Raw genomic sequence first — 57,671 nt, forward strand, 5'->3', positions numbered from 1 at the left:
TCGGCCGGGTCCCAGCCCTCCTGGTCACCGGGCCCGTAGACCGGCTCGATGGGCAGTCCGGACTGTGTTGTTCTTCGGTTTTCCATCGGATCCTGGCTCCAGGGAGGCGTGGCCCGTCCGCGCGTGCGGTGTGGGCCTCCACCCTGGAGGCGGCGACTATGGCGCCGCTAGCGCGCCGGACGACCAGCGGCGGGAGGCCGCCGGTCCGGTGGCACGCCGGGGGCGGGCCGGGGCGTTCAGAGGCCGATGTCGACCCGGTCGATGTCGGTGAACTCCACGCCCAGGCCGTGGGCGCGCCTGTTGTTGTCGCGGAAGTACATCTCCGCGAGGCCCTCGGCCGCGATGTTCTGGAGTTGCTGTTCGCTGGCGCCCTGGTCGCGGGCGGTGAACAGGCGGTCCGCCCACTGGGGGGTGAGGGCCTGGGTGATGTCGCGGACGCGGGCGTCGTCCGTGGTGCCGGGGGCCGCGGTGAAGCCGAACCGGGCCCGGGTGGACAGGATCAGACCGTCGGTGGTGGACGCCTTCTTCCTGGCGCGCTCCCTCACCTTCGGCTGCCAGCGCTTCCTGACCTCGCGTTCCATGCGGTCGCGCAGGTCCGGGCGGGGCCGCTTGAGCTGCCCCTTGACGTAGCGCTCCACGGTGCGCTGGGAGACGCCGAGGAGCCGGGCGACGGCGCCGGTGCCCTTGAGCTGCTTGACCAGGTACCTCATCCGGGCTTGGGCGCTCTGGGGAACGGGGCGGGTGAACGCTTCCTCCAGTGAGCGGTCCAGGCCCTCTCCGACGGGGTCCACCATCGTCGGTCACTCCCCTTCGCCGGCGGCCGGGTCGGTCTTGATGTGGTTGGCGATGTTGAAGACGCCGCCCTGCTCCTCGAACTGCTCCTCGGCCCACAGGACCGTCCGGGTGCCCTGGTGTTTGACCATGCCCGGGGAGATGCCGAGCCGGAACGTGCCGGGGACCGGCTTGCCCTCGGGCGTGCGGGGCAGGACGTCGAGCGGGGACGGGCCGGGCGAGGGGTAGACGACGGCGTCGGTGCCGATCGCCACCGGGTAGAGGTCGGCCGCGGCCGCGGTCTTCATCAGCTTGCGGTGCAGGCCGACGCGCTGGTTGGCCAGCACGGCGGCGCGGATGTCGGGGCGCCACGTCTCCCGTTCGAGGGCCGGCCACGATTCGTAGTACGGCACTTGGCCGCGGTTGCGCTGGCGGAGCTTGCCGATGCCGCCCTTCGCGGTCGCCTTGATGGCGCCGGCCAGCAGCGCCATCGTCGGGTCGGTCCCGCGGGAGCGGGCCATCGCTTCGAGGAACTCGGTGCCGCCCATGGCCGCGGTGACGCCGAGGTCCGCCATCGTGGCGACGTACGCGTCGCGCAGTCGCTTGTACCAGGCGTCGAGGTAGCGGCCGTTGCGGGTGCGCACGTGGGCCTCGACGGGGGCGACCTCGTAGCCCAGCTCCACCGCGTAGGCGACCGTGGGGGTGGCGTACCAGGCGGGGCCGGTGGGGCGGTCGCCCTTGGGGGTGAACGGGGAGGGGAGCCGGTCGCCGTCGACCGTGCGGCCGTTGATCTCGACGCGGGAGAGGTCGACGTGACTGAGATCGACCAGCCAGGAGCCGGGCAGCGCGGGGTCGAAGGACGGATTGCCGGTGAGGTGGGTCGGGCCGCCGAGGCCGACGGTCAGGCCGTTGGCGGCCGCGGCGAAGGACATGTTGACGTCGACCGCGACCAGGTAGGGGCGCATGCACTCCTCGTCGGTGAGGGGGCGGCACCAGTCGTAGGGCTCCTCCATCAGCATCTCGGCCGGTGTGCGCAGGTGGTGTCGGGCGAACCTGCCCTTGAGGAGGGGGTGTTCGTCGGGGACCTCGCACTCCACGGCGTCGTACACGGCGTTGAGCGCGTCGTCGTTGAGGGCCCGGGTGAACTCGCCGGTGGCCGGGTCCTTCTCCGCGCGGGTGGGCGGGCGCAGCGCGGTCATCAGCTCCAGGCCGGTGACCGCCGCGGTGCCGCGCGGTGTCATCACCCGCTGCGCGTAGGCGCCGAGGTAGCGGGCGAGGTCGGCCGGGTGCATCGAGGGCAGCCGCGGGGCGTTCCTGTCGTCCCATTCGCGGGCGTCCAGGGCGTTCCAGGCGGGGACGCAGAGCTGGACGCAGTTGCGCCTGGCTCCTTCGGCGGGGCGGTAGATCCGCGCCCAGGGGCCCAGTCCGCGCCGGGTCAGCTTCCAGTTTGCCCGGGCGAGCTGCCGCACCGCCTTGTGGCCGTCGGGGAGGCGGCCGGCGCGGCGTTCCTCGTCGGTGAGGGCGGTGGGCAGGCCGTAGCGTTCCAGGGCGGCCGGGGTGAGGACGAGGAGGGGGTCGCCGTCGCGGCCGTTGCGGTGGAGGCGGGGCTGGCCGAGGGCGGCCTCGGTGAGCGTCCAGTCGACCAGTGCGGGCAGGGACTTGGCGGGTACGTCCAGGACCAGGCCGCCGGCGCAGTAGGCGTGGGTCTCGCCGTTCTCCACGTCGATGACGGCGAGCGGGCCGTTCTCGAAGCGCCGGTCGGCGGTGCGCGTCGCCGTGGTGGTGGCGGGGCGCTTGGCCGGCTTCCCGGTCTCCGGGGCGCGGGACGGCGAGGTGACCGGCGGAGTGTTGTGCCCGGCCCGGGGAGCGGGGGCGGTGGGTGCCGGCGGCGCCGACGGGGCGGGTTCGGCGGATGGCGGCGGCGCCGTCTGAGCGGGTGCGGGGGCGGGGGCGGGGGCGGCCGGTGTGCCGGAGGTGGCCGGTGTGCCAGGGGCGGCCGGTGTGCCGGGGGTTGCGCCGTCCGGGGCGGTGGCCGGCGCGAACTGCTGCGACCAGCCGTCGAGGAGGCGTTGGTAGGCCTGTCGGCGTGGGGGGCGGGGCTCGGCCCGGCCGGACTCCCAGTTCTTCACCGTCTGCGTGGTGGTCTGGAGCACCTGTGCGAGCCTGGCCTGGGTGATCCCGGCCGCCTCGCGCAGCCGGGCCCGCTCGGCGGGGTCGGGCATGTGCGGCTCGCCCGCGAGCAGGGTGTCAACCGCTGCGAACAGCTCTTCTTCCGTCGGCATGGGGCCGGTTCACCTCCGGCGGCCACCGTACCACCCGTTAACCTCCGATTACGGGATCCATTTAGCCTTGGATTTAACCTGTGGCGCGGGTCCCCTTGGCGGGAAGTGGTCCGTCCGCTCGGCGCCCGCTCAAGGATCGCTGGGCTCCGGCCGCAGGATCCGGTGCCCGGGCGGCTCGCTGGGTCACCGTGTGGGCGTGTCGGAGCCACCGTCCTGTGTTCAGCCGGGGCGGTCGGACACATCGGTCCCTCTGCCCCCCACCCGACGGAAGTGCGGTTACCCGTGGCTACCTTCCTGTACAAGCTCGGCCGCTTCGCCTTCCGGCGGCGCGGCCTCGTGACCCTGTTGTGGGTGCTGATCGTCGTCGGCGTCGGTGCCGCGGCCTCCTCCGCCCCCACGCCGCCGAACGAGCAGTTCTCGATGCCGGGCACGGAGTCGCAGAAGGCGTTCGACCTGCTCGAGGAGAAGTTCCCCGACGCGGGCGCCGACGGGGCCACCGCCCGTGTGGTGATCCGCGCGCCCGAGGGCGGCGGGATCGACGGCGAGAAGCCGGCGATCCAGAAGCTCCTGGGCGAACTCGGCAAGGCGCCCCAGGTGGCGGGCGTCGCCGACCCGTTCACCGCCGGCACCGTCAGCGAGGACCGCCGGACCGCGTACGCGGTGGTGACGTACGAGGTCACCGCGCCCGACCTCACCGACGAGGCGCACGACGCGCTCGCCGCGGCCACCGACCGGGCCCGCGACGGCGGCCTCACCGTCGAGGCCGGCGGCGACGCCGTCCCGATCGAGCAGACCGTGTCCGGCACCGGCGAGCAGATCGGCGTGCTGATCTCGGCCATCGTCCTGCTGCTCACCTTCGGCTCGGTGATCGCCGCCGGCATGCCGCTGCTCACCGCCCTGATCGGCGTGGGAGTCGGCGTGTCCGGCATCACCGCGCTGGGCGCCACCCTCGGGCTGTCCGCCACGACGTCGACGCTGGCGATGATGATCGGCCTCGCGGTCGGCATCGACTACGCGCTGTTCATCGTCTCCCGCTACCGGTCCGAGGTCGCCGAGGGCCGCACCGCGGAGGAGGCCGCGGGCATCGCCGCCGGCACGGCCGGGTCGGCCGTCGTCTTCGCCGGGCTCACCGTCATCATCGCGCTGGGCGGCCTCGCGGTCGTCAACATCCCGATCCTGACCAAGATGGCGCTCGCCGCGGCCGGCACGGTCGCCGTCGCCGTGCTCATCGCGGTCACCTTCGTGCCCGCCCTGCTGGGCTTCGCGCCGCGCCGGGTGCTGCGGGTCGCCGACCGGCGCCTGGTGCGGACCAGGAAGCCGCTGTCCGCGCGCAAGCTGCGCAGGTCCGAGAAGAAGGCCGCGAAGCTGGCCGCGCGGACCAAGCCGATCCTGTCCACGCGCTGGGCGTCCTTCGTGGTGCGCCGCCCGGTCGGTGTGCTGCTGCTCGCGGTGGTCGGCCTCGGCGCGATCGCGCTGCCCGCCACCAAGCTGGAACTCGGCCTGCCCGGCGAGGGCACGATGGCGGCCGACACCACCCAGCGCAAGGCGTACGACCTGCTGTCCGACTCCTTCGGGCCCGGCTTCAACGGCCCGCTGACGGTGACCGTCGAGGGCGACGACGCGGCCGCCGCCGGCGACCGGATCGGCAAGGTGCTGAGCAAGGACGCCAACGTCGCCTCGGTGTCCCCGGCGACCGCCAACAAGGCGGGCGACACCGCCATCTTCAGCATCGTGCCGAAGAGCGGACCGACCGAGACCGAGACCGAGGAACTGGTCAAGGACATCCGCGCGCGGGCGTCGGCGCTGGCGGGCTCCTCGGGGGCCACGGAGATCCTGGTGACCGGCCAGAGCGCGATGTTCATCGACTTCTCCGAGACGCTGTCGGACGCGCTGCTGCCGTATCTGGGCCTGGTGGTGGGCCTCGCCTTCCTGCTGCTGCTCCTGGTGTTCCGCTCGGTCCTCGTGCCGCTGAAGGCGGCGCTCGGCTTCCTGCTGTCGGTGAGCGCGGCGCTCGGCGCGCTGGTGGCGGTGTTCCAGCTGGGCTGGGCCTCCGGCTTCTTCGGGGTCGAGCAGACCGGGCCGATCATGACGACGCTGCCGATCTTCATGATCGGCGTGGTCTTCGGCCTCGCCATGGACTACGAGGTCTTCCTGGTGACCCGGATGCGGGAGGCGTACGTCCACGGCGCCTCGGCGAAGGACGCCGTCGTCTCGGGCTTCCGGCACAGCGGCCGGGTGGTCGCGGCCGCCGCGATCATCATGATCAGCGTCTTCTCGGGCTTCGTCTTCGAGACCGACGACCTGGTCGCGATGATGGGCTTCGGTCTCGCCGCGGCCGTCCTGTTCGACGCGTTCGTGGTCCGGATGGTGATCGTGCCCGCCGTGCACTCGCTGCTCGGTGACGCCGCCTGGTGGCTGCCGCGGTGGCTGGACCGACTGCTGCCCAACGTGGACGTCGAGGGCGAGCGGCTCCAGCGGCGGCTGCGGTCCACCGGCCCGCGTGCACCTCGCGGTTCGGCGGAGCCCGAGCGCGACCTCGTGCACTGAGACACCGCACACTACGGCGAGGGCTCGCCCTCCCGCGGCCGCTCCAGCCTCCCGCGACCCCGTGTCGAGGCCGGAGCGGCACTGTCGTGGGTGAGCTCCGGTGACGGACGGGCGTGAGCCCCCGCGGGGCGATGAACCGCCCGTCGGTGCCCCACGTCCCCCGAGGGCACCGGCGGGCCGTTCCCCTGCGCGCCGACCGGTACGGACGAAGGGATGATCCGACTGTGAACAGCACGTGGTTCCGGCGCTACACCACCCCGGGGAACGGGCCGCGGCTCGTGTGCTTCCCGCACGCCGGGGGTTCGGCGACGGCGTACCGGCCGCTGGCCCTGGCCCTGGCCGCCGATCTCGACACGGTGTGCGTCCAGTACCCGGGACGGCAGGACCGGTACTCGGAGGCGCCCTTCACGGACCTCACCCGGCTCGCCGGGGCGGTGGCCGAGGAGCTGGCGCCGGTGCTGGCCGCGGAGCCCGGGCGGCCGTACGCCCTGTTCGGCCACAGCATGGGCTCGCTCGTCGCGTTCGAGACGGCCCGGCTGCTGGCCCGCGGGCCGCTGCCCGGACCGCGGCGGCTGTTCCTGTCCGGGCGGGGCGCGCCCGACGCGCACAGCACGGCGGGCTTCGCGCGGTACGACGACGACGCCGTGCTGGCCGAGGTGCGCAGGCTGGGCGGCACCGACCAGTCCATGCTCGACGACCCGGACATCATGGAGATGGCGCTGCCGGCGCTGCGGGCCGACTACCGGGCGCTCGGCTCGTACGGCTGGCGCGGGGGCGAACCGCTCGCCGCGCCGGTGACCGTGCTGGTCGGGGACGGCGACCCGATGGTGACCGTCGAGCAGGCCGGGACCTGGGCGACGCACACCCGCGGGGACTTCGCCGTGAAGGTGTTCCCCGGCGGTCACTTCTACCTCTTCGACCAGGTCGACGAGATCGCCGCCGTCCTCACCGAGGGGCTTCTCACCGAGAGCGCCGCCGCCTGAACCGGCGACGCCCGGCGACCGCCAGGGGCGGTACGGACCCGGTCCGTACCGCCCCTGTGCCGTGCCGCGGTGCTCACAGGACCGCGCCCTCCCTGGTACGCCTGCGCAGCGTGGGCCGGCGGGAGCGGCCGAGGTCCTTCCACATGTCCGACAGGCCGAGCACGGTGCGGGCCGCGAACAGCTTGCGGATGGACACCTCCTGGTCCAGTTCGGCCCGGATCAGGCCGACCAGCCGGATCGCCCGCAGCGAGTTGCCGCCGAGGTCGAAGAAGTCCTCGTCGATGCCGACCCGTTCGAGTTCCAGCACCTCGGCGAAGGCCTTGGCCAGGATCCGTTCGGTCTCGTTGCGCGGCGCCCGGTAGGCGTCCTCCTCGGACACCGGTCGCGGCAGTGCGGCCCGGTCGACGCGGCCCGCGGCCGTCACCGGCAGGCGGTCCAGCACGGTGAACACCGACGGCACCGCCGCCTCCGGCAGCCGGCCCGTGGCGAAGCCGCGGAGTTCGTCGGCGGACACGGTGCGGCCGGCGACCGGGACGACGTGGGCGAGCAGGCGCGGGTTTCCGGAGTCGTCCTCGTCGACGGTCACGACGGCGTGCGCCAGCGCGGTGTGCTCGGACAGCGCCTCCTCGGCCTCGGCCGGTTCGACGCGGACGCCCCGGACGTCGGTCTGCGTGCCGGCGCCTCCGACGTGGACGAGGACTCCCTCGGCGGTCCGGCGCCCGCGGTCCCCGGTCCGGTACATCACGGCTCCGGGCGGGCCGAACGGACAGGCCACGAAGCGTTCCGCGGTCGCCGCCGGCCGTCCTGGGTAGCCGCGGGCCACGCCGGGTCCCGCCACGTAGAGTTCGCCGACGACGTCGACGGGGACCGGTGCCAGGCCTGGGCCGAGGACGTGGAGGGCGGTGTGGCCGGCGGGGTGGCCGGCGGTGGCCGTCCGGGGGCCGGGTCCACCCGGGGGCAGGTGGTGGCGGGCGGCGAGGCCGGTCGTCTCCGCCGGGCCGTACCCGGTGACGACCGTCAGCCCGGGGCAGGCCTCGCGGACCCGGCGCAGCACGGCCGGGGGCACCGGGTCGCCGCCGGTCCACACCTCGCGCAGTCCGGCGAGCCGCTCCGGGTGCGCGCCCGCGATCTCCGCCAACCGGGCCGCGGGCAGCCGGAGCGCGGTGATGCCGTGGGCCGCCTCCAGTCCGGCCGGCGCGGCGGGGTCCGGCTCGCCTTCGGGGGCGACGACGACCCGGCCGCCGCCCAGCAGGGGCGTCCACAGTTCCAGGGCGAGCGCGTCGGAGGTGAGCGGGGCGTGCCACAGCACGGTGCCGCGGCCGGCCTCCCGGCACCGGCGGTCCAGGACGAACCGTTCCACGTTCCGGTGCGTCACGGCCACCGGCCTGGCGGCACCGTCCGGTCCGGTGCCGTGGAGCACGGCCAGCAGGCTGTCCGGGTGCGGCGGTACGGCGGTTCCGGGCCCGGTGGCGCCGTCGTCGGCGGGGTCCGCGCGCAGGTCGTCGAGGAGCAGGACGGGCAGGGCGGGGTTGTCCGGGCGCGGGCCCGCAGCGCAGCCGCCGTTGCCGGTGCCCGAGGCGGAGCCGGAGACGCTGCCGTCGTCGGTGCCGGTGCCGCCGCCGGTGAGCAGGACGTGCGCCGGGAAGCCGTCGGGCGGTACGGGGGACGCCGGGTCCAGGGGCAGGACGGCGCCACCGGCCCTGGCCACCGCGAGCAGCGCGACGGCGAGGTCCACCGACCGGGGCAGCGCCACGGCGACGACCGTCTCGGGGCCGACGTCCCGCAGCCGGAGCGCGGCGGCCAGCCGGGCGGACCGTTCGTCCAGCTCGCGGTAGGAGACCGCGGTGTCGCCTGCGGTCAGCGCGACTGCGTCGGGGGTGCGTTCGGCCTGGCGGGCGAAGTGCTCCGGGACCGTCAGTCCCGGCAGCGGCGGTTCGGCGGGGTCCGGCGCGAGGGGGATCAGGTCCCGTTCTGCGCCGCTCAGCACGTCCAGCGTTCCGACCGGCCGGTCGCCCGCGGCGAGCACGGCACGGATGTGGGAGATCAGCTCCTCGCCGATGAAGCGCAGCTCCGCGCGGTCGTACAGGCCGGCCGGGGCGTCGAGGCGGATGAACAGGTCGCTGTCGGGGCTGCCGTCGGTGTAGACGCCGATGGACAGTTCCTCGAACGTGCCGGTGGTGGCGCCGAAGTAGCGCGCCGGGCTGTCACCGAAGTGAAGCTGCTCGGCGAACTCGACGACGTTGACGACCGCGCCGAAGCTGCCGCGCTCGCTCAGGGCGGTGCCGCTCGCCCGCTGGATGTCGGAGTAGTGGCAGGCGCTGTGGTCGAAGATCTCGTACGTCTCGTCGACGAGTGAGTCGGCGATCTCGGCGAAGCCGGCGCCCAGCGGGACCCTGGCCCGTACCGGCACCACGTTCACGGCCAGGCCGGGGGTTCTGCTCGCCACGCCGACGCGGTTGCCGACGGCCAGGGACAGGAGGAACTCCGGGCGGTCGCAGCGGTGGCGGAAGTACACCGCCGCCGCCGCGGTCAGCATCTGCGACATCCATACGCCGAGGGAGCGCGCGGTCTCGGTCCAGGCATCGGCCTCGGCGCGCGGGACGGTCAGGGTCCGGCTCACCATGCCGATGCTCCCGGCCACCTCCGCCCAGCGGTCGACGCCGCTCAGCGGCTGCGACAGCGCGGCGCGCCGCGCCTCGGAGAGGGCGACGCGCGGGACCCGGGCGGGCGGGGGCGCGTCCTTGAGGTAGTCGCGCCAGAACTCGGTGTCCTCGGCGAACCGCGGGGAGGCGAGGTAGTCGACGGCCTCGCCCGCGAAGGACGCGACGTCCCAGGGGTGCGGCAGCTCGGCCACCGGCTCGCCCCGCAGCAGGGCGGTGTAGACCTCGGCGAGGCGCCGCGAGAGCAGGCCGCCCGCTCCGAACCCGTCGGAGACCAGGTGGTGGTAGGCGATCACGAGCAGGGAGCGGTCCCCGGCGAGCCTGACCACGCCCAGCCGCAGCAGCAGGTCGTGTGCCAGGTCGAAGGGCTGCCGCACCAGGTCGGCGAGGGCTTCGCGGGCCGCCGCCTCGGGGTCGGCCTCGGCGCTGAGATCCAGCAGGAAGGGCCGCCAGTTGCCCAGTTCCCGGGGTACGAGGCGCAGTCCGGCGCCGTCGTCGACGAAGTTGACGCGCAGTACCTCCGCCTCGCCCATCACGTGCAGGAAGGCGGATTCCATGACGGCGGCGTCGAGTTCGCCGTCCACGTCCCACATGGTCAGCGCGTGGTTCGGCGTGTCGGGCGCCATCTCCTGCGCCCGCCACATGCCTGTATGCGCGGATGACGCTCCGAACGAAGGCACACTGATCAACCCCTCAGAGAACAGACCCGGTTGCCGGGCATTCGCGGATCACCTCCACCTTCCGGGAAGCGAACCGGCCGTTGGAGACCTCTCGGTGCCGGCGGGACAGGGGGCGCGGGGCCCTTGCGGTGTCCCGCCGGCGGGACGGTCCTACGCCGCGAGCGAGGACACGATGTGTCCGGCGATCCGCCGCGGTGACGGGTGGCGCAGCACCAGGTTCGCCCTCAGCTTCAGTCCGGTCGACGCGGTCAGGCGTTTGCTCAGCTCCGCCGACAGCAGCGAGTCGAAGCCCAGCTCCTTGAACTCCTGGTCGGGGTCGACGGCTTCGGCGGTGGGGTGTCCGAGCACGACGGCGACCTTCTGCCGCACGTGTTCCAGGACGAGTTCGCGCGCGTCGTCGTCGGTGAGGGCCGCGAGCCGCTCCGGCAGGGGGACGGCCCGGTCGTCGTCCGCGTCGGGCGCGGGGGCGGGAAGTTCGGCCGTCGCCGCCGCGGTGGGCGAGGAGCTGAGCCAGTAGCGCTGCCGCTGGAACGCGTACGTCGGCAGGTCCACGCGCCGGCGCGTGGCGAACACGGCGCTCCAGTCCACCGGCCCGCCCCGGACGTGGAGCTGGGCCAGCGAGCCGAGCAGGGACCGCACCTCGTCGCAGTCCCGCCGCGAGGACGACAGCACCAGCGTGTCGTCGAGGTCCTCGACGGTCTCCTGCACCGGGACGGTGAGCACCGGGTGCGGGCTCATCTCGACGAACACCCGGAAGCCGTCGTCGGCCAGCCGCCGCACGGAGGTCTCGAAGAGGACCTTCTCGCGGAGGTTGTCGTACCAGTACTCGGCGTCGAGTCCCGCGGTGTCGACGACCGCGCCGTGGAGGGTCGAGTAGAAGGGCAGTCGCGAGGTGCGCGGGCTCACGCCGGCCAGGGCGCCGGTCACCCGTTCGCGGACCCGGGCGACCTGCGGCGAGTGGGAGGCGTAGTCGACGGGTATGCGGCGAGCCTGGATGCCGTCGGCCCGCATCTTCTCGACGAACTCGTCCAGCGCGTCCGGTTCGCCGGAGACCACGACGGAGCGGGGTCCGTTGACGACGGCGACGCCCGCCCGGTCCGCCCACGGGACCAGCCGCTCGGCGACGACGTCCGCGGACTCGGCGACGGAGGCCATCCCGCCGTGGCCCTTGAGGTCCACCAGGGCCTTGCTGCGCAGCGCCACGACCCGGGCCGCGTCGCGCAGCGACAGGGCGCCGCCGACGCAGGCGGCGGCGATCTCGCCCTGGCTGTGGCCGATCACCGCGCCCGGTTCGACGCCCCAGGAGCGCCACAGGGCGGCGGTGGAGACCATCACCGCGAACAGCGCCGGCTGGACGACGTCCACCCGGTCCAGGCCGGGTGCCCCGGGGGTCTGGCGGATGACGTCGAGGAGCGGCCAGTCGACCCATTCGGCGAGGGCGTCCGCGCAGGCGTCGAGGGTCCGCGCGAAGACGGGGAAGGTGTCGTAGAGCTGCCGGCCCATGCCGGCCCACTGGGCGCCCTGGCCGGGGAAGACGAAGGCGACGCCGCCGAGTCTGCCCGCGCCGCCGCGCACCACCGCCGGGGACTCGGTGTCCTCGCGCAGCGCGGTCAGGGCGTCCATCAGTTCGTCGCGGCCGCGCCCCAGCACCACCGCGCGGTGCTCGAAGCGGGTGCGGGACGACGCCAGGGACCAGCCGACGGCGGCGTCGTCCGCGTCGGTGCCGGAGGCGAGGAGGTCGCGCAGCTTCCCCGCCTGTCCGCGCAGGGCCTTGGCGCTCCTGCCGGACAGCACCCAGGGCACCAGGCCGCCGGTGGCACCGGGCTCCGGGGCGTGCTCGTCGGCCTGCTCCTCGGGAGGGGCTTCCTCCAGGATCACGTGCGCGTTGGTGCCGCTGACGCCGAAGGACGAGACGCCGGCCCGGCGCGGCCGGTCCCCGCGGGTCCACTCGCGGCCCTCGGCCAGCAGTTCGACGGTGCCGGAGGACCAGTCGACGTGCCGGGTGGGGGCGTCGACGTGGAGGGTCGGGGGCATGTACCCGTGCCGCATGGCCATCACGGTCTTGATGACCCCGCCGACGCCCGCGGCGGCCTGGGCGTGCCCCATGTTCGACTTCAGCGAGCCCAGCCACAGCGGCCGGTCCGCGGGCCGGTGCCGGCCGTAGGCCGCCAGCAGCGCCTCCGCCTCGATGGGGTCGCCCAGGGTCGTGCCGGTGCCGTGGGCCTCGACCAGGTCCACCTCGCCCGGTGCGACCGAGGCGTTCTCCAGGGCGCGCCGGATCACCTTCTCCTGGGCGCGGCCGTTGGGGGCGGTCAGCCCGTTGCTGGCGCCGTCCTGGTTGACGGCGCTGCCGCGCACGACGGCGAGCACCGGGTGTCCGTTGCGCCGGGCGTCGGAGAGGCGCTCCAGCAGCAGTACGCCCACGCCCTCGGCCCAGCCCGTCCCGTCGGCGCCGTCCGCGAACGCCTTGCAGCGGCCGCCGGGTGACAGGGCGCCCTGCCGGGAGAACTCCACGAACATCGCGGGTGTCGCCATCACGAGCGCCCCGCCGGCCAGCGCGAGGGAGCACTCCCCCGAGCGCAGCGACTGGACCGCCATGTGCAGGGCCACCAGGGAGGAGGAGCAGGCGGTGTCCACGGACACGGCCGGTCCGGTCAGCCCGAGTTCGTAGGCCACCCGGCCGGAGGCGACGCTCAGGGCGCTGCCGTAGAGCAGGTGGCCCTCCAGCTCCTTCTGGCCGCCCTCCAGGAAGCGCCATCCGTACTCGGAGGAGCTGACCCCGGAGAAGACGCCGACGTCGCTGCCGCGTACGTCGGCGGGGACGATGCCGGCCCGTTCGAAGGCCTCCCACGACGTCTCCAGGAGCAGCCGGTGGTGCGGGTCGACGGCGAGCGCCTCGCGCGGGCTGATGTTGAAGAAGTCGGCGTCGAAGTCGGCCACGTCCCGCAGGAATCCGCCCTGGCGGGTGTACGAGCCGCCGACCGCGTCGGGGTCCGGGTCGTACACGTCGCGCCAGCCGCGGTCGGCGGGGAAGTCGCCCACGACGTCCAGGCCGTCGCGCACGACGTCCCACAGGTCCTCCGGCGAGGACACGCCGCCCGGGTAGCGGCAGGCCATGGCCACGACGGCGACGGGCTCCGTGCGGCCGGCCTTCAGCGCGTCGTTCTCCCGCCTCAGGCGGTCGCGTTCCTCCAGCAGGGTGCGCAGTGCCCGCTGGACCCGGTCCGCGCCGTCCGCCGTGCCTTCCGCGGCGTTGGTCATGTCACTTACCTCTTCTCGTCCAAGGCCAGGTCGACCAGTGCTTCCAGGTCCAGGTCGGACAGTTGGTCCGCCTCGGTCAGTACGTCCGCCGCGAGGTCCGTACCGGTGTACGGGCCGGGTTCGGAGCCGGGCGTCGGGGCGGGGTCGGGCGCGGGGCGGAGCAGGCCGACGAGGTGTTCGCTCAGCTCGCGGGGGGTCGGGTAGCTGAAGACGAGGGTGGTCGGCAGGCGCAGTCCGGTCCGGGCCGCGAGGCGGTTGCACAGCTCGACGGAGGTGAGCGAGTCGAAGCCGAGCTGGGTGAACGCCTGTTCCGCGTCGACGGATTCACCGGAGGAGTGCCCGATCACGAGGGCCACCTGGTCGCGGAGCCAGTCCAGGGCGGCCGTCTCCACCTCGTCGTCCGGCACCCCGGCCAGCAGCGCGGACAGGCCGCGCGCGCCGTGGTCTCCGGTGTTCCCGGGCCGGTCCCGGCCGGGGCGGCGGACGTCGGCGAGGTCGCGCAGGAGGGGCGGCAGTTCGGCGCCCTTGCCGCCGCGCAGGGCGGTGAGGTCCAGCCGGGCCGGGACGAGGACCGCCTTGCCGCTCGCGCACGCCGCGTCGAAGAGGGCCAGGGCCTCGGGCGTCGGCATCGCGGCGATGCCCATCCGCCGCAGCCGGGCGAGGTCGGTCTCGTCCAGGTCCCCGGTCATGCCGCTGCTCTGCTCCCACCAGCCCCAGCACAGCGAGGTGCCGGGCAGGCCGGACGCGCGGCGCCGTACGGCCAGCGCGTCGAGGAGGGCGTTGGCGGCGGCGTAGTTGGCCTGCCCGGCGGTGCCGAGCGTGCCGGCGAGGGCGGAGAACTGCACGAACGCCGTCAGCGGGCGGTCCTGCGTCAGCGCGTGCAGGGTGAGCGCGCCGCCGGCCTTGGCGTGGAGCACGTGGTCGACGCCGTCGGCGGTCAGCGACTCGACGGTTCCGTCCGCCAGCGTGCCCGCCGCGTGCACGACCGCCGTCAGCGGGTGGCGCGGGGGCAGGCCGGCGAGCAGGTCGGCGACGGCGGCGGGGTCGGTGACGTCGCAGGCGACGGCGCGGACCTCGGCGCCGGCCTCCCGCAGCTCCGCGACCAGGTCTCCGGCGCCGTCGGCGGCCGCTCCCCGGCGGCTCGCCAGCACCAGGGAGCGCACCCCGTGCGCGGTGACCAGGTGGCGTGCGACGAGGGAACCCACTCCCCCGGTGCCGCCGGTGACCAGGACGGTGCCGCCGCCGAAGCGGCCGCCGACGTCGAGGACGAGCTTGCCGACGTGGCGGCCCTGGCTCATCTCGCGGAAGGTGGCGCGCGCGTCGCGGACGTCGCGGACGGACACCGGCGTCAAGCGCACCCGGCCGTCGGCGAACAGTGCCATGACGTCGCGGAACATGGCGTGGATGGCGTCGGGGCCGGCCGCGTACAGGTCGAAGGCGTCGTACGCCACGCCGGGGTGGTCGGCGGCCACCCGCCGGGCGTCGCGGATGTCGGTCTTGCCCATCTCGATGAAGTGGCCGCCCTCGGGGAGCAGGGTCAGCGAGGCGTCGACGTGCGCGTGGGCGAGGGAGTTCAGGACGACGTCCACGCCCCGCCCGTCCGTGGCGGCCAGGAACTTCTCGGTGAACTCCAGGTCGCGGGAGGACGCCAGGTGCGCGTCGTCGATTCCGAGGCCGCGCAGGACGGGCCACTTGGCGGGGCTCGCGGTCGCGTAGATCTCGGCGCCGACGTGCCGGGCGAGCTGTACGGCGGCCATGCCGACGCCGCCGGCCGCGGCGTGGATGAGGATGCGCTGTCCCTCGCGGAGCCTGGTGACGTGGAAGAGGGCGTAGTAGGCGGTGAGGAAGGTGCTCGGCATGGACGCCGCCTCGGCGTGGCTCCACCCGTCGGGGACGGCCGTGAGCAGGCGGTGGTCGGCGACGGCCACCCGGCCGAAGGCACCGGTGAAGATGCCGGTCACCCGGTCGCCCGGCGCGAAGCCGGTGACGTCGTCGGCCACTTCGAGGACGACGCCGGAGCCCTCGCTGCCGATGCCGGAGTCGATGGCGGTGCGGTCCACGAGGCCGAGGGCGATGGTGACGTCGCGGAAGTTGAGGCCGGCCGCCTGGACGGCGATGCGGACCTGCCCGCTCAGGAGGGGCGCCTCGGCCTCGGGGCACGGCACCCAGGTCAGGTTCTCCAGCGTCCCCTTGTCCGGGATGCCCAGCCGGTATGCGCCGTCCGGCACCGCCGGCAGCCGCCGGTCGTCGGCCGTGGCCGGCGCGAGCCGGGGGACCAGGGCCGTGCCGCCGCGCAGCGCCAGCTGCTCCTCGCCGAGGGCGAGCGCGTCGGGGAGGGCGGCCCAGGAGGTGTCGGCGTCGTCGACGTCCACCAGCCGGAACCTGCCGGGGTGTTCGGTCTGGGCGGAGCGGACCAGGCCCCACACGGACGCGCCGGGGAGGCTTTCGACGTGCTCCCCCGCACCGGTGTCCACGGCCAGCCGGGTGAGCACCACCAGCGTGGACCCGGCCGTCGCCTCCTCGGCGAGGAAGCGCTGGACCTGCTGGAGGACGTGCCGGTCGGCGGCGCTCACCGCGGTGAGCGGGTCGGTGCCGTCGCCTGGCGGGTCGCCGTCCGGGCACAGGAAGAGGAGAGCGGGGGCGCTGCCGGGACGGATGTCGTCGAGGGAGGCGTAGCCGACGGCCCGTTCGCCGCCCGCGTCGAGCAGCCCGGCGGCCAGGCCGGTGCGGGCGCCGAGGACGCCCCACGTCGCGGTGGCGTCGGTGGCGGCCCTGTCCCGTGCGGCCGGTTGCCACCGGACCTCGTACAGCGGCGGCTCCTGGCCGCGGAGCGCCGCGCGGACCTGTCCGGCGTCGGCCGGCCGGAACGTCAGGGAGGCCACGGAGGCGATCTCGCGGCCTTCCTCGTCGGCGACCGTCAGGGACACGGTGTCGTGTCCGGCGGGGGTGAGCCGGACCCGTACGGTCGGGCCGCACGGGCCGGTCAGGCGTGCGCCGGCCCACGCGAAGGGCATCCGGCCCCGGTCGCCCGTCACCTCGATGACACCGCCGGCCACCGAAGCGTGCAGCACGGTGTCCATCAGCGCCGGGTGCAGGGTGAAGGCGCCCGTCGCGGCGCCGTCCGGGAGGGTGGCGAGGGCGTAGAGGTCGTCGCCGTCCCGCCACACCTCCCGCAGTCCGCGGAAGGCGGGGCCGTAGTCGAACCCGGCGTCGGCGAAGGAGTCATACAGGCCGTCGAGGGGGAGCCGGGTCGCGCCGGCCGGAGGCCAGACGGCGAGCGGCCAGGCGGCGTCGCCGTCCGGCGCGGGCGCGGCCGGGGTGCCCGGTACCAGGTCGCCGTGGGCGTGGCGGGTCCAGCCGCCGACGGTCCGGGCGTCCTCTCCGGGGCGCGAGTAGACCTCCAGGGAGCGGCGCCCCGTCTCGTCCGCCGCGCCGACGACGACCCGTACCCGCACGTCGCCCGTCTCGGGGACGATCAGCGGGACCTCCAGGGTGAGTTCCTCCAGCGCGGCGCACCCGACGTGGGCGCCCGCCGACAGGGCCAGGTCCAGATAGGCCGTCGCCGGTACGACGACCGCGCCGAACACGGTGTGGCCGGCCAGCCAGTCGTGGGCCGCGAGGGACCACAGCCCGGTGAGGACGACCTCGTCGGTCCCGGGGTGGTCCACCACGGCGCCCAGCAGCGGGTGGTCCGGCGCCGAGAGGCCGGCCGCGGCCACGTCCGCCGTGCGCAGGCCGGCCTGCAGGTCGAGCCAGTACCGCTGCCGCTGGAAGGCGTACGTCGGCAGGTCCACCGGCCGCCGGGTGCCGAAGAGCGCGGCCCAGTCCACCGGGACGCCCCGCACGTGCAGGGCGGCCAGTGCGCCGGCCAGCGTCCGGGCGGCGTCGCGTCCGGGCCGGTGCACCGGGACGACGAGGGCGTCGTCGACGCCCTCGCCGGCCAAGGCGTCCTGGGTGAGGCCGGCGAGGGTCGCTCCGGGGCCCACCTCGACGAGGACGTCGGCGCCCGCCGCGCGGGCGTGCTCCACCGCGGCGTGGAAGCGGACGGGTTCGCGGACGTGGCGGATCCAGTGCCCGGCCGAGGACAGCTCCGCGGGGGTGGCCTCGCGGCCCAGCAGGGTGGAGACGACCGGGATCGTCTGCTCGCCCGCCGGCAGGTCGCCGAGGGCGGCCGCGAAGTCGGCCAGGACCGGCTCCATCAGCGGGGAGTGGAAGGCGTGGCCGACCGGCAGCAGCTTCGCCGAACCGCCGTCGGCCAGGATCCGGTCGCGCAGGGCGTGGACCTGCTCCCGCAGGCCCGAGAACACGACCGACTCGGGGCCGTTGACGGCGGCGACGCCCACGCGGTCGTAGGAACCGAGGAGGGTGGCCGCCTCGGTCTCGCCGACGCGGGCGGCCAGCATGGCGCCCTGCTCGGTGACGGTCTGCATGGTCCGGCCGCGGGCGGCGACGAGGCGGGTCGCGGTGGCCAGGTCGAGCGCCCCGCAGACGTGCGCGGCGGCGATCTCGCCCACCGAGTGGCCGATCAGGTGGTCCGGCGGGGGCGCGTACCGCGTGAGCAGCCGGTAGAGGGCGGTCTGGAGGGCAAACAGCGCGGGCTGGGCGATGTCCGTCCGCTCGGGGTCGGCGGGTTCGTCGGCGAGCAGCAGGGGCTTGAGGGCGAAGGGGAGGTGGGCGTCGAAGTGCGCGCACACCTCGTCGAGGGCCTCGGCGAAGACGGGGAAGGCCGCGTACAGCGGTCCCGCCGCGCCGGCCCATCGCGCGCCCTGGCCGGGGAACATGAAGACGGTTCCGCCGGGTTCGGCGGCGACGCCGCGCACCACCGCCGGGGACTCGGCGTCCTCGGCCAGTGCCGCGAGGCCGCCGAGCAGTTCGTCCCGGTCGTGCCCGAGGACCACGGCGCGGTGCTCCAGCCGGGCCCGGCCGGTCACCAGGGACCAGCCGGCGTCGGCGAGGTCGAGGGCGGGGTCGGCGGCGGCGAGGTCGCGCAGCCGCTCCGCCTGGGCCCGCAGGGCCTGCGCCGAGCGGGCGGAGAGCGCCCACGGCACCAGGGCGCCGGGCAGCTGCCCGGTGGCCGTGCCGGGGTCCGCCTCCTGCCGGGGGGCCTCTTCGAGCAGGACGTGCGCGTTGGTGCCGCTGACGCCGAACGCGGACACGCCCGCGCGACGGGGCCGGTCCGGGGCGCTCGGCCAGTCCCGGGCCTCGGTGAGCAGTTCGACGGCTCCGGCCGACCAGTCGACGTGCGTGGAGGGGCGGTCGACGTGCAGCGTGCGGGGCATGGTGCCGTGCCGCATCGCCATGATCATCTTGATGACGCCGCCGACGCCGGCCGCCGCCTGCGCGTGGCCGATGTTCGACTTCAGCGATCCCAGCCACAGGGGGTTGCCGGGGTCCCGCTCCTGCCCGTAGGTGGCCAGCAGCGCCTGCGCCTCGATCGGGTCGCCCAGCGTGGTGCCGGTCCCGTGCGCCTCGACGACGTCCACGTCGGACGCCTGGAGGCGGGCGTTGGCGAGGGCCGCCCGGATGACCCGCTGCTGCGCGGGGCCGTTGGGGGCGGTGAGCCCGTTGGACGCGCCGTCCTGGTTGATCGCCGAGCCCCGGATCACCGCCCAGACGCGGCGCCCGCCTCGCCGGGCGTCGGAGAGCCGCTCCAGGACCAGCATGCCGACCCCCTCGGAGAAGCCGGCGCCGTCCGCCGCGTCCGCGAAGGCCTTGCACCGGCCGTCCGCCGCCAGGCCCCGCTGCCGGGTCATCTCGCGCAGCACCTGCGTGGTCCCCATGACGGTGACGCCGCCGGCCAGGGCGAGGCCGCACTCGCCCAGCCGCAGCGACTGCACCGCCTGGTGCACCGCCACCAGCGACGACGAGCACGCGGTCTCGGTGGACACCGCCGGGCCCTGGAGGCCGAGGGCGTACGACACGCGCCCGGACGCCACGCTAAGCAGGGAACCGGTCTGCGCGTAGCCCGCGATGGCCTCCGGGGTGGCGAAGTGGTTGCCGTACCCGAAGTAGGCCAGGCCCGCGAAGACGCCGGTGTCGCTGCCGTGCAGGGAGTGCGGGTCGATGCCGGCGCGTTCGAGGGACTCCCAGGAGGTCTCCAGGAGCAGCCGGTGCTGCGGGTCGGCGGCCAGTGCCTCGCGCGGGCTGATCCCGAAGAACTCGGCGTCGAAGTCGCCCGCGTCGTACAGGAATCCGCCCGCGCGGGCGGAGCAGCTGTTGGGGCGGGAGGGGTCGGGGTCGTACAGGTTCTCGACGTCCCAGTGGCGGTCCCGCGGGAAGTCCGACACGGCGTCGGTGCCCGAGCGCACCAGCTCCCACAGCTCCTCGGGGGACGCGGCCCCGCCGGGGAAGCGGCAGGCGACGCCCACCACCGCGATGGGCTCGGCGGCGGCGTCGGTCAGCTCCTGGAGGCGCCTGCGGGTCTCGATCAGTTCGATCGACGTCCGCTTCAGGTAGTCGAGAACGTCGGCGTTGTTGTCGTTCGTCATGGCTCTCCCTAGCCGAGTTCCTTGTCCAGCAGCGCGAGAAGCTCTCCCGCCGAGGCCGAGGTGATCTGGTCGGCGATGCCGGCCGCCGCTCCGGCGCCCGCCATCGAACGGACGCGCCCCTGAAGGTCGCCGAGGAGCGTGGAGATGGTGGTGCGCTCCTGGGCCGCGAGGCCGAGGAAGGCGTCCTGGAGCCGGGTGCCGAGCTGCTCGATCTCCTCGGCCAGTTGGTCGGCCGGGGAGCGCTGTCCGGCGGCGGCGGGCGCGATCCGCTCGGTGAGGAACCGGGCGAGGACGTTGGGGCTGGGGTGGTCGAACACGAGCGTGGCGGGCAGCTTCAGGCCGGTCACCGCGGCCAGCCGGTTGCGCAGTTCCAGGGCCGTGAGCGAGTCGATGCCCAGCTCCCTGAAGGCCACGGCGGGGGCGATCCGCGCGGCGTCGGCGTGGCCGAGGACCGTCGCGGTCTGGTCCCGCACGGCGTCCAGCAGCGCCGCCTCGGCATCGGCCGGCTCCAGCGACGCCAGGTGCTCGGCGAGCGGTCCGTCGGTGTTCCCCGGGCCCGTCGGTGCGCCCGGGGCGGCGGACGTGCCGGTCAGGCCGCGCAGCAGCGGGGAGCCCGGCCGGCCGTGCGGGGCGGTGAGGTTCAGTCGCGCGGGCACCAGCACGGACTCGCCGTCCACGGAGAGCGCCGCGTCGAACAGCGCGAGTCCCTCCGGTGAGGACATCGGGAGCACGCCCTGCCGTTGCAGGCGGCCGAGGTCGGTCGCGTCGAGGCCGGCGCTCATCTCGCTGCGCTCGGCCCACAGGCCCCAGCACAGGGCGGTGGCGGGCAGCCCCTCGGCCCGGCGGGCGTCCGCGAGGCCGTTGAGGAAGGCGTTGGCCGCCGCGTAGTTGGCCTGCCCCGCGGTGCCGAGGACGCTCGCCACCGAGGAGAACAGCACGAACGCGGACAGGTCCAGGTGCCGGGTCAGCTCGTGCAGGTGCCAGGCGCCGCGCACCTTCGGGGCCAGTACGGCGTCCAGGCGGTCCTCCGTCAGCGCCTCGACGACGCCGTCGTCCAGCACACCGGCGCAGTGGACCACCGCCGTCAGCGGGTGCTCGTCGGGTACGGCGGCGAGCAGGGCGGCGACGGAGTCCCGGTTCGTGACGTCGCAGGCGGCGATGTCGACGTGTGCGCCCGCCGCGGTCAGCGCCGCGGTGAGTCCGGCCGCCTCCGGGGCCGCCGGGCCCCTTCTGCCGGCGAGCAGCAGGCGGCGCACGCCGTGCCGGTCCACGAGGTGCCGGGCGAGCATGGCGCCCAGGCCGCTGGTGCCGCCCGTGACGAGCACGGTTCCGGAGCCGAGGGCGGGGACGCCGGGGGCGCGGGCGACTCCGGCGTCGGCGCGGGCCAGCCGGGGGGCGGCCGGGGTGCCGGCCCGGAGCCTGAGCTGGTCCTCCCCGGTCGCGGCCACCGCCGGGAGGAGGTCCCACGAGGCCGGCGCGTCGTCGACGTCGACGAGCGTGACGCGCCCCGGGTTCTCCGTCTGCGCGCTGCGTACGAACCCCCAGACGGCCGCGGCCACCGGATCGGGGCGGGGCACGCGGTCGTCGGGGAAGGCGCCCCGGGTGACGACGACCAGCCGCGACTCGGCGAAGCGGTCGTCGGACAGCCAGGACCGGGTCCAGCCCAGCACCCGGTGCAGGGCGCGCTCGACGGCGGCGGGCGTGTCCTCGCCGTCCGGGGCGGCGCGGTGCACGTCGGCGAGCACGAGCGGGGCTACCGGCGCATGGGCGGCGAGTGCGTCGAGGTCGGTGAAGACCGCCGCGTCCTGCGGCGCGGGGGACGCGGCCGTGCCCAGCACCGCGTACGGGTGGGCCGCCGCGGCCGGAACGGGCAGCGGCTCCCAGTCGAGCCGGAACAGCGCGTCCTGGTGGTCGAAGCCCAGCGCGGTGAGCTGCTCGACGTCCGCGGGGCGCAGGCTCAGCGACGCGATGCCGCCGGCCGGTGTGCCGTGCTGGTCGGCGAGGGTGACCGACACCGCGTCCTCGCCGGCCGGTTCGAGCCGCACGCGCAGGGTGCCCGGCCGGACGGAGCCGAGCCGGATGCCGGTGACCCTGTGCGGCAGCTTGCCGCCGGGCCGGCCGGGGCCGCCGACGAGGCCCAGGACGGCGGGGAGCAGCGCCGTGTGCAGCAGTGCGGGGTGGATCCGGAACCCGTCCTGTCCGGTGCCGCCGGCCGCGGGCGGTTCCACCTCCGCGAACACGGTGTCGCCCCGGCTCCACAGCGCCTTCAGGCCGCGGAAGTGGGGTCCGTGGTCGAAGCCGAGGCCGGACAGCCGGGCGTACTCCTCCTCGAACGGCACGCGCGTCGCGCCGGGCGGGGGCCAGGCGCCGAGGGTGTCCTGGGCGGGTGCGCCGCCCGCTCTGCCGACGGCGTTGCGCGTCCAGCGGGTCTCGCCTTCGCCGCGCGAGTGCACGCCTACGGTGCCCGTCTCGTCGAGCACGACGCGGATCTCCCGCTCGGCCGTCCGGGAGAGCACCAGCGGTGTCTCCAGGGTGAGTTCGTCGACGGCGTCGAAGCCGGCCCGGTGCGCCGCCCACGCCGCCAGCTCGGCCGGCACCGTGGCGGGCACCAGGTGGGTGCCGTGGACCACGTGCTCGGCGAGCCAGGGGTGGCGCTCAAGCGACAGCCGCCCGCCGCCCACCACCCCTCCGTGCCCGGCGTCGCCGGGCAGGTCGACCACGGCGTCCAGCAGCGGGTGGTCGGAGGTGGCGCCGTGGGTGGTCTCCTGCGGGGTGTTCAGCCAGTAGCGCTGCCGCTGGAAGGCGTACGTGGGCAGTTCGGCCCACCGGCCCGGCCCGCCGCCGGGGGACGCCGTCCGCCAGTCCACCGCGGTGCCCGCGACGAAGGCCTCCGCCACCGACCGGTACAGGCGTGCCAGGCCGCCCTCGTCGCGGCGCAGGGAGCCCACCACGAGACCGGTGGCGCCGGGAGTGTTGTCGAAGATCTCCTGGATGTTCATCACGAGCAGCGGGTGGGGGCTGAGTTCGACGACGGTGCTGTCGGGCTCCCGCTCGACCAGGCGTTGCATCGCCGCGCCGAACTGGACCGGCTCGCGCAGGTTGCGGAACCAGTAGGCCGCGTCCAGGGTCTGCGGGTCGACCGGGCCGCCGGTCACCGTGGAGTAGATCTCGACCGGTGTGAGGGTGGGGACGATCACGCCCAGCTCGCGCGGCAGCCGCTCCGCGAAGCGGTCCATCAGCGGCGAGTGGCCGGGCACGCTCGACTTGATCAGCCGGGCGCGGGCGCCCTCGGCCCGGCAGGCCTCGACCAGTTCCTCGACCGCACCGGTCTCGCCGGAGACCGTGGTGGAGCCGGGTCCGTTCACCGCGGCGATCCCGATGCGGGCCTCCTGACCCGCCATCAGCTCGCGCACGCGCTCTTCGGGCAGCAGGATCCCGGCCATGCTGCCCTGTCCGGCGAGGGTGGCCAGCAGCCGCGACCGCAGCGCCACGATCTTTGCCGCGTCGTCGAGGGACAGGGCGCCCGCGACGTGGGCCGCGGCGATCTCGCCCTGGGAGTGGCCGATCACCACGTCCGGGGTCACGCCCAGCGACTGCCACACCCGCGCCAGCGCCACCATCACGGCGAACAGCACCGGCTGGACGACGTCGATGTCCTCCAGGTCGGCGGAGTCGGGCCCCGCGCACACGGTGTCCACGAGCGACCAGGAGACCCACGGCTCCAGCGCCTCGGCGCAGGCGCGAAGCTGCTCGGCGAAGACGGGGGAGGTCTCCCACAGCTCCCGGCCCATCGCGATCCACTGCGCCCCCTGCCCGGGGAAGACGAACACGGTCTTGCCCACGGGGCGCGCGAGGCCGCGTACGCCGGCGGCGGTGCCGGGCTCCTCGCCCGCGGCCACGGCGGTCAGGGCGGCGAGCAGGGCGTCGCGGTCGGCGCCGACGACCACCTGCCGGTGCTCGAACAGCGGGCGCGTCGTCACCAGCGCGTTCCCCACCTCCGTGAGCGGGACGGCGGGGTGGGCGGTGACGTGGTCGTGCAGCCGGCGGGCCTGCTCGCGCAGCGCCTGCTCCGACCGCGCGGACAGCACCCACGGGACCGTGCCGGGGGCACGGGTGGCGACCGGGCCCTGCTCAAGGGTGTCGAGGGAGTCGGGGGACGCGAGGGCTTCGGGGGACGCGGGGGCCTGCTCCAGGATCAGGTGCGCGTTGGTGCCGCTGATGCCGAAGGAGGACACTCCCGCGCGCCGGGGCCGGCCCGCGTCCGTGGTCCACTCCCGGGCCTCGGTGAGCAGTTCCACCGCCCCGGCCGACCAGTCCACGTGCGTCGAGGGACGCTCGACGTGCAGGGTCCGGGGCAGCACCCCGTTCCGCATCGCCATGATCATCTTGATGACGCCGCCGACGCCGGCCGCCGCCTGCGTGTGGCCGATGTTGGACTTCAGCGATCCCAGCCACAGCGGCCGGTCCTGGTCCCGCTCCTGCCCGTAGGTGGCCAGCAGCGCCTCCGCCTCCAGCGGGTCGCCCAGCCGGGTCCCGGTGCCGTGGGCCTCCACGGCGTCCACCTCGCGGCCGGTCAGGCCGGCGTCCGTCAGCGCGGCCCTGACGACCTGCTGCTGCGCCAGGCCGTTGGGCGCGGTGAGCCCGTTGGAGGCGCCGTCCTGGTTGACCGCCGAGCCCCGGATCACCGCCCAGACGCGACGCCCGTTGCGCCGGGCGTCGGAGAGCCGCTCCAGGACGAGTACGCCCGCGCCCTCGGAGAAGCCGGTGCCGTCGGCGGCGTCCGCGAACGCCTTGCACCGCCCGTCGGCCGACAGGCCCCGCTGCCGGGACAGTTCCACGAACATCCCCGGCGTCGGCAGCGTGGACACCCCGCCGGCCAGGGCCAGCGTGCACTCCCCGGACCGCAGGGACCGCACGGCCTGGTGGACGGCGACGAGCGACGCCGAGCACGCGGTGTCGGTCGAGACCGCCGGACCGTGCAGGCCCAGCACGTACGCCACCCGGCCCGAGGCCACGCTGAGGTAGGTCCCGGTGAGGGTGAAGCCCTCGACCTCGCCGGCCGCGCCGCCGCCCATCCGGGGGCCGTAGTCGACGCCGTAGATGCCGGTGAACACGCCGGTGGACGAGCCCCGCAGGCCCGTGGGGTCGATGCCCGCCCGCTCCAGCGCCTCCCACGACGTCTCCAGCATGAGCCGCTGCTGCGGGTCCATGGCCAGCGCCTCGCGCGGGCTGATGCCGAAGAACTCGGCGTCGAAGTCGGGGAGGTCGCTCAGGAAGCCGCCGGAGCGCGTGTACGTCTTCCCGTGCGCCTCGGGGTCCGGGTCGTACAGTTCCTCCACGTCCCAGCCGCGGTCCGACGGGAAGTCGCCCACCGCGTCCACGCCGTCGGACACCAGGTCCCACAGGCCCTCGGGGGACGCCACCCCGCCCGGGAAGCGGCACCCCACTCCCACCACCGCGATGGGCTCGCGCGCGGCCTCCTCCAGCTCGCGCACGCGCTCACGCAGGTGCTGCGCGTCGCCGACGGCGCGACGCAGATAGGACCGGAGCTTGTCGACATCCTCCACCAGGGCCTCCCCCTAACGGTTGCTGGGACGAACGGTGTTGCTACACGTATCCGCGGTCGATCAGGGCGTACAGATCGTCGTCGTCGCGGCCTTCCAGACCCTCGTCCGGTGCGTCCGGTGCCGTGTCCGGCGGTTGTGGCTCCGTCGGTGTCAGCAGGGAGAAGAGGCGCAGGGCGAGCTGCCGGGGCGTGGGGTAGGTGAACGCGACGGTGGCCGGGAGGCGGACTCCGGTCACCGCGGTGAGGCGGTTGCGCAGCGCCACGACCATCGAGGAGTCGAACCCCAGGGCCTTGAAGGTCTCGTCCGAGCGCGCTCCGAGGCCGGCCACCGCGAGATCCGGGTCCTTCGCCGTCAGCAGCGTCGCGGTCTCGGCGCACACGAGGGCGCGGACCGCCGCCTCCGAGGCGAGGTCCGGCCGGTCGGCGGCCGGCTGCGGGGCGAGGGCGCCGTCCGGCGCGGTCAGCCAGTACCGCTGCCGCTGGAACGGGTAGGTGGGCAGGCCGATCCGGTGCGGGCGGGCCGGGGCGAACACCGTCCGCCAGTCCACCGGTACGCCCCGCACGTGCAGTTCGGCCGCCGATGCGAGGATCTTGGCGGCGCCGCCGTCGTGCTTGTTCAGGGTGTTCACCACCGGGGGCGGGCTCGCCAGCGTGTCCGCGGTCTCCTCCATCGCCACTTGCAGGACGGGGTGCGGGCTGACCTCCACGTACACTCCGCCGCGCTCCCGCATCAGCGCGGCGACGACCTCGCCGAACCGCACCGTGGAGCGCAGGTTGGCGTACCAGTACGCGCTGCCCAGTTCGCGGGTGTCGAGCCGCCCGCCGGTGACCGTGGAGTGGAACTCCACCGGTGTCGGCCGGGGCGTCACGTCCGCGGCGGCGGCGAGCACCTGCTCCCGGATGCGCTCGACCTGGTGGGAGTGGGAGGCGTACTCGATCCTGACCCGGCGCACCCGGACCCCGTCGGCCCGGGCCGCGGCCGCGAACTCGTCGAGGGCCTCCAGGTCACCGGAGACCACGGTGGACGCCGGTCCGTTGACCGCGGCGACCGACAGCCGTCCGGGCCACCGGGCCAGCCGCTCCTCGACCTCGGCGAGGGGTGCGGCGACCGCGTTCATCCCGCCGAGGCCGGCCAGCGCCGTCAGGGCCCGGCTGCGCAGGGCGACCACGCGGGCGGCGTCCTCCAGGGAGAGCGCGCCCGCCGCGCAGGCGGCGGCGATCTCGCCCTGCGAATGCCCCACGACCGCGTCGGGCACGACGCCCAGCGAGCGCCAGACCCGGGCCAGGGAAACCATCATGGCGAACAGCGCCGGCTGCACCACCGCGTCCCCGCGCTCCAGCGAGGGCGCCGACTCGGCGCCGGTCACCAGGTCGAGCAGGGACCAGTCCAGCCACGGCTCCAGGGCCCGCGCGCAGTCGTCGATCGAGCGGGCGAAGACCTCCGACTCCGCGTACAGCCGCTGCCCCATGCCGAGCCACTGGGAGCCCTGGCCGGGGAAGACGAGGACGACCGGTCCGGCCGGCCCGCCCGCCGTGCCGCGCACGACGGGTGCCGCGTCGGTGCCCGCCGCCACCAGGCCCAGACCGCGGAGCGCGTCCTCGCGGTCGGCGCCGAGCACCACGGCCCGGTGCGCGAACGCCGTCCGTGTCGTCACCAGCGAGTGGCCGACGTCGGCCGCGGTCAGCGAGGGATCGGCGGCCACACGGTCGCGCAGCCGGGCCGCCTGCTCGCGCAGCGCCGGTTCGGAGCGCGCGGACAGCACCCAGGGCAGCGCTCCGGACACGTTGTGCGCGGGATCCGCCGCCTCGGTCGGCGTGCCGGGGGCCTGTTCGAGGATCAGGTGGGCGGTGGTGCCGCCCATGCCGACCGACGTGACGCCGGCCCGTCGCGGCCGCTGCGGGGTGCCCGTCCAGGGCCGGGAGGCGCGCAGGATCTCGAAGTCGGCCCCGAAGTCCGGGATCTCGGGGTTGGGGGATCGGAAGCCGGGGTGCGGGACCAGGTGGCCGCGGTCCAGGCAGAGGGCCGCCTTCACGAAGCCGACGATGCCGGCGGCGGGTTCCAGGTGCCCGACGTTCGCCTTCGCCGAGCCGATCACCAGGGGGGCGCCGCGCCCGGTGTGCCGGAGGACCTCGCGCAGGCCGGCGATCTCGGCCGGGTCGCCGCGCCGGGTGCCGGTGCCGTGCGCCTCGACGTACTGGACGCCGTCGAAGGGGACGTCCGCGGCCTTGAGGGCGGCCAGCACGGCCGCCGCCTGCCCGGTGGGGCTGGGGTCCGGCATCCGGGAGGTGGCGCCGCCGCTGCCGACGCCCCAGCCGCGCACCACCGCGTAGACGTGGTCGCCGTCGGCGACGGCCCGGTCCAGCCGCTTGAGCAGGACGAACGCCCCGCCCTCGCCCCGCACGAAGCCGTCCGCGCGGGCGTCGAAGGGGTAGCAGCGGCCGTCCGGCGACAGGGCGCCCAGGTTCGCGAGCCCGAGGCCCGCCTCCGGGTCGGCGATGAGGTGCACACCGCCCGCGAGCGCCATGTCGACGGCGCCGCTGCGGATGCGCTCACAGGTCAGCGCCAGCGACACGAGGGACGAGGACTGGCCGGAGTCCGCGGCCAGGCTCATGCCCCGTACGTCGAACAGGTGCGAGATCCGGTTGGCGATCAGCGCGCCGCTCGACCCGAGGACGGCGTAGTGGTCGTCCTGGTCGCTGCCGGACAGCCTGCGCAGGAGTTCGTACCCGGAGGGGCCGGCCCCGACCACGACGTCGACCTCGCGGCCGGCGAGCGCGTCCGCCGGGACGCGGGCGTCCTCGACCGCCTCCCAGGCCAGCTCAAGGCCCAGCCGCTGCACGGGATCCATGGCGGCCGCCTCCGCCGCGGACGTGCCGAAGAACTCGGCGTCGAAGCCGTCGATGGCGTCGAGGAACGAGCCGGAGTTCACGGTGGCGGCGTCCGGGTGGGGCGTGCGGTCGGGCAGGGGCGCGCGGTGTGCGGGGAACGTGCCGAAGGTCGACCCGCCGTCGAGCAGCAGGCGCCAGAAGCCGTCCAGGTCGTCGACACCGGGGAAGCGGCAGGACATCCCGATGACGGCGATGTCGGTGGCTGCGCCACTCATACGAAGTCCTTCCGGTTGCCTCGGTGCGGGTCTCTCGCTGACGGCCGCGGCGCGTTCATCGCCAGCTGGTCAGTGCGTTCAGCAGTTCGTCGGGCGCGTCCATGAAGTCGTAGTGGCCGCCGTCGACGGCCAGGAACTCGACCGAGTCGGCGTACCGGCGCCAGCCCTGGAGCTGGTCGAGGCCGACGTCGGGGTCGTCGCGCCAGTGCAGGACGACGACGGGGCAGGGCACGGGGACGGGCTCCGTCCGCCGGTACCGGGCCGCGGCGGCGTGGTCGCGCAGCAGCACCGTCAGGCCGAGGTCGATCATGTCGGGCCGCGGTTCGATGCCCCGGCCGCGCAGGAACGTCTCGAGTTCGGTGCGCAGTTCGGCCTCGGTGAGGGCGAGCATCCGGTCCTGTGCGGCGTCGTGGGGTGCCGGCTGGCCGGACACGATCAGGCGGGCGGGGGTGGGCAGGCCGAGTGCGGCGAGCCGGAGCACGGTCTCGTAGGCGGGCAGCGCGCCCGCGCAGTGCCCGAAGAAGGCGTAGGGCACCCCGCCGAGCAGCGGGCGCAGCGCTTCGGTCAGGTCCTCGGCGAGTCTCTCGTAGGTGCCGTAGTGGGGGTGGGCGAGCCGGTTCTCGCGGCCGGGGAACTGCACGGGGCAGATCTCGGTGTCGCCGATCGCGGCCGGCCAGGCGCTGAAGGCCGAGGCCCCGGAGCCGGCGAAGGGGAAGCCGAAGACGCGGGCGGCGGGGCCGGCGGCCGGCGGCCGGACGAACCACGGCGACGCGAGGGTGGTGGGGCCGGAGGTCATGGCGTCCGCCGTTTCTGCGCGGTGATGGGCAGGTGGGTCATCCCGGCGATGAAGTACGAGCGCAGGTGCTGCGGTTCGCCGGCCGGCTCGATCGAGCCGAAGTGCTGGAGCAGTTCCTCGAAGAAGACCCGCAGGGTCAGCCGGGCCAGGGGTGCCCCGATGCAGAAGTGCGGCCCGAAGCCGAAGGCGACCTGGCGCTTGGCGTTGGCGCGCGTGATGTCGAAGGTGTGCGGGTCGGGGAAGCGGGACGCGTCCCGGTTGGCCGAGCCGATCCAGGCGACGACCGCGCCCCGCGCGGGGATCGTGCCCCCGGCGATCTCGACGTCGTCCACCGCGTACCGCATGAAGTTGCACGCGGCCGAGGTCCAGCGCAGCCCCTCCTCGACCAGGTTCGGGATCAGCGTCGGGTCGGCCTGGGCCTTGTCGAACTGCTCGGGCCGCTCCATGAGCGCGTGCACCGTGCCCGAGACGGTGTGCGGGGTGGTGACGTTGGCGCCGAGCAGGATGCTGTAGCCGTCGAGGGCGATCTCCTCGTCGGTCAGCGGTGCGCCGCCGGGGCGGACGTTCATCAGGTGGTGCAGGAGGCTGTCGTCCTCGAAGCCGGACTTGCGCCGGGAGAGGACCCACTCCCTGACGTAGGTGACCAGTTCGTGGTGGGCGATGGCCAGGGTGGCGGCCTCGCTGCCGGTCCGGAAGTGCGGGTCGGAGGGTGCGGTCACCATCGCGGTGAGCTGGACGAGTTCGGCCCAGTCCTTCTCGGGGATGCCCAGCAGCGGTCCGGTGACCAGCGCGGGGAGCAGCAGCGCCTGTTCGGCCAGGTCGAAGGGCTCGCCGTCGAGGGCCGGCGCCAGGAAGCGGACGATCGTCCGCCGGATGGAGTCCTCCCAGGACTTCACGGCCCGCGCGGTGAGCTTGGCACCCAGCGGCCGGCGGACCTCGGTGTGCCGGGGCGGGTCGGTGGAGGTCAGCAGTACGCCGGCCGCGACGTCGTCCGTCCCGAGGTGGGTGGGGACGGTACCGCGCTCGGAGGTGAACTCGCGGTGGTCGCCGAGCACGCGGCAGACGTCCTCGAAGCGGGTCACCGACCAGAACTCCCGGCCGTCGGGCAGGACCTGGTGGTGCAGGGGCGCCCTCTCGCGCATCGCGTCCCAGACGGGGTGCGGGTCGCCCTCGGTGTACAGGTCCAGGTCGAACAGGTCGACGCCGTCGAGGTCGATCTCCCGCGGGGGGCCCGGCGTCAGTCTCACGTCCCCGCCCTCCCCTGTTCGATCAACCCGGCGATCCGGGCCGGGGTCCCGGCCAGGTAGAAGTCGCGCACGGAGAGCTGGACGCCGTGGTCCTCGAAGATCCGCTCGATGATTTTGATTCCGGTCAGCGAGTTGCCGCCCAGGGCGAAGAAGTCGTCCTCGGCTTTGACCTCAACGCCCAGGCACTGACTCCACAGCGCGGCTGTCTCCTGCACCAGGGCGACCGGCGCACTCGAAGGCGCGGCTTGCTGCTCCATTGCCATTTCCCTTCCTCCGCCGAGCTGTTCTTGCGCCGTCCCGCCGGCGGGACGGAATTCTCGAAGGGCCGAGTGCTCGGCCGGATCGAGTGTCGTCCGCACACGGGGCCGCTCCCACCGGGTCGGTGGCCTGCCGGCTCGCATCGGCAGGTGGGGTTGAGAATGGACCGGAGCCCTCGCAAGCTGACACCCCCGCACCGTCCGCCCGCCGAATCCGTCCCGCCGGCGGGACGGCGGGTGAGAAGCGGCGCACAGGACTTGAGGCGCACTCGAATGCCGCTGGAGCGGCACGGGACGAGCACGGGCGGGCCGGAAAGCCGCAACGCCGGAAAGCCGAAGGCCGAAGGCCGGAAACCGAAGGCCGAGAACCGGAAAGCCGGAGTAAGCGGAATCAGAGAAGAAAAGGGGGCGGACGACGTGGCAAACACCGGCATGGACGCGGACGTGGTCATCGCGGGCGCCGGGCCTACCGGTCTGATGCTCGCCTGCGAGCTGCGGCTGGGCGGCGCCGACGTGGTGGTCGTCGAGCGGCTCGCGGAGCGGACCGGCGAGTCGCGGGCCGGCGGCATCCACTCCCGCACCCTGGAGGTGCTCGACCAGCGCGGCGTCCTGGACCGCTTCCTGGCGGAGGGCGAACTGCAGCCGGTGGGCCACTTCTCGGGGCTCTACCTGGACTTCGACGAGTCCGAGTCCCGGCACCCGTATCCGCTGATGATCCTCCAGTCAGCCATCGAGCGGCTGCTGGAGGAGTGGGCGAGCGAACTCGGCGTACGCTTCCGCTGGTCGTCCCCGGTCGGCGGCGTCCACCAGGACGAATCGGGCGTGACGGTGGAGCTGGACACCGGCGACGCGGCGCCCGCCGCGCTGCGCGCCCGCTATCTCGTGGGCTGCGACGGCGGACGCAGCACCGTGCGCAGGCTGGCGGGGATCGACTTCCCCGGTACCGAGCCGACGATGACGGCGCTGATCGGCGACGTCGAACTGCCCGACCTGCCCGAGGAGTACGTGTGGGTGCGGCGCCGCCCGGCGGGCGACTACTCGGCGATCGCGTTCGAGCCCGGCTGGTACCGGGTGATCACGTCGGAGTACGACCGCGTCCCCGGGCGCGACGAGCCGGTGACGTTCGAGCAGCTGCGCCAGTCCCTGATCAGGGTCGCGGGCACCGACTTCGGCATGCGCGAACCGCGGTGGGTCTCCCGGTTCACCGACGCCGCCCGGCAGGCGGCCCGGTACCGGGCGGGCCGGGTGCTCCTCGCGGGCGACGCGGCGCACATCCACTTCCCGGCCGGCGGCCAGGGGCTGAACATGGGTGTGCAGGACGCGGTGAACCTCGGCTGGAAGCTCGCCGCGGTGGTGCGCGGCGAGGCCCCGGAGAGCCTGCTGGACAGCTACCACGCCGAGCGCCACCCGGTGGGTGAGCGCGTGCTGCAGAACACCCGCGCCCAGTCCGCCCTGGTCCGCCCGGGCGCCCAGACGGACGCGCTGCGCGAGGTGTTCGGCTCGCTGATGGTGTTCGACGACGTCAACCGGCACCTGCGGCACATGCTGAACGCGCTGGACATCCGCTATCCGGTGGACGGCGACCATCCACTGGAGGGCCGCCGGGTCCCCGACGCCGACCTCGACACGTCCGAGGGGGCCGCGTACGTCTCCGAGTTGCTGCACTCCGCCCGGCCCGTCCTGCTGGACCTGGGCGGCAGCGCGGAGGTGGCGGCCGCGGTCAAGGGCTGGGCCGACCGCGTCGACCTGGTCGAGGCGCGCAGCGCGGACGAACTGTGGACGGTGCCGGCCATCGGCGAGATCCCCGCCCCCGCCGCGCTGCTGGTCCGCCCCGACGGCCATGTCGCGTGGGCGGCCTCCGCCGACGAGGCCCTCGACCCGGCCGCGCTGCGGACGGCCCTGGCCACCTGGTTCGGACCGCCGCTGCGGGGGTGAGGGACGGCCCCCCGAACGGCGGGTCGCGCCACGCCGCACCGGAGCGCGGCCCGCGGTTCAGGGGGCCGTCCGCGTCCAGGTGACCGGCAGTTCGTGGACGCCGTAGATGTTCATGTCGGTGCGCAGCGGCACCTCGTCGGCGGGGATCGCCAGGCTGAGGTCCGGGAACCGGCGCAGCAGTCCGGCGAAGCCGGCCCGCATCTCGATGCGCCCCAGCTGCTGGCCGAGGCACTGGTGGACACCGTGGCCGAAGGCCAGGTGCCCCCGGGCCGCGCGGCGCACGTCCAGGGTGTCGGGGTTCTCGAAGCGCCGGGGGTCGCGGTTGGCGGCCAGCAGGGAGACGACCACGGTCGATCCCGCGCCGATCGTCTCGCCGCCCAGCTCGATGTCCTCGGTGGCGTAGCGGTAGAAGATGTCGGCGACGGACAGGTAGCGCATCAGCTCCTCGACGGCGCCCGGGAGCAGTTCCGGGTCCGCGCGCAGGGCTGCCGTCTGCTCGGGGTGCTCCAGGAGCGCGAAGGTGCCCAGGGCCAGCATGTTGACGGTGGTCTCGTGGCCGGCGAGCAGCAGCAGGAAGGCGCAGCCGGTCAGTTCCTCGACCGTGAGGTCCTCCTGGCGGGCCAGGTCGGACAGGATGTCGTCGCCCGGTTCGGCGCGTTTGCGGGTGACCAGTTCGGCGAGGTACGAGGTCATGGCCCCGTAGGCGGCCATCTTCTCGTCGAACGCCTGGTCCCGGACGAGGAAGGCGGCGGTGTTGGTCTGGAAGGTCGCCCGGTCCTCGTAGGGCACGCCGAGCAGTTCGCAGATGACCAGCGAGGGCACCGGCAGCGCGAACCGCTCGACCAGGTCGACCGGCGGGGTCAGCCGGGCCATGGCGTCGAGCTGCCGTTCGGCGACGAGGACGATGCTCTCCTCCAGTTCCTTCATCCGCCGGACGGTGAAGGCGCCGGTGAGCCTGCGCCGCATCCGGGTGTGGTCCGGCGGGTCCATGGCGATGAAGACGCCGGGGATCTGCGGGGAGGGCTCGGTGGGGACGGGCATGCCGGGTACCTCGTAGGGCACGTGCAGCACTCCGAGGTCCTGACGTGAGCTGAAGCGGGTGTCGGCCAGGAGCCGGCGGACCTCCTCGTGGCCGGTGACCAGCCAGCCCTCGTGTCCGCCGGGGAAGCGCAGGGGGCTGACCGGACGGACCTCGCGCAGCCGGGAGAGCGCGCGGGGCGGGGCGAAGGGGCCCGCGTCCCGCTCCATGGGCAGGCCGTTCGGGACGGGAACCGTCTGGGTCATGGGGTGTCCTTTCGCAGCGCGGCTGGGCAACCGGCAAGACCGGTGACTCCACCATGGCACACCCATAGCGCCACCCCGCGCCATTTGGCCCTATCTCGGCGCCACTCTGGAGCCACTCACTCCCCCGACTCGTGTGAAGACGCAGGCCCGAGGGATGGGGCGGTGGCGCCAGAACATGACCGGAATTCGCCGTTCGACGAGGCCGGAACGCCGTGCGGCCCCCCGGTCCGTGGACCAGGGGGCCGCGCTGCCGCCGCGTTCGCTCAGTTCGCCACGGGCGCCCGCCTGGACTCCGCCTCGATCGCGTCCAGCACCCGCGGGCCCAGGTCGACCAGGTACATGTGGTCGCCGGGGAACTCCCGGTAGCCGAAGCCGGCGGTGGTCGCCGCCTGCCACTGCCGGGCCTCCTCCGCGGTGACCAGTCCGTCGTCCGCGCCCCGCAGCGAGGTGATCGGCACCGAGAGCGGGACATCGGTACTGGGCACGTACGCCTCGTGCATCTCGCAGTCCGCCTGGAGCGTGGGGAGGATCAGCTCCCGCATCTCCGGGTGGTCGAGCGCCTCGTGCCGGAACCCGGCGAACTCCTCGACGCGGGCGAGGAACTCGTCGCCCTCCAGCCCCGCCGCCCGCCGCTCGCGCTGCGTCCACGGCCCCGGCGAGCCGCTGACGACCAGCCGTTCGACGGGCACGCCGCGCGCGCCGAGCAGGTGCGCCAGCTCGTAGGCGAGCACCGCGCCCAGGCTGTGCCCGAACAGCACGGTCCGCGTCCCCTCACCGAGGTCCGCGACGACGGCGTCGATCTCGCCGCGCGCCGCCTCGACGACGTTGCGGTACGGCGTCTCCAGGAACCTCCGCTCCCTGCCCGGCAGTTCGACCGAGGTCACCCGCCACCGCCCGGCGGCGGGCTCCCGCCACGGGTGGAAGAACGAGGGGCCCGCCCCCGCGAACGGCACGCACAGCAGCGCGGTCTCCTCCATCACCATTGCCAACCCCCATCATCGTTTCGGTCCAGGTCCCGTCCGAGGTGCCACCTCACGCGCTACGCCAGCTTGCGGTGGAAGACCTCGAACATCTCCGCCACGGGGGCGGGCATGTGCATCTCGTGGTGCGTGACCCGCACGTCGTGCACTTCGAGGGTGCCCTCGACGTACGGCCGCCACAGGTGCGCGTACGACGTGTCCTCCAGGCCGGCGTTGAAATACACCACGTCGCCGCGGTAGACCGGCGACTCGAAATCCATCATCATCGCCGTGTTGTTCGCCAGGACCCTCGACATGGTGTCCAGGAACTCCTGCCGGTTGCCGGTGCGGATGTACTGGCTGAAGTCGTCCTCCAGCTCCGCCCGGAAGTCGGAGGAGTCCTTTCCGGCGTGCACCTGCTCGAAGCCGTGGCCGCCCGGCTGGGCGTCCAGTACGGCCACCAGGGCGACCTCGTGGCCGCGCCGGTCCAGGGCGTCGGCGACGGCCTGCACGACGGAACCGCCGTAGGACCAGCCGATCAGGTTGAAGGGCCCCTCCGGCTGGACCTTCAGGATCTGTGTGACGTAGTCCTCGATCATCTCCTCCACGGAGGCGGCCAGTGGCTCCACGCCGTCGGAGCCGCGGGACTGGAGCGCGTACGCGGCCCGGTCCGGCAGGTGCAGCACGAAGCTGTAGTACGCCCAGCCGAGACCGCCGCCGCCGTGCAGGAACCACACCGGCTTGCGACCCTTGCCGGGATCGCTGTTGAGGGGCAGGACGACGGCGAAGGAGTCGGCGTCGTCGTCGGGGATGCCGCCGGCCAGCATCAGCGCGGCCAGTTCGGCCACCGTGGGATACCTGATGATCGTCCTGATGGGGATGTCGATGTCGAACCGGTTGCGGATGCGGACGCTGAGCCGGGTGGCGAGCAGCGAGTGGCCGCCGAGCGCGAAGAAGCCGTCGTCGACGCCGACCCTCTCCAGGCCGAGCAGCTCGGCGAACAGCTCGCACAGCGCCCGCTCGTAGGTGTTGCGCGGCTCCCGGCTGACCGCGGTCGTCGTCTCCTCCGCCGGCAGGGCCCGCTTGTCGAGCTTGCCGTTTGAGGTCAGCGGGATCTCGGCCAGCGGGATCACCGTGGACGGCACCATGTAGTCCGGCAGGCGTCCGCGCAGGTACTCCGCCAGCTCCTCGCCGGTGACGGCGGCACCGGCCTCGGGCACGGCGTAACCCACCAGGCGCTTGTCGCCCTCGTGGTTCTCGCGGACCAGGATCACCGCCTGGGCCACCTCGGGGTGTCCGGCCAGCGCGTGCTCGATCTCGCCCAGTTCGATGCGGAAGCCGCGGATCTTCACCTGGGAGTCGGCGCGTCCCACGTACTCCAGCCGGCCCTCGCGGTCCCAGCGGACCAGGTCGCCGCTGCGGTACATCCGCTCGCCGGGCTCGCCGAACGGGCAGGCCACGAAGCGCCCCGCGGTCAGGCCGGGCCGGCCGTGGTAGCCGCGGGCCAGACCGTAGCCGCCCACGTACAGCTCGCCGGTGACGCCGGCGGGGACCGGCCTGAGGTGGGCGTCCAGGACGTGGGCGCGCAGCCCCGGCACGGCCGGACCGATCACGCCGGCCCGGTGGCGTGCGGCGGAGTACTCGTCCAGGTCGACGCGGGTGACGTGGACGGTGGTCTCGGTGATGCCGTACATGTTCACCAGCACCGGCGCGTCGGACGCGTGGCGCGTGTACCAGTCCGTGAGGCGGTTCAGGTCGAGGGCCTCGCCGCCGAAGACCACGTACCGCAGGGCCAGTTCCTGGCCGGGGGCGTCGGCGTCGGCCTGGGCGAGCTGGTAGAAGGCCGAGGGCGTCTGGTTGAGGACGGTGACCCGCTCGCGGGCGAGGAGGCGGAGGAAGTCGGCCGGGGAGCGGGAGACGTCGAAGGGGACGACGACCAGGCGTCCGCCGTGCAGCAGCGGGCCCCACAGCTCCCACACCGAGAAGTCGAAGGCGTAGGAGTGGAAGAGGGTCCACACGTCGTCCGCGCCGAAGCCGAAGTCCCGGGTGGCGGTGAAGAGTCCGACCACGTTGCGGTGCGGCACCGGCACGCCCTTGGGGCGGCCGGTCGACCCGGAGGTGTAGATGACGTACGCCGGGTGCGCGGGGCGCAGGACGGTGCGGCGCTCGGCGTCGGTGAGGTCGGCGGCGGACTCCGCGTCGAAGGCGTCCGCGCGGTCGAGGCGGACGACGGGGAGGTCGTGGGCTAGGTCTCCGGCGGCGCCGCCCGTGACCAGCAGGACCGGTGCCGCGTCCTCGACGATGTAGGCGATGCGGTCGGCCGGCGAGTCGGGGTCGATGGGCAGGTAGGCGCCGCCCGCCTTGAGCACCGCGAGGAGCGCGACGACGAGGTCCGCCGAGCGCTCCAGGCAGACGCCGACCAGGGACTCGGGGCCCACTCCCCGGGCGACCAGGTGCCGTGCGAGCCGGTTGGCCCGGGCGTTCAGCTCGCCGTAGGTGAGCGAGGTGTCCTCGTGCACCACGGCGACTTCGCCGCTCCGGCGCGCGGCCTGCCGCTCGAACAGCTCCACCAGGGTGACCTCGTCAATGGTCCCGCCGGCGGTGTTCACGCCGAACAGCAGCCGCTCGCGCTCCGACGCGCTGAGCACGTCGACCTCGCCGACCCGCAGGCCCGGGTCGGCGGCGAGCTGCTCCAGCACCCGCACCAGCCGGGCGGCGATCTCCTCGGCGGTGCCGCGGTCGAACAGGTCGGTCGCGTACTGGAGGTCGCCGCGCAGCGCCCCCGTGGCGTCCACGGCCAGGAAGAACGTCAGGTCGACCATGGCGGTCGACGGGATGGCCTGCTCGAACCTCATCTCCAGGCCGGGCAGCGCGAGGTCCGGCTTCTCGTAGCTCTGCCAGGAGAAGATCACCTGGAACAGCGGCTGGTAGGCGGCGGAGCGGTCGGGGTTGATCGCCTCGACCACCACGTCGAACGGCACGTCCTGGTGCTCGTAGGCGCTCAGCGCCTTGTCGCGCACCTGCGCCAGCAGCTCCCTGAAGGGCGGGTTGCCGGAGAGGTCGGCGCGCAGCACCTGGGTGTTGACGAAGCAGCCGATCATGTCGGCCAGGGCCTCGTCGGTGCGACCGGCGATCGGGGAGCCGATCGTCACGTCCTCGCCGCCGCCGAGCTTGCCCAGCAGCACCGCCAGCGCGGACTGCACCACCATCGACAGGCTCATCCCGCGCTCGTCGGCGAGCTTCTGCAGCCCGGCCGCCACCTCGGGGCCCGCCTCGATGGCGACCGTGTCGCCGCGTGAACTGGCCTCGGCGGGCCGCGGCCGGTCCAGCGGCAGGCTCAACGGCTGCGGCACGCCGTCGAGTTCTCCGCGCCAGTACTCGATCTGCGCCGCGGCGAGACTGGCCGGGTCGGCGACGTCGCCGAGCACCTCGCGCTGCCACAGCGCGTAGTCCTTGTACTGGAGCGGCAGTTCCTCCCACGCCGGCGCCCCGCCGCCCAGGCGGGCGGTGTAGGCGGCGACCAGGTCCCGCATCAGCGGGGCGCTGGAGCTGCCGTCCGAGGCGATGTGGTGGATGACCAGGACGAGGACGTGCTCCTCGGGCGAGCAGCGCAGCAGGGTGGCGCGGAAGGGCAGTTCGGCGGCGAGGTCGAAGCGGTGCGCGACCGCCCGGTCGACCTCGGCGGGCAGCTCCTCGGGGCTCACCTCGGCCACCGGGACGGCGAGCCGGGCCTCCTCCGTCGGCCACACCCGCGCGTACGGCTCGCCCTCGTCGTCGGTCAGGTAGGTGGTGCGCAGGATCTCGTGCCGTCCGACCACGTCGTGGAGGGCCCGCACCAGGGCGTCCCGGTCCAGGGTGCCGGTCAGCCGGAACGCCGCCGATATGTTGTAGGTCGCCGCCCCGCGCTCCAGTCTGTGCAGCAGCCACATGCGGCGTTGTGCGAATGACAGGGGGATCATGGGCTTCACTCCTTGTTGAACATCTGGCGCATACTCGGGCGGCGGGGAGCGGCCGATGCCTCCGACCACGCGGCGAGCGCGGCGACCGTCGGCTGGTCGAAGACCTGGCGGATGGGGATCTCGACGCCCAGTTCGGCGCGGACGCGGCTGATCAGCCGGGTGGCGAGCAGGGAGTGCCCGCCGAGTGCGAAGAAGCCGTCGTCGAGGCCGACCCGGTCCACGTCGAGGACCTCCGCGAACAGCTCGGCCAGGGCCTTCTCGCGGGCGGTACGGGGCTCGCGGTAGGGGGCGCTGGTGAACTCCGGCTCGGGCAGCGCGCCCCGGTCCAGCTTGCCGTTGGGCATCAGCGGCAGCCGGTCCAGGAGCACGACGGCGGAGGGGACCATGAACTCCGGCAGCCGCTCTGCGGCGAACCGGCCCAGCTCCGCCGAGGTGGTACCGCCCGAGGGCACGGCGTACGCGACGAGCCGCCCGGCCGCGCCGGTGCCGCGGACGACCACGGCGGCCTGGGCGATGTCGGGGTGCGCGGTCAGCGCCGCCTCGACCTCGGCCGGTTCGACGCGGAAGCCGCGCACCTTGACCTGGGTGTCCGCGCGGCCCGCGTACTCCAGCAGGCCCTCGGTGTTCCACCGGGCCAGGTCGCCGGTGCGGTACATGCGCGCGCCGGGCGGGCCGTACGGGTCGGCGACGAACCGCTCGGCGGTCAGCGCGGCCCGGCGGTGGTACCCGCGGCCCACGCTGCCGCCGACGTACAGCTCGCCGACCGCGCCCGGCGGTACGGGGCCGAGGCCGGGGTCGAGGACGTAGGCGCGCATGTTGCCGAGCGGGGTGCCGACGGGGGCGTTGCCCGGCGCGTCCGGCTCGCCCGTGCCGTCGGCGAGGGTGCAGGTGGTGGCGTAGAACGACTCGCTCTGTCCGTAGGCGTTGACGATCCGCGCCCCCGGGAAGGCGCCGCGCACCTTCCGGACGAGGGCGAGGGGCAGGGCCTCGCCCGCGAAGACGAGCGTCTCGACGGCGGTGCGGTCGGCGATCTGGTCGACGAGTTCGGCGAAGGCGGACGGCACGGTGGAGATGACGGCACCGCTCCAGGCCTTGCGCTCCCCCAGCACCAGGACGTCCCGGACCAGTTCGACGATCCCGCCGGTGGCGAGCGTGGTGAAGATCTCGAAGGCCGAGACGTCGAAGTTGACCGAGGCGCCGGCCAGCATGCGCTTGCCCGGTCCGAGTTCGAGGCGGGAGGCGAGCCGCAGCACGCCGTTGACCACGTTGGCGTGGGTGATGGCGACGCCCTTGGGCGTGCCGGTGGAGCCGGAGGTGTACATCACGTACGCCAGCTGCCCCGCGTGCACCGGCGGTGCCGGGGCCGGCGGAGCGGCGGCCGGGTCGAGCGTGTCGAGCAGGAGGTCCGGGGCGTCGTGACCGGGCAGCGTCGCGGCCGTCGCGGTGTCCGTCAGGACCAGGCGGGGCCGCGCCTCGCGGAGGATGGACCGCAGGCGCTCGCCCGGGTAGCGGGGGTCGGCCGGGAGGTACGCGCCGCCCGATCTGAGGACCGCGAGCAGGGCGACCACCAGGTCCGCCGACCGGGGCAGGGCCACGGCGACCACCGACTCGGGGCTCACGCCCCGCCGGGTCAGTTCGCCGGCCAGACGCGCGACCCGGTCGTCCAGTTCCCGGTAGGTGAGCGTGACGTCGCCGGCGACGAGGGCGGTCTCGTCCGGGGTGCGTGCCGTCTGCGCCTGGACGAGCCCGCCGATCGTGGTGGCCGGCGTCGGGGCGGCCGTGTCGTTGAACCGGTCGAGGAGCAGGCGGCGTTCGGCCGGCTCCAGGACGTCCAGCCGGCCGGCCGGCAGCTCGGGGGTGGTGGTGAGCTGCTGGAGGACCCGGACGAGCCGGGCGGCGCAGGTCCGCACCGTCTCCCGGTCGAGGACGCCCTCCGCGTACTGGAGGTCGAGCCGCAGCTCCGGTTCGACCAGCGCCATCAGGGTCAGCGGATAGTTGGTGCCGGTGGCGGCGGTCATGCCGGTGAGGGTGATCCCGGCGGTGGCGTCGAGGGCGGCGCCGAGGCCCTCCTGGTCGACGGGGTACGACTCGAAGACCACCAGGGTGTCGAAGAGGGACTGGAGTCCGGTGGCCCGCTGGATCTCGGTGAGCCCGTGGTGGTGGTGGTCCAGCAGGCCGGCCTGGCGGTCCTGGAGGCGGGTGAGGATCTCGGCGAGGGTGTCCCCGGGCCCGTACCGGACGCGGACGGGGACGGTGTTGATGAACAGGCCGACCATCGACTCGACGTCGCTCACCGCGGGCGGGCGCCCGGAGACGGTCGCGCCGAACACCACGTCCTGGCGTCCGGTGAGCCGGCCGAGCAGCAGCGCCCAGGCGCCCTGGATGAGGGTGTTGACGGTGACGCCCAGCGCGGCGGCGCGGCGGGCGACGCCGCGGGCCGTCCCGGGCTCCAGCGGGACCTCGACCCGGCCGAGGCCTTCGTCGCCCGCGCTCACGGCGCCGGGGACGAGCAGCGTGGGCTCCTCCAGCCCGTCCAGCTCGGCCGCCCAGGCGCGGGCCGACTCCTCCTGGTCCTGCCGCGCGCGCCAGGTCAGGAAGTCGCCGAAGCCGCGGGCGGCGGGCAGGGCGGCGCCGTCGCCGTCGAAGGCGTAGAGCAGCAGCAGGTCCCGCATCAGCAGCGGCGTGGACCAGCCGTCGAACAGGACGTGGTGGGCGGTCATCACCAGTTCGGTGCGGTCGGGTCCGAGGACGGCCAGGGCCAGCCGGAACAGCGGCGGGGCGGCCCGGTCGAAGTGGGCGGCCCGGTCCTCGGCGAGGAAGCGCTCGAACGCCTCCGTCCCCTCCGCGCCGTCCGTCGCGCGCAGGTCGAGGTGGCGCCAGGGCAGGGTCGCCTCGCGCGGGACCACCTGCACCACGTCGCCGTCGGCCTGCTCGACGTAGGCGGCGCGGAGGTTGGCGTGCCGGTCCAGCAGTGCCTGCCCGGCGCGGCGCATCCGCTCCGGGTCGACGTCGCCGCGGAGGTGGAAGACCATCTGCATGTGGTAGGCGTCGAAGGACGACGTCCCGGCCAGCATGGTGTGGAAGAGCATCCCGGACTGCGCGGGGGTCACCGGCCACACCTCGGTCAGCCGGCCGAAGCGCTCCTCCCAGGCGTCGATCTCCTCCTGGGCCACCCGGACCAGCGGTGCGTCGCTCGGCGTCGGTCCGCCCGCTCCGGGGGTGGCGGCGTGCCGGGCCAGGGCGGTCAGCGCCTCGACCCACAGCCCGGCCAGCTCGGTGACCTCGTCGCGCGAGAGCACACCGGTCGGGAAGCCGAAGTAGGCGGTCAGCTCGTCGCCTTCGGGGGTGGCGCCGGCGACCGCGTTGATCTCCAGCGCGGAGAGCACCGGCAGGTCGGCGTCGGGCGCGGCGATCAGGTCGCGGTGCCCGGGGTCCGGGGTCCAGCCCTGGCCGCGCAGTTCCTCGGGGATGTCCGCCGCGGAGGACTTGCCGAGGTAGTTGAAGCCGACCTGGGGCGTGCGCAGCCCGGCGAGGTGGGCGGCGGTGCCGGGGTTGAGGTGGCGCAGCATGCCGTAGCCGACGCCGTGGTCCGGTAGCGCGCGAAGCTGCTCCTTGACGGCCTTGACCGCCCGCCCGGCCGCCGGTCCGCCGGCGAAGGCGTCGGCCACGTCGACGCCGGCCAGGTCCAGGCGCACCGGGAACATGGCGGTGAACCAGCCGACCGTGCCGGACAGGTCGGCGCCCGGCACCACGTGCTCCTCCCGGCCGTGTCCCTCCAGCCGGACCAGTGCGGTGGAGCCGGGCACGCCCCGGGTACGGCGCCAGCGGACCAGCGCGAGGGCCAGGGCGGCCAGCAGTCCGTCGTCGGCTCCGGCGCGGAACACCGCGGGCACCGTGTCGAGCAGCGTCCGGGTGACGTCGGCCGGCACCCGGACGCGGACCGTGTCCACGGTGGCGGCGACGTCGCGCGCGGGGTCGGTCTCCCGCGCGCCGAGCGGGGGTTCCTCGCCGCGCAGGATCTCCTGCCACACGGGCAGTTCCGCCTCCCGCTCGGCGGTGGCGGCCTCGTCGGCCAGGGCGTGCGTCCAGCGGCGCAGTGAGGTGCCCGCCTCGGCCCGCCGGGGCGGCAGTCCGTCGCGGACCCGCTGCCAGGAGGAGACCAGGTCGGGCAGCAGGATCCGCCAGGACACCCCGTCGACGACGAGGTGGTGCAGCACGATCAGCAGCCGGTCCGCGTCGGTGGCCGAGGTCAGCCGCACGAACTGCGCCATGACGCCCGTGTCCGGGTCGAGGCGGTCGGCCGCCGCGTCCAGTTCGGCCTGCGCGTCGGCGCCGTCCCAGGGGACCTCGCGCACCAGGGCGCCGGCGTCCACGCTGCCGGCCGGGGCCATGTGCAGGCACCGTCCGGTGCGGTCGAGCCGGGATCTGAGGACGTCGTGGCGGTCCAGTACGGCCTGAAGGGTGGCGGCCAGTCGCGGCCGGTCGATCTCCTCGGGGAGGACCAGCAGCGCGGACATGCAGAACCGGCCGAGACCGCCGCCGAGTTCGAGGACGTGGGCCGCGGTCGGCGGCAGCGGGCAGGACCCGGTCCCGCCGCCGGGCAGCTCGGCCAGGGTCACCGGTTCCCGCTCCGCGCGGCCCTCGACGAGTTCCGCGAGGCGGACGACCGTGCGGTGTTCGAAGACCTCCCGGGTGCTGACCGTGACGCCCCGCGTCTTGGCCCGGGCGACGACCTGGATGGAGCGGATGCTGTCGCCGCCGCTGGTGAAGAAGTCGTCGTCGACGCCTATCCGTTCGGCGCCGAGTACGTCCGCGTACACCTCGGCGAGGATCCGCTCGGTGGCGGTGCGCGGCTCCCGGTACTCGGCGGCGGTGAACTCCGGATCGGGCAGCGCGGCCCGGTCCAGCTTGCCGCTGGCGGTCAGCGGGAGCCGGTCCAGCACGACGAGCAGCGCGGGCACCATGTAGTCCGGCAGCCGCCCGGCGGCGAACCGCCGCAGCTCCGCGGCCGGGACGGCGGCGGGGTCCGTGCCGCCGTCCGCGGTGCGGGCCGGTGCCACGTAGCCGACGAGCCGGGCCTTCCCCGCGGGGTCCTCGCGCACGGTGACCACGGCCTGGCCGACCGCGGGGTGCTGGGCGAGGACCGTCTCGATCTCGGTGGGCTCGACGCGGATGCCGTTCACCTTGACCTGGGTGTCCGCGCGCCCCGCGTACTCCAGCCGGCCCTCGCGGTCCCACCGCGCCAGGTCGCCGGTGCGGTACATCCGCGCGCCGGGTGCGCCGAACGGGCAGGGCACGAAGCGCTCGGCGGTGGCCCGTCCGTCGCGGTGGTAGCCGCGGGCGAGCCGCCCGGCGACGTACAGCTCGCCGACGACGCCGGGCGGCACCGGGGCGAGGTCCGGGCCGAGGACGTGGGCGCGCATGTTGGCGAGCGGGCGTCCGACGGGGACCGCGCCGGTCTCCCCGGTCTCCTCCGGCACGGTGTGCGTGGTGGCGTAGAAGCTCTCGGTCTGCCCGTAGGCGTTGACGACGCGGACGCCGGGCAGGGCGTCGCGGACCTTGCGCACCAGGCCGGCCGTGAGGGCCTCGCCGGCGAAGACGACGGTCTCCACGTCGAGTCCGCCGCCGCTTCGGCCGGTGGCGGCGAGTTGGTCGAGCAGGGCCGAGAAGACGGTGGGCACGGCGCTGATCGTGGTGCCCGACCACGGGTCGCGTTCGGCGAGTTCGAGCACGTCGCGGACGATCTCGACGCTGGCGCCCGCGGTGAGGGCGGTGAAGATCTCGAAGACGGAGACGTCGAAGTTCACGGACGTCGCGGCGAGCATCCGGGACCCGGCCCCGACGCCCACGGTGCGGCGCAGGTCCCGCACTCCGTTGACGACGGCGCCGTGCGTGACGGCGACGCCCTTGGGGGTGCCGGTCGAGCCGGAGGTGAACATCACGTAGGCGAGGTCGTCCGCCGAGACGCGGGGGCCGGGGGCCGGGGGCGCCGGGGCGTCCAGGTCCAGCTCCTCCAGGCGGAGCACGGGAGGGCGGCATCCGGCGACGCTCGCCGCCGCCTCGTGGCCGGTGAGCACCAGCGCCGGGCGGGCGGTGTCGAGCAGCAGGCCGACCCGTGAGGACGGGTATCCGGGGTCGACCGGGAGGTAGGCGCCGCCGGCCTTGAGCACGGCCAGTGTGCCGACGACCAGGTCGGCGGTGCGCGGCAGGGCCACGGCGACCAGGACGTCCGGACCGACGCCGTGCTCGCGCAGCACGGCGGCGAGACGCCCGGCTCGGTCCTCCAGTTCCCGGTACGTCAGCGCGGTACCGGCGGACACCACCGCCGTCGCGTCGGGGGTGCGGGCCGCCTGGGCGGCGACCAGCTCCGGCACGGTCGACGCAGGCACCGGGGCCGCCGTGTCGTTCAGCCGCGCCAGCTGGTCCCGTTCGGCGTCGCTGCGCACGTCCACCGCGGCGAGCGGCGCGCCGGGATCGGCGACGACCTGGCGCAGGACGCGCAGGAAGCGGTCGACGATCGCCTGGGCCGTGGTGTGGTCGAAGAGCTGTGCGGCGTACTCCAGCCGCCCGTAGGCGCCGCCGTCGGCCTGCGGGACGACGTTGAAGAACAGGTCGAACTTGGCGCTGCCGGTGTCCGCCGCGACGGGGGTCGCCCTGAGACCCGGCATCTCGATGCGCGGCCACACGAACTGCCAGGCCAGCATGGTCTGGAAGAGCGGCTGGTAGGAGGTGGCGCGTTCGGGGCCGAGCAGCTCCACCAGCCGCTCGAACGGCATGTCCTGGTTGTCGTAGGCGGCGAGGGCCTTGTCGCGCACCTGCTCCAGGAGGCCGCGGAAGGTCGGGCCGCCGGACAGGTCGGCGCGCAGCACCCAGGTGTTGACGAAGAAGCCGATCAGGTCGTCGAGCTGTTCGTCGGCGCGCCCCTCGATGGGGCTGCCGATGGTCAGGTCGGTGCCGCCGCCGAGTTTGTGCAGGAGGACCGCGAGCGCGGCCTGGGCGGCCATCGGCGGCGTGGCCCCGTGCTCGGCGGCCAGCCGGCCGAGCCCGGTGAGCAGGTCGGGGGCCAGCTCGAAGGAGACGTGGCCGCCGCGGTGGTCGGACATCGTGGGGCGGGGCCGGTCCAGCGGGAGCTGGACCGGCTGCGGCACCCCTGCCAGCTCCTGGCGCCAGTAGTCGATCTGCGAAGCGGCGACCGACTCGGGGTCCGCCTCGTCGCCGAGGACCTCCCGCTGCCACAGCGTGTAGTCCTTGTACTGCACCGGCAGCGGCTCCCACCGGGGGGCATCGCCCCGGCGGCGGGCCGTGTACGCCGACACCAGTCCCTGGAGGAAGGGGGCCATGGAGGCGCCGTCCACCGCGATGTGGTGGAAGACGAACGCGACGACGTGCTCCTCGGGGGAGAGCCGCAGGACGGTGACGCGCAGGGGCAGCTCCGTCTCCAGGTCGAAGCCCTCGCGCAGCTCCTCGCCCAGTGCGGCGTCCAGCGCGTCCGCCGTCACGTCGGCCACCCGGAACGGGACGACTGCCTCCCGCGCGGGCAGGACGCGCTGCTCGGGGGTGCCGTCCGCGTTCTCGGCGATCAGGGTGCGCAGTGTCTCGTGCCGGGTCACGACGTCCGTCACGGCCGCGGCCAGGGCCGCGGTGTCCAGCGGCCCTTCCAGGCGCAGCGCGAAGGGGATGTTGTAGGTCGCGGACGGGCCTTCCAGACGGTGGAGGAACCACAGCCGGCGTTGGGCGAACGACAGCGGAATCATCGGCGCAAACTCCTACACGGTCATCTGACGCAGCTGGGGGCGGTTCTTCTTGCGGGGCCGGGAGTCGTCCGCGGTCAGTTCCTCGATACGGGCCGCCAGTTGGGCGACGGTCGGGTTGCGGAACACCATCGTGACCTTGGAGTCGACGCCGAACCGGGTGCGGATGCGCCCGCTGAGCCGGGTGGCCAGCAGGGAGTGGCCGCCGTTGCCGAAGAAGTCGTCGTCGATGCCGATCTCCTCCCTGCCGAGCAGGTCGGCGAAGAGTCCGCACAGGGCTTCCTCGGTGGGCGTGCGCGGGGGCCGCCCGGTTCCGGCGCCGCCCTGGTCGGGTGCGGGGAGCGCGCCGCGGTCGAGCTTGCCGCTCGGGTTCACGGGCAGCTCGGCGAGGGGCACGATCGCGGAGGGGACCATGTAGTCCGGCAGGCGCCGGCGCAGCAGCTCCGCCAGGGGCGCGAGGTCCAGCCCGGCCGCGTCCGCCTTGCCGGCCGGCACCAGGTACGCGACCAGCCGCTGGTCGCCGGGGCGGTCCTCCCGGACCACGGCGACCGACTGCGCCACGGTGGGGTGTTCGGCCAGGACGTGCTCGATCTCGCCCAGCTCGATCCGGAATCCCCGGACCTTGACCTGGAAGTCGGAGCGTCCGATGTACTCCAGCCGGCCGTCCTCCCGCCAGCGCACCAGGTCGCCGGTGCGGTACATCCGGTCGCCGGGTCCTCCGAACGGGCAGGCCACGAAGCGGCCCGCGGTGAGGTCGGGCCGGCCGTGGTAACCGCGGGCCAGGCCGTCGCCGGCGATGTACAGCTCGCCCTGCACGCCGCGCGGTACGGGCCGCAGGCGCGCGTCGAGCACGTACACCCGGGTGTTGCCGATCGGTGCCCCGATGGCCGGGGTGCCGGCGCCCGGGGTGACCGGGGCGCTCGTGGACCAGATCGTGGTCTCGGTCGGGCCGTACACGTTGGCGACCTCGGCGGCCTGTCCGGCGAGGTCCTCGGCCAGGCTCGGCGGCAGCGCCTCCCCGCCGACCAGGACCCTGAGGCCGGTGGCGGCGTCGGGTTCCTCCATGAGCAGGATCTGCCAGAACGCCGGTGTCGCCTGGAGGACGGTCACCCCGTGGCGGCGCATCGTCTCGCGTACCGCCGCGGGCTGGGCGACGGTCTCCTTGCCCGCGAGCACCACGGCCGCCCCGGAGATCAGCGGCAGGTACAGCTCCAGGCCCGCGATGTCGAAGGAGACGGTGGTCACGGCGAGCAGCCGGTCACCCGGGGTCAGCGGGTGGCGCCGCCGCATGGTGGCCAGGAAGTTGGCCAGGCCGCGGTGGGTGACCGACACGCCCTTGGGCCTGCCCGTGGATCCGGAGGTGTAGATGACGTACGCGGCGTTGTCCGGGTGGACGGCCACGGTGGGCGCCGACGCGGGGCGGCCCGCGCAGTCGGCGCCCTCGAGGGTGTCTGCGTCGAGGACGAGGACGGGCCGGGCGTCGTCGACGATGTGGTCGATGCGGCTCGCCGGGTGGTCCGGGTCGACCGGCACGTAGGTGGCGCCCGCCTTGAGCACCGCCAGCAGCGCGACCACGAGCCGCGCGGACCGGGGCAGCCGTACGGCCACCGGCGACTCGGGTCCCACGCCGCGGTCGATCAGCCAGTGCGCGAGGCGGTTGGCGCGTGCGTCCAGCTCGGCGTAGGTGAGCGACTCGTCCTCGGCGATGACCGCCGGGGCCTCGGGGGTGGCCTCCGCCTGCCGGCGCACCTCCTCCACCAGGCCGGCCCGGAGGGTGGGTTCGGCGGTGTCGTTGACCTCGCGCAGCAGCCAGTCGCGCTCCCGGTCGTCGAGTACGTCGACGTCGCCGAGGCGGGTGGCCGGGTCGGCCAGCAGCAGGTCGAGGACGCGTACGAGCCGGGCGGCGATCTCCTCGGCCTCCGCGCGCTCGTAGAGGTTGTTCTGGTAGTCGAGGGAGAGCCGCAGGTAGGGGTCGGAGGAGTTGAGCGTGAGCGGGTAGTGGGAGCCCGCGAAGGGGCGGATGCCGTCGATGGTGAAGCCCGCCGAGGTGTTGGCCTCCACCATGCCTTCGCGGTCGATCGGGTAGTTCTCGAACACGATCAGCGTGTCGAAGAGGGCGGGCAGTCCGACGCTCCGCTGGATGTCCGCCAGCCCGTGGTGGTGGTGGTCGAGCAGGGCCGTCTGCCGGTCCTGGAGGCCGGTGATGACCTCGCCCATGGTGTGCCGGGGGCCGCAGTCCACCCTGGTCGGCAGGGTGTTGATGAACAGGCCGACCATCTCGTCGGAGCCGGCCAGGTCGGCCGGGCGGCCGTTGACGGCGGCTCCGAAGACCACGTCGCGCTGCCCGGTGAGCTGCGACAGCAGGATCGCCCAGGCGCCCTGGAGGAGCGTGTTCAGGGTGACGCCCAGCTCCGCCGCGCGGCGGGCGAGTTCGCGTCCCTTGTCGATCGGCAGCGGTACCTCGACGCGGCCGAGGGCGGACGCGCTGCCCTTGAGGGCCGCGTTCGGGGCGACGAGGGTCGGCTCGTCGAACCCGTCCAGCTCGGCCTTCCACCGCGCCTCGGACACCGCGTGGTCCTGGCGCGACAGCCAGGTCAGGTAGTCGCCGTAGTCGCGGACCGGGGTCAGGTCCCGGCTCCCGGAGTACAGCCTGATCAGGTCCGTGATCACCATGGGTGAGGACCAGCCGTCGAAGAGGGTGTGGTGCGCGGTGACGATCAGCTTGGCGCGGTCGGGGCCGCAGGTGAGCAGCGCCAGGCGGATCAGCGGGGGCCGGGCCGGGTCGAGCTGGTCGGCCCGGTCGTCGGCGAGCGCCCGGTCGAGCGCCGCGTCCTGCTCGGTCTCGCTCAGTCCGGTCAGGTCCAGGTGCCGCCAGGGGATGTAGACGTGCTCCGGCACGACCTGCACCGGGTCGCCCTCGTCGGTGGTGAGGAACGCGGAGCGCAGGTTCGGGTAGCGCTCCAGGAGTGCCTGTCCGGCCGCCCGCATGCGCTCGGGGTCCACGTGTCCGTTCAGGTGCAGCGCGAACTGCATGTGGTAGACGTCGAAGGAGCCCTCGGCGAGCGCGGCCTGGAACTGGATGCCGGACTGCCCGGGGGCCTGCGGCCACACCTCGGTCAGCCGGCCGTAGCGCTCCTCCCAGGCCTCGATCTCGTACTGCCGGACCGGGACGAGCGGGGCGTCGGAGGGGGTGAGCCCGCCGATGCCGGCAAGCGCGGCGTGGGCGGCCATGCCGCGCAGCACCTCGACCCACAGCTCGGCCAGTTCGGTGGTCCGCTCGCGGGAGAGGATCTTGCCGGCGAACATGAAGGCGGCCTGCAGCCGGGTGCCGTCGGGGGTGTCGGTGGCGACGGAGTTGACCTCCAGCGCGGACAGCGCCGGCAGGTCCCCGTCGGGCAGCGCGATCAGCTCGGCGGACCAGGACGCCGGTCCCCAGCCCTCGGCGCGCAGGTGCTCGGGCACGTCGGAGTCGGAGATCCGGCCGAGGTAGTTGAACCCGACCTGCGGCACGGGGCAGTCGGCGAGCTGCTCGCCGGTCTCCTGGTTCAGCCAGCGCAGCATTCCGTAGCCGACGCCCTTGTCGGGGACGGCGCGCAGCTGCTCCTTGACGAGCTTGACGGCCTGGCCGGCGGCGGGGCCTCCGGCCAGTACGTCGGCGAGGTCCACGTCCCGCACGTCGACCCGGGCCGGGTACATGCTGGTGAACCATCCGACGGTGCGCGAGAGGTCGGCTCCGGGGACGACGTCCTCCTCGCGGCCGTGCCCCTCCAGGCGGACCAGGGTCGAGGCGTCCGCGCCGCGCCACCGCTCCATGGCCAGCGCGAGGGCGGCGAGCAGCACGTCGGTGCCGGTGGCTCGGAACGCGGTGGGGAGGGTGGTCAGCACGGCCTCGGTGACGTCGGCGGGCAGCTCCACCCGCACGGTGTCGACGGTGGACCACACATCCACCGACGGGTCGAACGGCCGGCTGCCGAGCGGCGGGTCGGACGCCTCCAGGACGTTCAGCCAGTGCGTCAGTTCGGCCTCCCGCCCGGGGGTGTACGCCTCGTCCTCCAGCGCGGCGGCCCAGCGCCGGGCCGAGGTGCCGACCGGCGGCAGTTCGGGCGCCTTCCCGGCCCGCACCCGCTGCCAGGCCTCGGCGAGGTCGGACATGAGGACGCGCCAGGAGACGCCGTCCACGACCAGGTGGTGCAGCACCACCAGCAGCCGGCCCCGGCCGGAGCCCGCGTCGAACCAGACGAGGTCCGCCACGGTGCCGGCCTCGGGGTCCAGGCGACCCACCGAGGCGTCCAGTTCCGCCCTGGCGGCGTCCAGCGCGGCCGGCTCGTCCCAGCGGCCGTCGCAGCCGACCCGGCGGATCAGGTCCGCGGCGCGGACGGTGCCGGGGCCGCTCACGACGAGGGTGGGCTCGTCGCCGCGGACCAGGCGGGCGCGCAGCAGGTCGTGCCGGTCGAAGACGGCGTCCAGCGTCGCGGCGAGGGTGCCGGCGTCGATGCCCTCGGGCAGTTCCAGCACCATCGACATGGCGAACCGGTCGGTGCCGCCGCCGTGTTCGAACACCTGCCGCGCGACCGGCGGCAGCGGCATGGGGCCGACGCCGCCGCCGTCGAGTTCGGCGAGGACGGGCGCCCGGTCCCGGCGGTCGGCGGCCACCTCGGACAGCCTGGCCGCCGTACGGCATTCGAAGATCTCCCGGGTGGTCAGTTCCAGGCCCTTGGCGCGGGCCCGGGCGACGACCTGGATGGAGCGCAGGCTGTCCCCGCCCACGGCGAAGAAGTCGTCGTCGGCGCCGACCCGGTCGACGCCGAGCACGTCCGCGTAGGCGGCGGTGATGATCTTCTCCGCCTCGGTGCGGGGCTCCCGGTAGGTCTCGCCGAGGAACTCCGGCTCGGGCAGCGCGGAGCGGTCCAGCTTGCCGGTCGGGCCGAGCGGCAGCCTGCCGAGGGCGACGAAGGCCGAGGGCACCATGTAGTCCGGCAGCCGGGCGGCGACGTACTTGCGCAGCTCGGCGGCGGAGGCGCCGGACTGCACGTCGACGTCGCCGATGCCGCCGACGCCGTCGTCGCCCACGGCCCCCTCGCCGGTGTGCACCACGTAGGCGACGAGTCGCTTGCCGCCCGAGGGCTGCTCCCGGCCGACGACCACGGCCTCGCTGATGCCGGGGTGGCCGGTGACGACGGCCTCGACCTCGGTCGTCTCGATGCGGAATCCGCGCACCTTGACCTGGCCGTCGCCGCGGCCGACGCACTCCAGTTCACCGCGGGCGTTCCAGCGGGCCAGGTCGCCGGTGCGGTACATCCGCTCGCCGGCCGGGCCGAAGGGGTCGGCCAGGTAGCGTTCGGCGGTCAGGGCGGGGCGGCCGTGGTAGCCGCGGCCCAGGCAGGCGCCGGCCACGTACAGCTCGCCCACCACGCCCTCGGGTACCGGGGCCAGGCCCGGGCCGAGGACGTAGGCGCGCATGTTGCCCAGCGGCGTGCCGATGGGCGCGACGTCGCCGTGGGCCCACTCCTCGTCCGCGGCGAGGGAGAAGGCGGTGGCGTAGAAACTCTCGCTCTGGCCGTAGGAGTTGACGATCCGCGCGCCGGGCAGCGCCTCGCGCACCTGCCGCACGAGCCGGCCGGGCAGGACGTCGCCGGCGAAGACGACGGTGCGTACGTCGGGCGCCTTGTCGAGGTGGCCGACCAGCTCGCCGAGGACCGAGGGGACGCCGCTGAGGACATGGCCGTCGAAGGCGTCCCGTTCGCCGAGCGCCAGGGCGTTCGGCAGGATCTCGACGGTGCCGCCGGTGGTCAGGGTGGTCAGCAGCTCGAAGACCGAGACGTCGAAGTTGACCGAGGTGCCGGCCGGCATCCGCCACCCGGGCGGTGTGCCGAGCACGCGGACCAGTTCCCGTACGCCGTTGACGACGTTGCGGTGGGTGATCGCCGCGCCCTTCGGCTTGCCGGTGGAGCCGGAGGTGTACATCACGTACGCCAGGTTGTCCGGCCCGAGCGGCGCGGCGGGGGCGCTGGAGGGCTCGTCGGCGGGTCCTGCCCACCCGGCGCGCTCGTCGAGGAGGACCGGCGCGAGGTCGCCCGGCGGCATCGCGCGCCAGGTGGCGGTGTCGGTGACCGCGTACCGGGGGCGGGCCTCGGCCAGCACGGTCGGCGCCCGCCCGCTGAGGTACTGCGGGTCCAGCGGGACGTATCCGGCGCCGGACTTGAGGATGCCGAGCAGGCCGGTGACGAGGTCCTCGGTGCGGGGCAGCGCGAGGACCACCAGGTCCTCGGGGCCCGCCCCGCGCCGGACCAGCTCCCGGGCGACGGCGTCCGCCCGCCCGTCCAGCTCGCGGTAGGTCAGGGTCCGCCCGTCGCACACGAGCGCGGGGGCGTCGGGGGTGGCGGCCGCCTGCCGCTCGAACAGCTCGGGGACGGTGAGGTCGGGCAGTTCGGCCGCGGTGTCGGTGGCCCGGTCGAGCCAGCGCCGCCGCTCGGCCGGGTCGAGGACGTCGACGGCGGTGACCGCGCGCTCCGGTTCGGCCACCAGCCGGCGAAGGACGCGGACGAACCGGTCGGCGATGCTCTCGGCCGTGTCCCGGTCGAAGAGCCCGGTGGCGAACTCCAGCCGGCAGTCGGCGCCGCCGGAGGCGTTCGGCAGCAGGTCGAAGAAGAGGTCGAACTTGGCGGTGCCGGTCTCCAGCCGCTCGACCAGCACGCCCAGGCCGGGCAGTTGGAGCGGCGGCACGGACGGCTGCCAGGAGAGCATGACCTGGAAGAACGGGTTGTAGGCGGTGGAGCGGTGCGGGTTGAGCAGTTCCACGAGCCGCTCGAAGGGCATGTCCTGGTTGTCGTAGGCGGCCAGGGACCTCTCCCGCACCCGCTGGAGCAGCTCGCGGAAGGTGGGGTGGCCGGCCAGGTCGACGCGGAGCACCCAGGTGTTGACGAAGAACCCGACCAGGTCGCGCAGGTCCTCGTCGGTGCGGTCGGTGATCGGGGCGCCGATGGGCACGTCGTCGCCGCAGCCGAGGTGCTGGAGGAGCACCGCGAGCGCCGAGTGCATGACCATCGAGACGGTGGTGTCCAGGTCGGCGGCCAGCTTCTCCACGGACTCCAGCAGGCCGGGGTCGAGGGCGAACGGGACGCGGTCGCCGTCGGGGCTGGTCGTCGAGCGGCGCGGGCGGTCCGTCGGCAGGGGCAGCGGCTGCGGCAGGTCGGCCAGCGCCTCGCGCCAGTAGTCGAGCTGCCGGGCCGCCAGGCTCTCGGGGTCGGACTCGTCGCCCAGCACGTCGAGCTGCCAGAGCGTGTAGTCCGCGTACTGCACCGGCAGCGGCTCCCAGGCGGGGGCCCGGCCCTCGGCGCGGGCCGAGTAGGCGGCGGTGAGGTCGCGGAAGAGCGGACCGAAGGACTCGCCGTCCACGGCGATGTGGTGCGCGACGACGACGAGGGTGTGGTCGCGCGGTCCGCCGCGCACCAGCCGGGCGCGGATCGGCACGTCGGCGGCAAGGTCGAAGGTCTCGGTGGCGGTCTCCTCGATCGCCGCCGCGCGTTGTTCGCCGGCCGCGTCGAGGACGGGCAGGTCGAACGGTCTCTCCCCGGCCGCGAGCACCCGCTGGTGCGGGACACCGTCGTCGCCCTCGACGATCACCGTGCGCAGGACCTCGTGCCGGTCGACGACGTCGCGCAGCGCCGCGGTGAGCGCGTCCACGTCCAGCTCGCCGGTGAGCCGCAGGGCGAACGCGCCGTTGTAGGTCGGTGAGGGGCCTTCGAACCGGTCCACGAACCACAGCCGGCGCTGCGCGAACGACAACGGGATCATTGTGTCTCCAATATCGGCGAGCCGGGGGGCGGGTGGCGGGCTCAGCCCTGGTCGAGGAGGGTCAGGAGTTCGTCGTTGTAGAAGTCGTCGATGGAGCACGCTCCCGACAGCGTCGAGAAGTACCGGTCGATGTGCTCCTGGTGGCCGACCAGCTTGCGCAGCATCTCGGTGCGCCCCTCGGGCTTGAGTTCGGCCACGTTGAGCGCGCCCTGGTAGTGGTTGAGGGCCTCGTTGCCCAGCTCGTTCTCGTAGCGCCGCAGAGCCGACCTGAGGGCGGCGTCGTCGTGCAGCCGGTCCCCGATCAGGTCGGTGAGCGACTGGGCCTGGACGAAGGCCTCGGTGATGCCGCGGGCGGTGATGGAGTCCTTGTGGTTCACCGCGTCGCCGACCAGTACCCAGCCGGGTCCGTAGGCCCTGCGGAAGTAGTTCTCCTGGTGGCCGGTGCCGTAGAGCTGCTCCTCGCGCCGGCCCGAGCGCATCCGCTCGTACAGCTCGGGGGCCGTGCTGCGGAAGGCCTCCAGGTAGGCGGGCTCCACGTTCTTGCGGATGTCGTTGTAGTCCGCCTGCGGGAAGTACGTCATGAGCAGGGTGAGGTCGTCGTTGGTCGGCAGGACGCCGATCCAGCGGCCCGGCCGCTCGTACAGCTCGAAGTCGGCCGGCACCCCGGACCAGTAGCTGTAGTAGGTGGTGGTCATGCGCGGGTGCTCGATGACGTTCTCCGCGCCGGTCTTGCGCGCCACCAGCGAGCGCATGCCGTCCGCGCCGACGACCAGGCGGGCCCGGTCCGTCGTCTCGGTGCCGCCGGGCGTGGCGTAGCGCACCCCGACGACCCGGTCGTCCTCGAACACCAGGTCCTTGACCGCGCAGCCCTGTCGGAACTCCACTCCGGCCGCCACCGCGCCCTCGGCGAGGATCGGGTCGAGCACGTACCGCCGCGGCGCGTACGTGGTGGTCAGTCCGTCGATCGGCAGGGAGAAGCCCTCGATGCGCACGCCGGGGCCCTGGTAGACCTGGTGGGTGATCGGCTGGGCGCCCGAGTCGCGGATCCGGTCGAGCAGTCCCCAGCGGTTGAGCAGCGCCACGCCCTGCATGTGCAGGTAGTGCGAGGAGAGCGTGTCCTGCGGGAAGCGCGCTTTCTCCAGGAGCAGGACGCGGTAGCCCTGCCGCGCGAACAGCATGGCCGTCGGCGATCCCGCACAACGGGCACCTATGACAATCACGTCGTACATGGCGCGCCTCTCTTACCAGTAGTTCTTCGACAGGGTCGGGCTACGGGGCGGTCGTAGCGGCCTGGGACTCGATGTAGGCGGAGATGGAGGCCACCGTCGGGTTGAGGAACATCTGGTCCATCGGGACCTCGACGCCCAGCTCCTCGATGTAGGCGCCCTGGATCCGCACCATGACCAGGGACTGTCCTCCCAGGGCGAAGAAGTCGTCGTCCACGGAGATGTCGTCCCGCTGGAACTCCCGGCACCAGATGGCACGCACGCGGTCGGCAGTCATCACTGTCCTCTCGGTTCTCGTCGCTGTCGCGCCGCTAGGCGGCCGTGCCGCTGCCGGCGTGGTGCTCACCGCGGGCGTCGGCCAGCGCGGCGCGGTCGACCTTCCCGTGCGGGCTCAGGGGCAGCCGCGGGATGTTGTGGAACCGGGCGGGGACCATGTTGCGCGGCAGCACCGCCAGCAGGCGGGCGCGCACGTCGGCCGCCACGAGGTCGTCCCCGGCCGGCACGAGGAACGCCGTCAGCTCGGCCTCGCCGGTGTCGCCGGCGGTGACCACCACCGCGGCCTCCCGTACGCCGTCGAGGCGGGCGAGGGCGCGTTCGACGTCGGTGGGGTCGATGCGCATGCCGCGCACCTTCACCTGGGCGTCGATCCGGCCGAGGACGACGAGGTCGCCGGCGTCGGTCACCCGGCCGCGGTCGCCCGTGCGGTAGACGCGGATCCGCTCGCCGCCCGCCTCCAGGGTGGTGAACCTGCTGTTCTCGGGACCGCTGCCCAGGTAGCCCGCGCCGACGCCGGCGCCGGCGATGCAGATCTCGCCCTGCTCACCGGGCGCCACGTGGCGCAGGTCCCCGTCGACGAGGTGGATGTCGGTGTTGTGGGCGGGCCTGCCGACCGGCGGGACGTCCCGTCCGCCGGGGTCATGGCCGGCGAGGTCGTAGGAGGTCGCCACGTCCGTGCACTCGGCGACGCCGTACTGGTGCAGCAGGGTGCAGGTGTTGCCCGGGCGCCGCGCCCAGTCGGTGAGCCGCTCGGCCTTGAGCGCCTCGCCGCCGAAGAGGACGTAGTCGAGCCGGGTGAGGGCGTCGCCGCCGCGCGCGGTCTCCCAGTCCACCAGCACGTACAGGGTGCTGGAGGCGCAGTGCACCACGCGGATGTCGTGCTCGGTCAGGATGCGGTACGCCATCATGGCGTCGAAGTTGCGGCTGGCCAGGAGGTACTGGGTGGCGCCGCAGAACAGCGGTGTCATCAGGGCGCGTTGGGAGAGGTCGAAGCCGAAGGCGCTGACCACCAGGTTGTGCGACCCGCTGTGCAGGCCGTACTCCAGCTTGAGCCAGTGCATGAGGTTGAACCAGCCCTCGTGGCGGACCGCGGTCAGCTTGGGCGTCCCGGTCGACCCGGAGGTGAAGACGGCGTAGCACACGTCGTCCCCGGTGACGTCGGTGTCGGGCGCGGTGGTCGCCAGGCCCGCCAGTTCGCCGGCGAGCCGGTCGAGGTCGACGGTCTCCACTCCCGCCGACTCGACCATGGCCTCGGTCGCCGGGGAGGCGACGATCAGGGCGAGGCCGGGCACCTGGCCCAGCAGCAGCCGCAGGCGCGCCTCCGGGTAGGCCGGGTCGAAGGGCACGTAGGCGGCGCCGGCCTTCAGCGTGCCGAGGATGGCGACGAGCAGGTCGGGCGAGTAGTCGAGGCAGACGCCGACCTTCGCGCCGCGCCCGTGCCCGCGGGCGAGGAGGAAGCGCGCGAAGCTGTTCGCCCGGGCGTCCAGTTCCGCGTACGTCACCTGCCGGCCGGCGTGGACCACGGCTACCGCGTCGGGGGCCGCCGCCACGTGCGACTCGAACTGCTTGTGGACGACGGGCGCGGAGGGCAGGGCGACCCGCTTTCCCTGAAGGATCATCAACTGGCTCCGATGTGGGCGGTGCCGGCGGACGGACCGCCGGGCGGGGACGTCGGGGCGGGGCACCGTCAGGCGGTGCGCCGTTCGGTGGTGGGGGCGACGGCGCTCTCCAGCGTCCGGGCCACCCACTCGTCGACGGGCAGGCCGTGTGCGGCGGCCGCCTTCGCGCAGTGGTCCAACTGGTCGGCGGACAGCTCGATGGTGAGCGTGGTGACCTTCTGGCGGC

20 protein-coding genes and 2 pseudogenes (1 of these 22 running past the window's edge) are annotated in these 57,671 nt (G+C 74.3%); 3 read left to right on the plus strand and 19 right to left on the minus strand.

Going from position 1 to position 57,671, the window contains the following annotated elements; genetic code table 11:
* Positions 1–236: 236 nt before the first annotated feature.
* Together tpg and tap are read right to left on the minus strand one after the other, a co-directional pair.
* Positions 237–794, minus strand: coding sequence for a telomere-protecting terminal protein Tpg (gene tpg, locus IE108_RS32410; RefSeq protein WP_189397818.1), 558 nt, complete (start codon positions 792–794; stop codon positions 237–239).
* 6 nt (positions 795–800) lie between these two features.
* Positions 801–3,053, minus strand: coding sequence for a telomere-associated protein Tap (gene tap, locus IE108_RS32415; protein WP_064732290.1), 2,253 nt, complete (start codon positions 3,051–3,053; stop codon positions 801–803).
* A 282-nt stretch (positions 3,054–3,335) separates the two neighbouring features.
* On the opposite strand from tap, the gene IE108_RS32420 reads away from it, so the two are divergent.
* A complete protein-coding gene (locus tag IE108_RS32420) occupies positions 3,336–5,600 on the plus strand; it encodes an MMPL family transporter (RefSeq protein ID WP_064732289.1) in 2,265 nt (754 codons plus the stop codon).
* Between the two features lie 224 nt (positions 5,601–5,824).
* Positions 5,825–6,583, plus strand: a complete 759-nt coding sequence (locus IE108_RS32425) for a thioesterase II family protein (RefSeq protein ID WP_064732288.1) — start codon at positions 5,825–5,827, stop codon at positions 6,581–6,583.
* Between the two features lie 73 nt (positions 6,584–6,656).
* Here IE108_RS32425 and IE108_RS32430 read toward each other — a convergent pair whose 3' ends face one another.
* The 8 genes and pseudogenes from IE108_RS32430 to IE108_RS32465 all read right to left on the minus strand — a co-directional run bounded on the left by IE108_RS32430 (position 6,657) and on the right by IE108_RS32465 (position 30,648).
* A complete protein-coding gene (locus IE108_RS32430) occupies positions 6,657–9,923 on the minus strand; it encodes an AMP-binding protein (RefSeq protein WP_261340669.1) in 3,267 nt (1,088 codons plus the stop codon).
* 150 nt (positions 9,924–10,073) lie between these two features.
* The gene (locus IE108_RS32435; protein ID WP_064732287.1) at positions 10,074–13,184 is read right to left on the minus strand and encodes a type I polyketide synthase; all 3,111 of its coding nucleotides are present in this window, start codon (positions 13,182–13,184) and stop codon (positions 10,074–10,076) included.
* 5 nt (positions 13,185–13,189) lie between these two features.
* Positions 13,190–19,648, minus strand: a pseudogene (locus IE108_RS32440) (type I polyketide synthase); the annotation flags it as partial.
* Positions 19,649–19,680: 32 nt separating this feature from the next.
* A pseudogene (locus IE108_RS32445) lies at positions 19,681–25,212 on the minus strand (type I polyketide synthase); the annotation flags it as partial.
* A gap of 67 nt (positions 25,213–25,279) precedes the next feature.
* Positions 25,280–28,342 carry a type I polyketide synthase gene (locus IE108_RS32450; RefSeq protein ID WP_079163908.1) on the minus strand — a complete coding sequence of 1,021 codons (3,063 nt, stop codon included), beginning with the start codon at positions 28,340–28,342 and terminating at the stop codon, positions 25,280–25,282.
* A gap of 55 nt (positions 28,343–28,397) precedes the next feature.
* Positions 28,398–29,138 (minus strand): thioesterase II family protein, encoded by a 741-nt coding sequence (locus IE108_RS32455; RefSeq protein ID WP_064732284.1) that lies wholly within the window; start codon positions 29,136–29,138, stop codon positions 28,398–28,400.
* Positions 29,135–30,385 carry a cytochrome P450 gene (locus tag IE108_RS32460; RefSeq protein ID WP_064732283.1) on the minus strand — a complete coding sequence of 417 codons (1,251 nt, stop codon included), beginning with the start codon at positions 30,383–30,385 and terminating at the stop codon, positions 29,135–29,137. The genes IE108_RS32455 and IE108_RS32460 overlap by 4 nt, the downstream gene beginning before the upstream one ends.
* Complete coding sequence (locus IE108_RS32465; protein ID WP_064732282.1) at positions 30,382–30,648, minus strand: phosphopantetheine-binding protein; 267 nt, start codon at positions 30,646–30,648, stop codon at positions 30,382–30,384. Before IE108_RS32465 ends, IE108_RS32460 begins: the two co-directional genes overlap by 4 nt.
* Before the next feature lie 426 nt (positions 30,649–31,074).
* Here IE108_RS32465 and IE108_RS32470 point away from each other — a divergent pair, with 426 nt between their 5' ends.
* On the plus strand, positions 31,075–32,577 hold the full coding sequence (locus tag IE108_RS32470) for an FAD-dependent monooxygenase (protein ID WP_064732281.1): 1,503 nt from the start codon (positions 31,075–31,077) through the stop codon (positions 32,575–32,577).
* 57 nt (positions 32,578–32,634) lie between these two features.
* On the opposite strand, the gene IE108_RS32475 is transcribed toward IE108_RS32470, so the two are convergent.
* The 9 genes from IE108_RS32475 to IE108_RS32515 form a co-directional block, all read right to left on the minus strand.
* Positions 32,635–33,861 (minus strand): cytochrome P450, encoded by a 1,227-nt coding sequence (locus tag IE108_RS32475; protein WP_064732280.1) that lies wholly within the window; start codon positions 33,859–33,861, stop codon positions 32,635–32,637.
* 263 nt (positions 33,862–34,124) lie between these two features.
* A complete protein-coding gene (locus IE108_RS32480; RefSeq protein WP_202545197.1) occupies positions 34,125–34,844 on the minus strand; it encodes a thioesterase II family protein in 720 nt (239 codons plus the stop codon).
* 56 nt (positions 34,845–34,900) lie between these two features.
* The gene (locus tag IE108_RS32485; RefSeq protein ID WP_064732279.1) at positions 34,901–38,779 is read right to left on the minus strand and encodes a non-ribosomal peptide synthetase; all 3,879 of its coding nucleotides are present in this window, start codon (positions 38,777–38,779) and stop codon (positions 34,901–34,903) included.
* A gap of 5 nt (positions 38,780–38,784) precedes the next feature.
* Positions 38,785–46,533 carry a non-ribosomal peptide synthetase gene (locus IE108_RS32490; RefSeq protein WP_064732278.1) on the minus strand — a complete coding sequence of 2,583 codons (7,749 nt, stop codon included), beginning with the start codon at positions 46,531–46,533 and terminating at the stop codon, positions 38,785–38,787.
* Positions 46,534–46,545: 12 nt separating this feature from the next.
* A complete protein-coding gene (locus tag IE108_RS32495) occupies positions 46,546–54,324 on the minus strand; it encodes a non-ribosomal peptide synthetase (protein ID WP_064732277.1) in 7,779 nt (2,592 codons plus the stop codon).
* A gap of 41 nt (positions 54,325–54,365) precedes the next feature.
* Positions 54,366–55,553 (minus strand): NAD(P)/FAD-dependent oxidoreductase, encoded by a 1,188-nt coding sequence (locus tag IE108_RS32500; protein WP_064732276.1) that lies wholly within the window; start codon positions 55,551–55,553, stop codon positions 54,366–54,368.
* Between the two features lie 40 nt (positions 55,554–55,593).
* Positions 55,594–55,827, minus strand: a complete 234-nt coding sequence (locus IE108_RS32505; RefSeq protein ID WP_064732275.1) for a phosphopantetheine-binding protein — start codon at positions 55,825–55,827, stop codon at positions 55,594–55,596.
* Between the two features lie 34 nt (positions 55,828–55,861).
* Entirely contained in the window at positions 55,862–57,445 is a 1,584-nt protein-coding gene (locus IE108_RS32510; protein WP_064732274.1) for an amino acid adenylation domain-containing protein, read from the minus strand.
* Positions 57,446–57,513: 68 nt separating this feature from the next.
* A protein-coding gene (locus IE108_RS32515) for an LmbU family transcriptional regulator (RefSeq protein ID WP_229852604.1) crosses the window boundary here: on the minus strand, positions 57,514–57,671 show its 3' portion. It continues 544 nt past the right edge of the window; 158 of the gene's 702 nt are visible here — the last part of the coding sequence; its start codon lies beyond the right edge, outside the window; the stop codon is at positions 57,514–57,516.

The organism is Streptomyces parvulus (genome assembly GCF_014648855.1).
GTDB lineage: Bacteria > Actinomycetota > Actinomycetes > Streptomycetales > Streptomycetaceae > Streptomyces > Streptomyces parvulus.

Bases quoted from the DNA above. Each gene is read 5' to 3' on its own strand.
- tpg (WP_189397818.1), bottom strand. From the start codon at position 794: ATGGTGGACCCCGTCGGAGAGGGCCTGGACCGCTCACTGGAGGAAGCG.
- tap (WP_064732290.1), bottom strand. From the start codon at position 3,053: ATGCCGACGGAAGAAGAGCTGTTCGCAGCGGTTGACACCCTGCTCGCG.
- IE108_RS32435 (WP_064732287.1), bottom strand. From the start codon at position 13,184: ATGACCAACGCCGCGGAAGGCACGGCGGACGGCGCGGACCGGGTCCAG.
- IE108_RS32450 (WP_079163908.1), bottom strand. From the start codon at position 28,342: ATGAGTGGCGCAGCCACCGACATCGCCGTCATCGGGATGTCCTGCCGC.
- IE108_RS32455 (WP_064732284.1), bottom strand. From the start codon at position 29,138: ATGACCTCCGGCCCCACCACCCTCGCGTCGCCGTGGTTCGTCCGGCCG.
- IE108_RS32465 (WP_064732282.1), bottom strand. From the start codon at position 30,648: ATGGCAATGGAGCAGCAAGCCGCGCCTTCGAGTGCGCCGGTCGCCCTG.
- IE108_RS32470 (WP_064732281.1), top strand. From the start codon at position 31,075: ATGGACGCGGACGTGGTCATCGCGGGCGCCGGGCCTACCGGTCTGATG.
- IE108_RS32475 (WP_064732280.1), bottom strand. From the start codon at position 33,861: ATGACCCAGACGGTTCCCGTCCCGAACGGCCTGCCCATGGAGCGGGAC.
- IE108_RS32480 (WP_202545197.1), bottom strand. From the start codon at position 34,844: ATGGTGATGGAGGAGACCGCGCTGCTGTGCGTGCCGTTCGCGGGGGCG.
- IE108_RS32485 (WP_064732279.1), bottom strand. From the start codon at position 38,779: ATGATCCCCCTGTCATTCGCACAACGCCGCATGTGGCTGCTGCACAGA.
- IE108_RS32490 (WP_064732278.1), bottom strand. From the start codon at position 46,533: ATGATTCCGCTGTCGTTCGCCCAACGCCGGCTGTGGTTCCTCCACCGT.
- IE108_RS32495 (WP_064732277.1), bottom strand. From the start codon at position 54,324: ATGATCCCGTTGTCGTTCGCGCAGCGCCGGCTGTGGTTCGTGGACCGG.
- IE108_RS32500 (WP_064732276.1), bottom strand. From the start codon at position 55,553: ATGTACGACGTGATTGTCATAGGTGCCCGTTGTGCGGGATCGCCGACG.
- IE108_RS32505 (WP_064732275.1), bottom strand. From the start codon at position 55,827: ATGACTGCCGACCGCGTGCGTGCCATCTGGTGCCGGGAGTTCCAGCGG.
- IE108_RS32510 (WP_064732274.1), bottom strand. From the start codon at position 57,445: ATGATCCTTCAGGGAAAGCGGGTCGCCCTGCCCTCCGCGCCCGTCGTC.